At 37.4% G+C, this 57,671-nt stretch carries 48 protein-coding genes (1 of these 48 running past the window's edge); 34 read left to right on the plus strand and 14 right to left on the minus strand.

Features of this window, described 5'->3' with window-relative positions; all coding sequences use genetic code 11:
- The 16 genes from ACFING_RS03920 to ACFING_RS03995 all read left to right on the plus strand — a co-directional run.
- On the plus strand, positions 1-1,661 hold a 1,661-nt coding region (locus ACFING_RS03920), incomplete at its 5' end, for a Vomp family autotransporter (protein WP_375629983.1).
- Positions 1,658-2,263: an invasion associated locus B family protein gene (locus tag ACFING_RS03925; protein WP_273790643.1), complete on the plus strand. Its 606-nt coding sequence runs from the start codon at positions 1,658-1,660 to the stop codon at positions 2,261-2,263. The genes ACFING_RS03920 and ACFING_RS03925, both read left to right, overlap by 4 nt.
- 909 nt (positions 2,264-3,172) lie before the next feature.
- On the plus strand, positions 3,173-4,483 hold the full coding sequence (locus tag ACFING_RS03930) for a Ppx/GppA phosphatase family protein (protein WP_375629985.1): 1,311 nt from the start codon (positions 3,173-3,175) through the stop codon (positions 4,481-4,483).
- Positions 4,484-4,512: 29 nt separating this feature from the next.
- On the plus strand, positions 4,513-5,241 hold the full coding sequence (locus ACFING_RS03935) for an RlmE family RNA methyltransferase (protein ID WP_375629986.1): 729 nt from the start codon (positions 4,513-4,515) through the stop codon (positions 5,239-5,241).
- 173 nt (positions 5,242-5,414) lie between these two features.
- Positions 5,415-6,440, plus strand: a complete 1,026-nt coding sequence (obgE, locus tag ACFING_RS03940) for a GTPase ObgE (protein ID WP_375629987.1) — start codon at positions 5,415-5,417, stop codon at positions 6,438-6,440.
- 1 nt (position 6,441) lies between these two features.
- Positions 6,442-7,581 (plus strand): glutamate 5-kinase, encoded by a 1,140-nt coding sequence (proB, locus tag ACFING_RS03945; protein ID WP_375629988.1) that lies wholly within the window; start codon positions 6,442-6,444, stop codon positions 7,579-7,581.
- A 45-nt stretch (positions 7,582-7,626) separates the two neighbouring features.
- Positions 7,627-8,883 (plus strand): glutamate-5-semialdehyde dehydrogenase, encoded by a 1,257-nt coding sequence (locus ACFING_RS03950; RefSeq protein ID WP_375629989.1) that lies wholly within the window; start codon positions 7,627-7,629, stop codon positions 8,881-8,883.
- 29 nt (positions 8,884-8,912) lie between these two features.
- Positions 8,913-9,506, plus strand: a complete 594-nt coding sequence (locus ACFING_RS03955; protein ID WP_375629990.1) for a nicotinate-nucleotide adenylyltransferase — start codon at positions 8,913-8,915, stop codon at positions 9,504-9,506.
- A gap of 111 nt (positions 9,507-9,617) precedes the next feature.
- Positions 9,618-10,004, plus strand: coding sequence for a ribosome silencing factor (rsfS, locus tag ACFING_RS03960; protein ID WP_375610572.1), 387 nt, complete (start codon positions 9,618-9,620; stop codon positions 10,002-10,004).
- Position 10,005: 1 nt separating this feature from the next.
- Positions 10,006-10,488, plus strand: coding sequence for a 23S rRNA (pseudouridine(1915)-N(3))-methyltransferase RlmH (gene rlmH / locus ACFING_RS03965; protein ID WP_375629991.1), 483 nt, complete (start codon positions 10,006-10,008; stop codon positions 10,486-10,488).
- Between the two features lie 133 nt (positions 10,489-10,621).
- Positions 10,622-11,866: a murein hydrolase activator EnvC family protein gene (locus ACFING_RS03970; RefSeq protein WP_375630013.1), complete on the plus strand. Its 1,245-nt coding sequence runs from the start codon at positions 10,622-10,624 to the stop codon at positions 11,864-11,866.
- Positions 11,856-13,166, plus strand: coding sequence for a S41 family peptidase (locus tag ACFING_RS03975; RefSeq protein WP_375621160.1), 1,311 nt, complete (start codon positions 11,856-11,858; stop codon positions 13,164-13,166). The genes ACFING_RS03970 and ACFING_RS03975 overlap by 11 nt, the downstream gene beginning before the upstream one ends.
- Positions 13,167-13,205: 39 nt before the next feature.
- Positions 13,206-13,727, plus strand: a complete 522-nt coding sequence (locus ACFING_RS03980; RefSeq protein ID WP_375621161.1) for an RNA pyrophosphohydrolase — start codon at positions 13,206-13,208, stop codon at positions 13,725-13,727.
- A 99-nt stretch (positions 13,728-13,826) separates the two neighbouring features.
- Entirely contained in the window at positions 13,827-14,387 is a 561-nt protein-coding gene (locus ACFING_RS03985) for an invasion associated locus B family protein (protein WP_273790632.1), read from the plus strand.
- 326 nt (positions 14,388-14,713) lie between these two features.
- Positions 14,714-15,007: a YggT family protein gene (locus tag ACFING_RS03990; protein WP_375621162.1), complete on the plus strand. Its 294-nt coding sequence runs from the start codon at positions 14,714-14,716 to the stop codon at positions 15,005-15,007.
- A gap of 22 nt (positions 15,008-15,029) precedes the next feature.
- Positions 15,030-15,344, plus strand: a complete 315-nt coding sequence (locus ACFING_RS03995) for a DUF167 domain-containing protein (RefSeq protein WP_375621163.1) — start codon at positions 15,030-15,032, stop codon at positions 15,342-15,344.
- A gap of 53 nt (positions 15,345-15,397) precedes the next feature.
- Here ACFING_RS03995 and ppa read toward each other — a convergent pair whose 3' ends face one another.
- The 3 genes from ppa to mgtE form a co-directional block, all read right to left on the minus strand.
- The gene (ppa, locus tag ACFING_RS04000) at positions 15,398-15,928 is read right to left on the minus strand and encodes an inorganic diphosphatase (RefSeq protein WP_273790629.1); all 531 of its coding nucleotides are present in this window, start codon (positions 15,926-15,928) and stop codon (positions 15,398-15,400) included.
- 68 nt (positions 15,929-15,996) lie between these two features.
- A complete protein-coding gene (gene typA / locus ACFING_RS04005; RefSeq protein WP_375629992.1) occupies positions 15,997-17,823 on the minus strand; it encodes a translational GTPase TypA in 1,827 nt (608 codons plus the stop codon).
- Positions 17,824-19,086: 1,263 nt separating this feature from the next.
- Positions 19,087-20,463 (minus strand): magnesium transporter, encoded by a 1,377-nt coding sequence (mgtE, locus tag ACFING_RS04010; protein ID WP_375621166.1) that lies wholly within the window; start codon positions 20,461-20,463, stop codon positions 19,087-19,089.
- 548 nt (positions 20,464-21,011) lie between these two features.
- Here mgtE and ACFING_RS04015 point away from each other — a divergent pair.
- Positions 21,012-23,036, plus strand: coding sequence for a M3 family metallopeptidase (locus ACFING_RS04015; protein ID WP_375629993.1), 2,025 nt, complete (start codon positions 21,012-21,014; stop codon positions 23,034-23,036).
- A gap of 163 nt (positions 23,037-23,199) precedes the next feature.
- Here ACFING_RS04015 and ACFING_RS04020 read toward each other — a convergent pair whose 3' ends face one another.
- Positions 23,200-24,276 (minus strand): SGNH family hydrolase, encoded by a 1,077-nt coding sequence (locus ACFING_RS04020; protein ID WP_375629994.1) that lies wholly within the window; start codon positions 24,274-24,276, stop codon positions 23,200-23,202.
- Positions 24,277-24,290: 14 nt separating this feature from the next.
- Positions 24,291-25,550 carry a lytic murein transglycosylase gene (locus tag ACFING_RS04025; RefSeq protein ID WP_375621169.1) on the minus strand — a complete coding sequence of 420 codons (1,260 nt, stop codon included), beginning with the start codon at positions 25,548-25,550 and terminating at the stop codon, positions 24,291-24,293.
- 266 nt (positions 25,551-25,816) lie between these two features.
- Here ACFING_RS04025 and ACFING_RS04030 point away from each other — a divergent pair, with 266 nt between their 5' ends.
- Both ACFING_RS04030 and ACFING_RS04035 read left to right on the plus strand, forming a co-directional pair.
- On the plus strand, positions 25,817-26,707 hold the full coding sequence (locus ACFING_RS04030) for a UTP--glucose-1-phosphate uridylyltransferase (protein ID WP_375621170.1): 891 nt from the start codon (positions 25,817-25,819) through the stop codon (positions 26,705-26,707).
- A gap of 39 nt (positions 26,708-26,746) precedes the next feature.
- Positions 26,747-27,739, plus strand: coding sequence for an SIS domain-containing protein (locus tag ACFING_RS04035; RefSeq protein WP_375611850.1), 993 nt, complete (start codon positions 26,747-26,749; stop codon positions 27,737-27,739).
- Between the two features lie 277 nt (positions 27,740-28,016).
- Here ACFING_RS04035 and ACFING_RS04040 read toward each other — a convergent pair whose 3' ends face one another.
- On the minus strand, positions 28,017-28,376 hold the full coding sequence (locus tag ACFING_RS04040) for a hypothetical protein (RefSeq protein ID WP_375611849.1): 360 nt from the start codon (positions 28,374-28,376) through the stop codon (positions 28,017-28,019).
- A 253-nt stretch (positions 28,377-28,629) separates the two neighbouring features.
- Here ACFING_RS04040 and ACFING_RS04045 point away from each other — a divergent pair, with 253 nt between their 5' ends.
- From ACFING_RS04045 to guaB, 3 genes are all read left to right on the plus strand, one after another.
- A complete protein-coding gene (locus ACFING_RS04045) occupies positions 28,630-30,015 on the plus strand; it encodes a sigma-54-dependent transcriptional regulator (protein WP_375611848.1) in 1,386 nt (461 codons plus the stop codon).
- Between the two features lie 404 nt (positions 30,016-30,419).
- Positions 30,420-31,991 (plus strand): phospholipase D family protein, encoded by a 1,572-nt coding sequence (locus ACFING_RS04050; protein ID WP_375629995.1) that lies wholly within the window; start codon positions 30,420-30,422, stop codon positions 31,989-31,991.
- 150 nt (positions 31,992-32,141) lie between these two features.
- A complete protein-coding gene (gene guaB, locus ACFING_RS04055) occupies positions 32,142-33,641 on the plus strand; it encodes an IMP dehydrogenase (protein WP_375629996.1) in 1,500 nt (499 codons plus the stop codon).
- A 179-nt stretch (positions 33,642-33,820) separates the two neighbouring features.
- On the opposite strand, the gene ACFING_RS04060 is transcribed toward guaB, so the two are convergent.
- Positions 33,821-33,967 (minus strand): hypothetical protein, encoded by a 147-nt coding sequence (locus ACFING_RS04060; protein ID WP_273722522.1) that lies wholly within the window; start codon positions 33,965-33,967, stop codon positions 33,821-33,823.
- A 467-nt stretch (positions 33,968-34,434) separates the two neighbouring features.
- Between ACFING_RS04060 and ACFING_RS04065 the strand changes: the two genes are divergently transcribed.
- From ACFING_RS04065 to ACFING_RS04095, 7 genes are all read left to right on the plus strand, one after another.
- Complete coding sequence (locus tag ACFING_RS04065) at positions 34,435-35,721, plus strand: RsmB/NOP family class I SAM-dependent RNA methyltransferase (RefSeq protein ID WP_375627664.1); 1,287 nt, start codon at positions 34,435-34,437, stop codon at positions 35,719-35,721.
- 132 nt (positions 35,722-35,853) lie between these two features.
- Positions 35,854-37,410: a glutamine-hydrolyzing GMP synthase gene (gene guaA / locus ACFING_RS04070; protein ID WP_375629997.1), complete on the plus strand. Its 1,557-nt coding sequence runs from the start codon at positions 35,854-35,856 to the stop codon at positions 37,408-37,410.
- A 169-nt stretch (positions 37,411-37,579) separates the two neighbouring features.
- Entirely contained in the window at positions 37,580-38,302 is a 723-nt protein-coding gene (locus ACFING_RS04075; protein WP_375629998.1) for a glycerophosphodiester phosphodiesterase, read from the plus strand.
- Positions 38,303-39,265: 963 nt separating this feature from the next.
- The gene (ugpB, locus tag ACFING_RS04080; RefSeq protein ID WP_375618067.1) at positions 39,266-40,600 is read left to right on the plus strand and encodes a sn-glycerol-3-phosphate ABC transporter substrate-binding protein UgpB; all 1,335 of its coding nucleotides are present in this window, start codon (positions 39,266-39,268) and stop codon (positions 40,598-40,600) included.
- 95 nt (positions 40,601-40,695) lie between these two features.
- Positions 40,696-41,580, plus strand: coding sequence for a sn-glycerol-3-phosphate ABC transporter permease UgpA (gene ugpA / locus ACFING_RS04085; RefSeq protein ID WP_375621175.1), 885 nt, complete (start codon positions 40,696-40,698; stop codon positions 41,578-41,580).
- Positions 41,581-41,590: 10 nt separating this feature from the next.
- Positions 41,591-42,442, plus strand: a complete 852-nt coding sequence (gene ugpE, locus ACFING_RS04090; protein WP_375613289.1) for a sn-glycerol-3-phosphate ABC transporter permease UgpE — start codon at positions 41,591-41,593, stop codon at positions 42,440-42,442.
- A 2-nt stretch (positions 42,443-42,444) separates the two neighbouring features.
- On the plus strand, positions 42,445-43,491 hold the full coding sequence (locus tag ACFING_RS04095) for a sn-glycerol-3-phosphate import ATP-binding protein UgpC (protein ID WP_375621176.1): 1,047 nt from the start codon (positions 42,445-42,447) through the stop codon (positions 43,489-43,491).
- A 613-nt stretch (positions 43,492-44,104) separates the two neighbouring features.
- On the opposite strand, the gene ACFING_RS04100 is transcribed toward ACFING_RS04095, so the two are convergent.
- From ACFING_RS04100 to ACFING_RS04110, 3 genes are read right to left on the minus strand one after another with little or no spacing between them, the layout of a single operon-like run.
- A complete protein-coding gene (locus ACFING_RS04100; RefSeq protein ID WP_375629999.1) occupies positions 44,105-45,022 on the minus strand; it encodes a metal ABC transporter solute-binding protein, Zn/Mn family in 918 nt (305 codons plus the stop codon).
- 10 nt (positions 45,023-45,032) lie between these two features.
- Positions 45,033-45,902, minus strand: coding sequence for a metal ABC transporter permease (locus ACFING_RS04105; RefSeq protein WP_375630000.1), 870 nt, complete (start codon positions 45,900-45,902; stop codon positions 45,033-45,035).
- Between the two features lie 3 nt (positions 45,903-45,905).
- Positions 45,906-46,658 (minus strand): ABC transporter ATP-binding protein, encoded by a 753-nt coding sequence (locus tag ACFING_RS04110; protein WP_375621179.1) that lies wholly within the window; start codon positions 46,656-46,658, stop codon positions 45,906-45,908.
- 680 nt (positions 46,659-47,338) lie between these two features.
- Between ACFING_RS04110 and nrdH the strand changes: the two genes are divergently transcribed.
- From nrdH to nrdF, 4 genes are read left to right on the plus strand one after another with little or no spacing between them, the layout of a single operon-like run.
- The gene (gene nrdH, locus ACFING_RS04115) at positions 47,339-47,563 is read left to right on the plus strand and encodes a glutaredoxin-like protein NrdH (protein ID WP_005774163.1); all 225 of its coding nucleotides are present in this window, start codon (positions 47,339-47,341) and stop codon (positions 47,561-47,563) included.
- The gene (gene nrdI, locus ACFING_RS04120) at positions 47,563-47,961 is read left to right on the plus strand and encodes a class Ib ribonucleoside-diphosphate reductase assembly flavoprotein NrdI (protein ID WP_375621180.1); all 399 of its coding nucleotides are present in this window, start codon (positions 47,563-47,565) and stop codon (positions 47,959-47,961) included. Before nrdH ends, nrdI begins: the two co-directional genes overlap by 1 nt.
- A complete protein-coding gene (gene nrdE, locus ACFING_RS04125) occupies positions 47,943-50,093 on the plus strand; it encodes a class 1b ribonucleoside-diphosphate reductase subunit alpha (protein WP_375621181.1) in 2,151 nt (716 codons plus the stop codon). Before nrdI ends, nrdE begins: the two co-directional genes overlap by 19 nt.
- Before the next feature lie 11 nt (positions 50,094-50,104).
- The gene (gene nrdF, locus ACFING_RS04130) at positions 50,105-51,079 is read left to right on the plus strand and encodes a class 1b ribonucleoside-diphosphate reductase subunit beta (RefSeq protein WP_273722534.1); all 975 of its coding nucleotides are present in this window, start codon (positions 50,105-50,107) and stop codon (positions 51,077-51,079) included.
- Here the strand turns inward: nrdF and prmC are convergent.
- The 4 genes from prmC to secA all read right to left on the minus strand — a co-directional run bounded on the left by prmC (position 51,076) and on the right by secA (position 56,385).
- On the minus strand, positions 51,076-51,942 hold the full coding sequence (gene prmC / locus ACFING_RS04135) for a peptide chain release factor N(5)-glutamine methyltransferase (RefSeq protein WP_375621182.1): 867 nt from the start codon (positions 51,940-51,942) through the stop codon (positions 51,076-51,078). The two genes, nrdF and prmC, sit on opposite strands and share 4 nt — an antisense overlap.
- A complete protein-coding gene (prfA, locus tag ACFING_RS04140) occupies positions 51,939-53,015 on the minus strand; it encodes a peptide chain release factor 1 (protein WP_375630001.1) in 1,077 nt (358 codons plus the stop codon). The genes prmC and prfA overlap by 4 nt, the downstream gene beginning before the upstream one ends.
- Before the next feature lie 222 nt (positions 53,016-53,237).
- Positions 53,238-53,729 carry a Fur family transcriptional regulator gene (locus tag ACFING_RS04145; RefSeq protein WP_375611830.1) on the minus strand — a complete coding sequence of 164 codons (492 nt, stop codon included), beginning with the start codon at positions 53,727-53,729 and terminating at the stop codon, positions 53,238-53,240.
- The gene (gene secA, locus ACFING_RS04150) at positions 53,668-56,385 is read right to left on the minus strand and encodes a preprotein translocase subunit SecA (protein WP_375630002.1); all 2,718 of its coding nucleotides are present in this window, start codon (positions 56,383-56,385) and stop codon (positions 53,668-53,670) included. Before secA ends, ACFING_RS04145 begins: the two co-directional genes overlap by 62 nt.
- Before the next feature lie 435 nt (positions 56,386-56,820).
- On the opposite strand from secA, the gene ACFING_RS04155 reads away from it, so the two are divergent.
- Positions 56,821-57,671, plus strand: partial view of a peptidylprolyl isomerase gene (locus ACFING_RS04155; RefSeq protein ID WP_375621185.1) — the 5' portion only. It continues 103 nt past the right edge of the window; only the first 851 of its 954 coding nucleotides appear in the window; its start codon is at positions 56,821-56,823; the stop codon falls past the right edge of the window.

Here is a 57,671-nt window from a genome sequence, read left to right on the forward strand (position 1 = left end):
AGAGTGAGGAGAGCTATACAGATGTGGCTTCAGCGTTTGCCGGTGTAGGAACTTCTTTCACGGATTTACATAAAGAGCTTCAGAATGAGATTAATAAAGTTGTAGGAGATAGTCTTGTTAAGCAGGATGATGCTACGAAGGTAATCAAGATAGGTGATGAAAAAGAGGGTAGTGCAATCACAATTTCAAACATGAATGGTGATGCACGTAGTCTCTCTGGCGTGAAAGCTGGAACACTTTCTGAAGGCTCGACGGAAGCAGTGAATGGTTCTCAGCTTTATTCCTTGAATCAGACGCTGGCGATGTATTTAGGAGGAGGAGCTAGCTATGAAGGTGGCGAATGGAGTGCTCCAAGTTTCAAAGTTAAGATCGTCAAAGAAGATGGTAGTGCCGTTGAAGAGCAGAGCTATGATGATGTTGCGTCTGCCTTTGCTGGTGTTGGTGATTCATTCACGAATATTCATAAAGAGCTTCAGAATGAGATTAATAAAGTTGTAGGAGATAGTCTTGTTAAGCAGGATGATGCTACGAAGGTAATCAAGATAGGTGGTGAAAAAGAGGGTAGTGCAATCACAATTGCAAACATGAATGGTGATACACGTAGTCTCTCTGGCGTGAAAGCGGGAACACTTTCTGAAGGCTCGACGGAAGCAGTGAATGGTTCTCAGCTTTATTCCTTGCATCAGACGCTAGCGATGTATTTAGGAGGGGGAGCTAGCTATGAAGGTGGCGAATGGAGGGCTCCGGAATTCAAGGTTGCGCAATTCAATTCTGATGGTAGTTCGTCAGAAAAGCAGATCTATCATGATGTAGCAGGAGCTTTTGATGGTGTCAGTGACGGTATGACGAGTATCAACGAGCGTATTCATGATGTTGAGAAGAATGTGGCGAGCAATGGTTTGAATTGGAATGAAAAAGAAGGTGCGTATGATGCGAAGCATGATGGTAAGTCGAGTAAGATTACGAATGTATTGGATGGTAAGATAGAAGAAGGCTCGCAAGAAGTTGTTAATGGTGGTCAGCTTTGGAGCACGAATGAGAGGGTAAAAGAGGTTGAAGACAAAGTAGATACGATAGATCAACATGTGAAAGATATTGAAGTAGCCGTAACAGATGGCGTTGTTAACTATGATAAAGATAGTGATGGGAAAAAGACCAATAGTATTACGTTAGTAGGAGGCAATGACAGCGAACCTGTTATGATAGACAATGTAGCGGCAGGCAAGATTGAAACAGGTTCTCAGCAAGCTGTTAATGGCGGTCAGTTGCATGATTATACTGAAGAGCAGATGAAGATAGTTCTTGAAGATGCCAATAAGTATACGGATGAGAAAGTTAGTGGTCTTGTCAATGATGGTGTTAACGAGTCGAAATCCTATACGGATATGAAGTTTGAGACATTGAATTATGCTATTCAGGATGTTCGGAAAGAAGCAAGACAAGCTGCTGCTATTGGTCTAGCGGTGTCCAACTTACGTTACTATGATATACCAGGATCTTTAAGTGTTTCATTTGGGAGTGGTTTATGGCGCAGTCAATCTGCACTTGCTATTGGTGCTGGTTATACATCTGAAGATGGAAATATTCGCTCGAATGTATCTGTGACAAGTGCTGGAGGTCATTGGGGAATAGGCGCTGGAATTACTCTGAGGTTGAGATGATAATAGAAAAAATGGCTGTTATTGTAAAAACGAGAAGTATGTTAGTAAAGGTTCTGCTGTTTGCTCTTGCCTTAATAGGCAAGAGCGAAAGCTTTGCCAACGAGAACAATAATATTTATACAGTGCATCCACCGCACTTATCGATACCTAAGGGAGAACCTGGCGAAACACGTCGAATTATTATGCAGTTTTATGATTGGACTTTGATTTGTGACGAAAAACAAAAGCTTAAACATAAGCAAGGTATATGTAATGTAACACAGACGGTTCATGATCAAGAAGGAAATACCATTTTTAGTTGGTCTCTTGTTTCTACGACAAGTGGTCAAGCAGTGATGCTTTTTCGAACATTGCCAAATTCTGATATAAATGTTCCGATTCAAATGTTTGTAAAAGATGTTAAAAAACCTGTTCTTATTAATTATACGCAATGTAATGAAACGGTTTGTTTGGCACAATCACCTGTAGGGCCGGTTTTGACTAAACAAATAGAGCAGAACAATAAGGTACGTATTTCCTATAAAACTAAAGAAGGTAAGGTATTTTCTTTTACTGTACCATTTAAAGGGTTAAATGCAGCACTTAATTCTTTCCGTCCTTAGAATCCATCGAGTATTTTTAACAAGAGTCATTTTTCCATAAATTGTTGTATTATATTTCTGAGTGTAAATTATAAGGTCAAATAAGTAAGAAGTTTTATATAATATGATATCGAGGTGATTTGTTGGAAAGAGTGAGAGTTTTATGAATATAAAGTCACAGTAAGTTCTTTATATGTAATAGAAAATCAAGTTAGTGTTTCCCGTAATGCTTAAAGAATGATTTCGTTAGTTATTAAAAGTAAAAAAGATGAGAAATACTCGATTTATTCCTTACAATAATGAGTAGACTAAATTCTTTTTTTAAGCTTCAAATGGATTTTTAAAGCGGTCTGATTATGCATTAATATTTTTCAGATAAATTTATAATTCTAGAGATTTTTTTGAATGATGGTTTTTATTGGTATTCACAAAATAACAGCTATTGTAATTGCATTTTGTGGTACTACAGAACTTTTATTCCAGCATAATCAAAGCCATTTCATCGCATATAACAGACGAAGCTCGTGTGTGGATAACGAGATTAAAAAAATTTTTTCTTATAAACCGTACTAATGTATAGGTTGTTGTAACCTTAAGAGTCAGCAAATAGTATGATAGTGTAGGTTTGTTACAATAGAGGTGTGCTCCGTGTGAATGGTATCAAGAAAAGAGCATAATTTATAAAAATTGATGTGAACGTAAACGATTAATTTATAGTTTTAAGTTCATAAAGAGATGCATGATTTCACGGAAACAACCGAAAGATTATACAAAAATCTGAATGATGTTAGTGTAGAAAATTTTAATGATAGAAAAAGAAAGAATGATTTCTTGTATATATCATTTGATGCTGCATTATTGCTTTATTTAGGAATGAGCAGAAGAGTTTTCGCGTTTATTTATTGGGGGAACGCTCAAGGGATAAGGGACATGACCCCGTTAAATTATGGTTCAAAAGAGTTAAAGCGAGGAGAAATATACGATACCAAAGCAGATCAGTTGTATGATCAGTGCGGTAGTAATACAAATAATCTTTCTGCATTGTCACGAACAGAGGCATACTCTGTCCTTGTTGATATAAAGAGACAACAGAGAAAAAAACATTATGAACAGAAACAGGTTTTTGTTCAATCTGAGACAGCTTTTGAGTTTCATAACCAGATAATGATAGGTACTCAAAAAACAAAAAAACTCAAAGCACCTTTTCTTCGACGGTTCCATCCAGTAAAATCTCCACCTCTTTATGCGGCACTTGATCTCGGAACAAATAATTGTCGTCTTCTTATCGCATCTCCCAGTAAACCTGGATATTTTCGTGTTGTTGATGCTTTTTCTCGTATTGTACGATTGGGAGAAGGTTTAATAAATAACGGTTTTCTTAATACACAAGCTATGGATCGTGCGATTGAAGCATTAAAGATTTGTCATTTAAAGCTAAAACAAAGGCATATTAAGCGTTATCGCTTGATTGCAACGGAAGCTTGTCGTTCTGCAGAAAATGGTAGACATTTTATTCAGCGTGTTTTGGAGGAGACAGGTCTTGAATTGGAAATTGTTGATCGGCAAACAGAAGCGCGTTTTGCTGTTACAGGGTGTAGTACACTTGTTGAACCAAATACTGACGCAATTGTGCTTTTTGATATCGGAGGAGGATCATCAGAAATTGTGCTACTGGATGTTTCTCAAAAGCGTTCTTTTCGTTTAGCTCGACAAATTATCGCTTGGACTTCTCTTCCTGTTGGTGTTGTTACGCTTGCTGAACGTTTTGGAGGGAATGATATTAGCTTAGACGATTTTGAAAAAATGAAAAGCTATGTGCGAGGGTTATTAAATAATTTTTCAGATCGTCATAAATTAGGAGAGTTAGCACAAGGTTCGAAGTTTCATCTTTTGGGAACCTCCGGTACGGTTACGACTTTAGCAGGAATGTATCTTAATTTAGAGCGTTATGATAGGAAAAAAGTGGATGGCATTTGGATGAATGATGCAGACATTACACTTATGACACAACGCCTATTATCATGGGATATAGAAAAACGTGTCATAAGTCCTTTTATTGGACGCGAGAGAGCAGATTTAGTTTTAGCTGGTTGTGCAATTTTAGATGTTATTCGGGAAGTTTGGCCAAGTCAGCGTTTAAGAGTTGCTGATCGTGGATTAAGGGAAGGAATTTTGATAGAGCTGATGTTACGCGATGGAGTATGGTGTCGTCATAGAAAGAGCAGAGATTTCAAGCGTTAGAGAATTAAATATGGAGACAATGAATAACGATGAAAAAAACAACAAAAACACCAAGAGGTGGCTATGGAGGTTCAGGGTCACATGAATTATATCAGCGCGTAAAAAAGAAAGCAGGAACCATTAAAGCTTCATCACGACGATGGTTAGAGAGGCATCTGAATGATCCTTATGTCCATCAATCAAAAGTAGATGGTTATCGTTCGCGTGCGGCTTATAAACTCATTGAAATTAATGAGCGCTATAGGTTTTTGAAAAAAGGTCAAAAGGTTATTGATCTAGGAGCAGCACCTGGGGGCTGGTGTCAGGTGGTTGAGCGTATAGTAGGGTCAAGTGATGAGGATCCTAGCGTTGTTGGTATTGATTATTTACATGTTGATCCATTACCTAGAGTTGCCATGTTGGAAATGGATTTTTTGCATACAGATGCACCGCAGAAATTAATTGAAACTTTAGGGACAAAACCGGATGTGGTTCTTTCTGATATGGCAGCGCCAACAACAGGTCATCGTCAGACGGATCATTTAAGAACGATTTATTTATGTGAAGTTGCGGCTGATTTTGCTCTTTCGGTTCTTAAGCCTGGGGGACATTTTTTAGCAAAGGCTTTTCAAGGAGGAGCAGAAAACACTCTTCTTACGATACTAAAACAGCATTTTAAAAAAGTCTATCATGTTAAACCACCCGCAAGCCGATCAGAATCAGTAGAGCTTTATCTTCTAGCGCTTGAATTTAAGGGAAAAACAAAAATACAAGAATAGCACCTTCTTTTAAGAAGACTTAACTTTACTTAACCTATTTAAATGCGATGATTTTTTTCTCAAAGAGTTATCAGCGATAGTGACAGTTTTTCTGTTATCAATGATGAAAAACTGGTAAAATTAATGTATTGCCTATAGAGGTAGAGAGATTGATTCCTCAGTGAGTGTTTCCAATGAAATTTCTTGATCAAGCTAAAGTTTATATTCGTTCTGGTAATGGAGGTTCTGGAGCAGTATCATTTCGTCGTGAAAAATTCATAGAATTTGGGGGGCCAGATGGAGGGAATGGAGGACGGGGTGGTGATGTCTGGGCTCTTGTTGTTGATGGGCTTAACACACTGATTGATTATCGCTACCAACAGCATTTTAAAGCAAAAACAGGAGGCCATGGCAAGGGGCGTAATATGACAGGTGAGAAGGGTAATGATGTCATCCTTAAAGTTCCGGTTGGGACGCAAATTTTTGAAGAAGATAATACAACGTTAATCTGTGATTTAACGGAAGTGGGACAGCGCTATCGCCTTGCAAAAGGGGGGAATGGCGGTTTTGGCAATCTTCACTTTACAACATCGACAAATCGGGCACCGCGTCGTGCAAATCCAGGTTTGTCTGGAGAAGAGCGTGCAATATGGCTTCGTTTGAAGTTAATTGCTGATGCGGGGCTTGTTGGTTTACCAAATGCTGGAAAATCAACTTTTTTAGCTTCTGTAACGGCTGCAAAACCAAAAGTTGCAGATTATCCTTTTACCACTCTACATCCTCATCTTGGTGTTGTACGTATTGATGGTCGTGAATTTGTTTTGGCTGATATTCCAGGATTAATTGAAGGAGCGCATGAAGGTGTGGGAATTGGAGATCGTTTTTTAGGACATGTGGAACGTTGTCGCGTACTGCTTCATCTAATTTCTTCTCAAGAAGAAGATGTTGCAAAAGCATATCAAATTGTGCGTCATGAACTTGAGGCATATGGAAATAATCTAAGTGATAAAACTGAAATTGTTGCTTTAAGCCAGATAGATACGCTAACGATTGAAGAGCGTGAAGCTAAACGGGAAGCTTTGCAAAAAGTAACGGATCAACCTGTTATGATGTTTTCTGCGGTTAGCCGCGAAGGTTTAGAAAATGTGCTGCGTGCTGGTGCACATATTATTGAAATGTCACGCAAAGAGGAGATCAGTGGGGATAGCAAGGTTGATTGAGATGGCTGTTGGATCGCAAAAACTTACACACTATAAACGTATTGTGGTCAAGATTGGATCTGCCCTTTTGGTTGATCCTCAGGCAGGTTTACGGGTTGAATGGCTTAAAAGCTTGATCAATGATGTTGTTGAATTACACAAAAAAGGCGTAGAGATATTATTGGTGTCTTCAGGTGCTATTGCTTTAGGAAGGACATTGCTACAGCTTCCTAAGGGGGCTTTGAAATTGGAAGAAAGCCAGGCATGTGCTGCTTTGGGGCAAATTGAGTTAGCAAAAACCTATGGTGATGCGCTTGCTCAACATGGGCTCAAAACAGGCCAAATTTTGCTCACTTTATTTGATACGGAGGAGCGAAGGCGTTATCTCAATGCACGTGCAACGATTGAGACGCTTTTATATTTGGGAGCTGTGCCTGTTATTAATGAGAATGATACTGTTGCAACAACTGAAATTCGTTATGGTGATAATGATCGTTTAGCTGCACGTGTGGCAACAATGGTGAGGGCAGATCTTTTAATACTTTTATCCGATATTGATGGTCTTTATACAAAGTCTCCCCATAGTGATCCTACGGCTGAATTTATACCTTTTGTTGCATCCATTACGCATGATATCGAAAAAATGGCAGATGTTGCTGCTTCAGAGTTTTCACGGGGAGGAATGAAGACTAAGCTTGAAGCCGGAAAAATAGCTAATGCTGCTGGAACGGCGATGATTATCACCTCAGGCAAGCGTATGAATCCTCTTGCTGCAATTGACAAAGGTGAACGCAAGAGTTTTTTTGCGGCAAGTAAGAAATCTGTCAATGCTTGGAAAACATGGATTTCTGGTCATTTAGATCCATCTGGTGTTTTGACGATTGATCAAGGAGCCATTAGGGCTCTTGAATCAGGAAAATCATTATTAGCTGCAGGGGTTATTGGCGTTGAGGGAAGTTTCCAGCGTGGGGATACGGTTGCAATTGTTGGTACAGATGGAGTTGAGATTGCGCGTGGACTTGTAAGCTATGACAAAGATGAGGCTGTACGCATTATAGGACATAAAAGTGAAGAAATCGAAGCTATTCTTGGGTATGAGGCGCGCTCTGCTATGGTGCATCGTAATGATATGATTGTACGTTTCTTGATCAATTCTGTTTAAAAAAGTTACTTTTGTTTTTATTGTTTTGGCAGAGTGGATGTTACGATGACTTTAGAAGAAAAAATGAAAGATATGGGACAAAAAGCACGCTATGCCGCTGCAGCATTGGCTGTTGCTTCTTCTGAGCAAAAGAACAATGCATTAGAAATGATCGCTTTAAGTTTAGAGGCTCAGTCAGATGAAATTTTACGGGCGAATTGTCAAGATTTAGAGAATGCTGCTCAGAATAATTTGAAAGCTGCAATGATTGATCGGCTAAAATTAGATGATTTGCGTTTACGTGCAATGATAGACAGTGTTCGCCAAGTTGCTCGTTTATCTGATCCTGTTGGGCAAGTGATGGATGAATGGACGCGTCCAAATGGGCTTCATATAAGTCGTGTACGAACACCTCTTGGTGTGATTGGCATTATTTATGAAAGTCGTCCAAATGTTACAGTTGATGCGAGTGCTTTGTGCTTAAAAGCTGGCAATGCTGCGATTTTGCGCGGTGGTTCGGATAGCTTTCATTCTTCTCATGCTCTTCATTTAGCTTTGGTACAAGGTTTAGAGCGCTCTGGTTTACCTAAAGATGCCATCCAAATGGTTGGAACGACAGATCGTGCTGCCGTTGGGGAAATGCTCAAAGGATTGGATGGAGCGATTGATGTGATCGTACCACGTGGTGGAAAGAGCCTTGTTGCCCGCGTTCAGTCTGATGCACGTGTTCCAATTTTTGCTCATTTGGAGGGACTTTGTCATATTTATATTGATAAATCGGCAGATTTAGATATGGCACGCAATATTGTTTTAAATGCAAAGCTGCGGCGAACAGGGATATGCGGTGCTGTTGAGACAGTTCTCATTGACGGCCAAGCATTAAAAAAATTTCTTCCTGTTTTAACTGCTTTACAGGAAAAGGGGTGTGAAATTCGTGCCACAGAAGATATTGTTTTTCTTATGCCAGATGTCAAATTAGCTTCTGAAGAAGATTGGTCGCATGAATATCTTGATGCTATTCTTTCTGTTAAAACGGTTGAGGGTGTTGAGGGAGCCATTTCTCATATCAAGCGTTATTCATCAGGACATACGGAATCGATTATTGCTGAGGATTTAGAAGTGGTGAAGAATTTTTTTAATCATTTAGATTCAGCTATTTTATTACACAATGCATCTACACAATTTGCTGATGGAGGTGAATTTGGTTTTGGAATGGAAATTGGTATCGCAACAGGAAAAATGCATGCACGTGGTCCCATAGGTGTTGAACAGCTAACATCATTTCAATATCACGTTAAAGGAAATGGTCAGGTTAGAGCTTGAGAACACCATTTTTTCCATGGAAAAATTGTATGCCACATGTTGAAAGATCTAATGTTGTGGGTCTTTTTGGTGGTTCCTTTAATCCACCGCATGCGGGGCATCTTCTTGTTGCAAAAATTGCCATTCGGCGTTTGCATCTTGATCAGTTATGGTGGATGATCACTCCAGGAAATCCTTTAAAGGATTGTACACATTTGCTCTCTTTAGAGGAGAGAATGCAATTAAGTTTTAAACTTATTGACCATCCAAAAATTCGCTTAACAGGTTTTGAACAGGCTATAGGGAGCAAAGTATCAGTAGATACGATTTTTCATATTCTTACCCATTACAGTGGCGTAAATTTTGTATGGATTATGGGGGCAGATAGTTTTGCGACGATACATCATTGGTATCGATGGCATGATATCGTCTCTATGCTTCCTATTGCGATTATTGATCGTCCTTTAGGCAATTGGTCAGCACTTTCCTCTCCTATGGCACATATTTATCGCCGTTTTCGTTTGGATGAGAGAGAAAGTAAGCGATTACCTTTTATCAAGCCACCAGTTTGGACTTATTTGCATGGACCTTTATCTTTTCAATCTTCAACAAACCTTCGTTTGAAGAAGAATGATTTTTCTTGAACATTTCATAAGATTCTGCTTCTCTTTAGAGAAGTCTCTTTTTTAGATTCCACAACGATAAGAAAGGATATTGATCTGAAAAACATTGCACACAAACACTCTTACGATATTATGCCTTCAAAAGAAAAAAAAGTTTTTTCTGTTAGTGAGAGTCTTGAAGTTATTCTCAAGAGTTTAGAAGATACAAAAGCAGAAGATATTGTTGCTATTGATATTCGAGGGAAGTCATCTTTGGCTGATTATATGGTCATAGCTTCAGCAAATTCGCAGCGTCATGTATCGTCTGTTGCTGATCATTTATTACATACTTGGAAAGATAGTGGGCAGGGGCTTGCGCGTGTAGAAGGGCTTGCTGGAGGTGACTGGGTATTGATTGATACAGGTGATATTATCATTCATCTTTTTCGTCCAGAAATTCGTCTTTTTTATAATTTAGAAAAAATATGGATGACGCCGGATTTAAACGATACGGCTTTGCTTCTCTTCGGAGATCATTAAAATGCAAATTTCTATTTTTGCGGTTGGTCGTATGAAAAGTGGGGCGGAGCAAAAATTAGTTCAGCATTATTTGGATCGTTTTTCTAAAATTTCTGGAGATGTAGGCTTTCATTTAAAAAAGTTACAAGAGATACCAGAAAGTCGTGCTCAAACAGTTTATCAACGTATGGAGGAAGAGGGGAGAAAACTTATTGAATTTTTACCTGAAAAATGTCGATTAATTGTGTTAGATGAGCGTGGAGAATCGATTTCGTCAATTTCTTTTTCTGAAAAATTGAGGCGTTATCGTGATGAGGGCATTCGAGATGTCGTCATTGCTTTGGGAGGACCTGATGGGCATAATGAACAAATAAGGAAGCGTGCTGATTTTCTTTTATCTTTTGGTTTGATGACGTGGCCACATCAAATTGCACGTATTCTTCTTACAGAACAACTTTACCGCGCTGTAACAATTGAAAATCATCATCCGTATCATCGTTTTTAATATTTTTGTTCAATTTTTAGCACTTATTTATATGTTTATTAATATTGTTTTAGCTGACACCATTTAAAGCATCTCTAATGTATACGATGAGGTGTCATGGTTTTTGCAAATGAAAAAGCTTCTTCATAGAAAGATGCTATATTTATATGAGGAGTGCGTCATATTTGTCATTCTGCTCTTGAGTATATTTTTTTGCTTTTCTGTATCGCATGCGGAAGATACAATGAGGAGTACGGAAGTCCATAAAGAATTAGGAGAAATTCGCCAAAATATTTCACTTTCGCGTGAGCGTGTTGCTTTTCTTATGCATCAAGTTGAGCATTTAAAAAAAGATCAACGTGTTTTGAGTGATGCACTCATAAAGGCGGCTAAAGAAGAACGTATAGTAGCAGATGATATTGCTAAAAGGGAAGAAAAGCTTAAAAAAATGATAGAAAAGCGGGTACAAGTCTATCAAAGTTTAAAAAATCGTCGTGCTGAATTTGCGGAAGTTCTTGCACTTTTGGAGCGTATGGGATTGAATCCGCCTCCTGCTCTTATGATACAGCCAGAGGACGCGTTGGCTTCTATACGTAGTTCTGTTTTATTAGGTACTGTTATTCCTCAGATGCAAGAGAAAACGCGAGATTTAACAGAAAAACTCAAGGAGTTGACCAATTTGAGTAATTCCATTACTACGGAATATAAGGCATTAAAGACAAAACTGCAAAATCAAGCAGAGCAGCGAAAACGTCTAGAGCTTTTATTAGACCAAAAAAACAAACTACAAAAAAAATCAGAAAAAGAACTTACAGAACAGCAACAAAAAAATATTGCTCTTGCTAAAAAAGCGCAGTCTTTGGAAGAATTGATTTTAGAGCTCGACCGCCAGTCAAAATTTAGCTCTGATGCATCAGTACAGGTACGGAAAAGTTTGCAATTGTTAGAACAGTCCAATTTTGAAAGCCGAAAAGGTTCTTTACTTTTTCCTGTTTCAGGAAAAAGAATACGTCATTCTAATAAAAGTTCGCAGATTACGCGCTTTGGTGAAACGATAGAAACAGAGTCAGGAGCTGTTGTTATATCACCTGTAGATGCTTTTGTTGCTTTTGCTGGGCCATTTCGTTCTTACGGACATTTAATCATTCTCAATGTTGGAAATGGTTATCATATCATTCTTACTGGAATGTCGAGAATTAATGTAAAACAGGGGCAGTTTGTTCTTTCAGGTGAGCCTCTGGGTATAATGGAAATGCAATTTATTTCAAACAGTGTTGCATTGGATATAGGAAAAACTTCTCCAATGCTTTACATTGAGTTTAGAAAGCAGGGGAAACCTGTAAATCCAACTCCTTGGTGGCAGACTGAAAAAATAAGAAGGAGCCAAAATGATTCGTAAAGTTATTCTTTTGGTCGCTGGGGTATTGCTCGGCGCCTGTTCAATGATTATGGTGCAGTCTGTTGCTGCGAATAATGAAGATAATGCATATAAAAAGCTAGCTATATTTGGCGATGTTTTTGAGCGTGTACGTATGCAATACGTTACAGTTCCAGATGATAAAAAGCTTATTGAAAACGCTATCAATGGCATGCTCACATCACTGGACCCTCATTCATCTTATTTGAATGCTGAAGAAGCCAAGGATATGCGGGATTCTACGAAAGGAGAGTTCGGAGGTCTTGGTATTGAGGTCACTATGGAAAAAAACTTAATTAAAGTTGTTTCACCAATGGATGATACTCCCGCTTCAAAAGCAGGTATTCTAGCAGGAGACCTTATTTCAAAAATTGATGATGTACAAACGAATGGTCAAACATTGAATGAAGCTGTTAATAAGATGCGAGGTGCTCCTGGAACACCAATTACCTTAACAATTATTCGTTCTGGCGTTGATAAGCCATTTGAAGTGAAGATTGTTCGTGATATTATCAAAGTAAAAGCGGTGAAATATCGGGTTGAGGGTGATATTGGATATTTAAGAGTTATCCAGTTTTCTGAACAGACATTAAATAATCTTCTAGCGGCAATTAAAGATATCCAATCTAAAATTCCTGAAGATAAGCTAAAAGGTTACGTCCTTGATTTGCGGCTTAATCCGGGTGGGCTTTTAGATCAAGCTGTTAATGTTTCGAGTGCTTTTCTCAATAAGGGTGAAATTGTGTCGACTCGTGGGCGCAAAAAGAGTGATGTGACAAGATTTGATGCGAAGCCAGGTGATGTCATCAATGGAAAACCGCTCATTGTTCTTATTAATGGTGGTTCAGCAAGTGCTTCTGAAATTGTTGCGGGTGCATTGCAAGATCATCGTCGTGCAACAATTTTAGGGACGCAGTCTTTTGGTAAAGGATCTGTTCAAACAATTATTCCTTTGGGTGAAAATGGGGCTTTACGCTTAACAACAGCACTTTATTACACGCCATCAGGCACTTCTATTCAAGGAACAGGGATTACGCCTGATATTATTGTAGAGCAACCACTCCCTGAAAAATATAAAGGTTATGATGTAAAAGTTGGTGAGTCTGCATTAAAAGGACATATCAAAGGAAAAAGAGAAAGTAATAAAGGATCTGGTTCAGCTGCTTTTGTTCCCAAAGACCCTAAAGATGATATTCAATTGAATGAGGCCTATAAACTGTTACGAGGTGAAATGTCAAATGCAGCATTTCCACCAGATCCCAATAAGGATGTATTAAAGTGAGAATTGATATCTATAGCTTGCGATTTTGAGGAATATTAAATGGATGCAGGTATTAATTTGAAGATTCTTCCATATCGCAAATGTGTTGGGATTGTTATCTTTAATCATGAGGGTAAAGTGTGGGTTGGGCGTCGTTTAATGATGCCCATTCATGCAGATATTGAAATATCTCATCGTTGGCAGCTTCCTCAAGGAGGGATTGATGAAAATGAAAAACCATTAGATGCAGCATATCGTGAACTTTATGAAGAAACGGGTATTCGATCTGTGAAGTTGATTAAAGAAGCACAAAATTGGTTCCATTATGATTTTCCACAAGAACTTATTGGGTGCACATTAACAAATAAATATCGTGGGCAAATACAAAAATGGTTTGCTTTCCAGTTTACAGGAAAGCTTTCTGAAATTGCGATTAATCCGCCACCAGATGGCAATAAAGCGGAATTCGATCAATGGAAATGGATTGATCTAGAAACCCTTCCGTTGATTGCTGTTTCTTTTAAAAAGCACGTTTATACGAAAGTTGTCAGCGAATTTCGAGGTAGCCTTAGACCATTATAAAAGCTATATGATTACGGGAAAGCTTTTTTTATTAAGATGCTTTATATTATAATAAATAATAAACATGTTTATCTTTTATGTAAAGAACAGGAATATAAAATGAAAAAGTTATTTAATTTACTTATAGTTTTTACTCTCTTGAGTATTTCATCTGTTGCATTTGCAACAAGTTCAAAGCCTCCTGCATCAAAAGATGCGGCAGCGACATTGCCAAATGGAGCTTCTTCTTTGACTGAAACCTACGGTTTGTGGACTATTAACTGTGGTATACAAGAAGGGAAAAGAATTTGTTTTATGCACCGTCAAGAAGTGAATGAGCAGGGGCGTGTTGTTGTGGCTATGGGCCTTACTCTCGATGCTGAGGGTGTTGTATCTGGTAATTTAACAGTTCCTTTTGGCATTTTGGTTTCTAAGCCTGTTCGTTTACAAGTTGATGAGGGAAAAGCTGTTATCGAAACCGGTATCCGGACTTGTGTACCAGCAGGTTGTGTGGTTCCTGTCGTTTTTGACAAAAATCACGTAGCAGCTTTACGTTCTGGAAAACAGTTAAAGTTGGCGATGACAATTGCTGCTGCAGGTGAACCAGCTTTGAATGATTTATTTGTTCAGCTAGATGGTTTTAGTAGTGCTCTTAATCGTTTGACTGCTTTGCAGAAATAATTTTAAAACTAGAAGCGGCCTTTAAAAGGCCGTTTTTAGTTTGTTTGTTTTTTATAATTAATAATTAAAACGATGAGATTTAAGATTAATCCTATAAGGGATATTCAGATTTTTTGCCGTTTCTTCTATTTTATGTGCTATTTTTAATTTTGATATTTGTTTTCTAACTGCATCGTCATTAAATAGAGAGATGAAGAATTTAGATGTCTGGTTTTTATTCAAGAAAAAAGAGTATTGAAATATAAAACCATTTTTTGATACACAGACCTGCTTTAATGAAGGTTTTCTATACGCTCTTCTGTTTCCTTGATTGAAAGGGATGACGCATGATTTATGCATTGCTTCGAACGATTGATTTGATTTTTGAGATTTATATTGATATTTTAATCGCTAGTGTCATTTTTTCTTGGCTTTATGTCTTTAATATCATAAATTCACGCAATCGCTTTGTTGTTTTGATAGGAAGCTTTCTATATCGTTTTACAAATCCCGTTCTAAGCCGTATCCGGAAAATTTTACCAAATTTGGGAACGATTGATATTTCACCTATTGTAGTGTTCATTATTATTTATTTTATTCGTGTTTTCATGTGGCGCGTTTACGCAAACATATATGTATAGAAATATTACTTGAGGCGAATACATGTTTTATCAAGTTGATAAAAATAACTTGATTTTGTTTGTGTATCTCATTCCCAAATCATCCGTTGACAAAATAATAGGGATTGAATGTAGGGATGGTGAAAAACAATATCTGGTTATACGCCTTCGTGCTGTTCCTGAAGATGGAAAAGCGAATAAAGCTCTCATTAAATTTCTTGCGAAGCAGTGGAAGATTTCAGCTTCTTCTATTTCTCTGAAAAGCGGCGCAACATCTCGCTACAAACAACTTTACTTTTCGACACATTTAGAAGAATTACAGCAGATATGGCAATCCTTTAGAGATTGCATCTCGTAGAAAAAATAAAGAATAAAGCCTATTTTTAAATAGGCTTTATTCTATTAAAATCGTTATATTTTTTTATTGCGCTCAACAGCTTGCTTAATTAATTCATGCGCAAAGTTTTTATCACGCCATCCTTCAATTTTAGCCCATTTTCCAGGTTCCAGATCTTTGTAATGTTTGAAGAAATGTTCAATTTGTTTGAGTGTAATCTCGGGCAGGTCTGTATAGTCATGAATATTGATATAGCGTTTTGTTAATTTTGTAGTGGGAATGGCAATAATTTTTTCATCTTTACCACCATCATCTTCCATCATTAGAGCTCCGATGGGGCGAACATTGATAACACAACCAGGCATAAGTGGACGGGTATTACAGATAAGGACATCAATAGGATCACCATCATCCGAAAGCGTATGAGGGACAAAACCGTAATTTCCAGGATAAACCATTGATGTATGAAGAAAACGGTCAACAAATAATGCACCCGACTTTTTATCCATCTCATATTTTATTGGTTGCCCACCAAGGGAGACTTCCACAATAACGTTAATATCTTCTGGTGGATTTTTGCCTACGGGTATTTCCTTAATATTCATAGAGACATCCTTTCTGGAATATAGTGAGGCTCAATACAATTAAATATTTTACCAAAGAGATTATGAAATTAACTTGAAATTGATGTACGTGTTTTTTCAAAACGTTTACGTTCATTAGGATCAAGATAGAGTTTGCGGAGACGAATATTTTTAGGGGTTACTTCCACAAGTTCATCATCTTGTATCCACGATAAGGCGCGTTCTAATGTCATTTTAATGGGAGGCGTTAACTTTACGGCCTCATCTTTTCCAGAAGCGCGCATATTGGTGAGTTTTTTCCCTTTTAAGACATTGACTTCTAAGTCATTATCTCGTGAGTGGATGCCAATAATCATACCTTGATAGACTTTCACACCCGCATCGATGATCATAGGTCCACGATCTTCAAGATTAAAAAGAGCATAAGCGACAGATTCACCGTTGTCATTTGAAATCATAACACCATTAACACGACCAGCAATGTCTCCTTTATAAGGTTCATAAGCATGAAAAAGGCGATTCATAATTGCTGTACCACGTGTGTCCGTTAAAAGTTCAGATTGATAACCAATGAGTCCTCGGGTTGGTGCATAAAAGACAAGGCGGACACGATTACCTCCAGAAGGACGTAATTCCACCATTTCGCCTTTACGTTCAGACATTTTTTGTACAACAGTACCGGAATATTCTTCATCAACATCGATAACAACTTCTTCGATTGGCTCAAGAGTTATTCCATTTTCATCTTTTTGCATAACAACACGTGGGCGTGAAACACTAAGTTCAAATCCTTCACGGCGCATATTTTCAATGAGAACTGCAAGCTGTAATTCTCCTCGTCCTGAAACGTAGAAAGAATCTTTATCGACTGATTCTTCAATTTTAAGAGCGACATTGCCTTCTGCTTCTTTTAACAATCGGTCACGAATGACACGACTTGTTACTTTATCGCCTTCAGTTCCAGCAAGGGGACTATCGTTGACGAGAAAACTCATAGTAACAGTAGGAGGATCAATTGGTTGGGCAGTAAGGGGTTCATTGACAGTAGGGTCACAGAAAGTATCAGCAACGGTACCTTTTTGTAGACCTGCAATCGCAACAATATCACCAGCACTTCCTTCTTCAATAGGTTGCCGTTCTAAGCCACGAAATGCTAAAATTTTTGAAATACGCCCAGTTTCTAAAAGTTTTCCATCTTGTCCAAGAACCTTGACATTTTGATTGGGTTTTAGAGAGCCAGAATGAATCCGTCCTGTAATAATTCGTCCCAAAAACGGATCCGCTTCAAGAATAGTTCCAATCATGCGAAACGGTCCTTCTGCTACACTAGGAGAAGGGACATGCTGCGTCACAAGATCAAATAAAGGACCTAATCCCTGATCTTTTGGTCCCTCTGGGGCTTCAGCCATCCATCCATCGCGTCCAGATCCATAAAGAATAGGAAAATCAAGCTGTTCATCGGTTGCGTCAAGAGCAGCGAAAAGGTCAAAAACCTCATTAATGACTTCATCAACGCGTGCATCCGGTCGGTCAATTTTATTAATAGCAACAATAGGGCGCAATCCTACTTTCAATGCTTTGCCAACGACAAATTTTGTTTGTGGCATTGGTCCTTCAGCAGCATCAACAAGTACAATGGCTCCATCAACCATATTGAGGATGCGTTCAACTTCTCCACCAAAGTCAGCGTGTCCTGGTGTATCAACAATATTAATTCGAGTATCTTTCCAAACAACAGATGTCACTTTCGCTAGGATTGTAATTCCGCGTTCTTTCTCAATATCGTTTGAATCCATCATACGTTCGCTTGTACGCTGATTATCACGGAAGTTTCCTGATTGCTTGAGAAGCCCGTCTACAAGCGTTGTTTTCCCATGGTCAACGTGGGCAATGATGGCAATGTTACGCAATTGCATAAATTTTCTTCTTTTCGTTTAATGAAATTTCATTTGAGGCAAAGTCGTTACATTCTTTGCCTGACTATTAAAAAATCTTTTACATGTTTTTTTATAATTTTGGAAGATGGAGGCAATATTTTTATGGCAAAACTATTTATCCAAGTCTTTAAGGCTCTATTGAGCTTCAATTTCTGAAGCTTCGTAAAAGTTTTTTATAGTACGTATGTTCTATTCTCGAGCTAAAAATTATCCCAAAAATCACAGTCAATTTGATTTTTATCAATATGACACAAGAAATTTATATGAATTCTTGTAAGAGTAAGTAAGTATAAAGCTAGCGATATTGTTGTTGTTGTTTTGCAAAGAGATTGATAAAAATCCGGAATATCTCTTAATCCATAGCCAATTTATTGACAACTTTACAATATTTTTATTCTAAATAAAGCTTTTTCTTATTCCATAACTTGTCAATCAAAATCCAGATCTAATGCAACCGTGTATTTGAGGTAAATATTGAGACGATTAAGAATTTTATAAGAAGTTCTAGCTTTTGTATGCCAGATTAGGGCAAGAGTTATATCTGTTTGATTTATTTATGAACTCGGAATACAGTCTTATTTAGAAAGAATATGAAGGCATCCAAAGAAAATTCCCATCTTTGCCGTTAATCCAATTTATGATTTCAAAAGCATCTAAAGTAATATCTTTTAAACCATGGAGATAGTGCATTGCCTTACACTTTTGTTAATTGCACTCTCTAATAGGAGTATGCTTTTCATGCCAAACAGAACACTTTAAACAGAATATACTTTTTGTTGCATATTCATGTACTTAAGAGAGATTACTTAACGTACACTACATCCATTCCATGATAGGGCTCATAAATGATATAACATACGCGAATAGTATACTATTAACGCCTTTGTGAAGAAATATAAAGCCTGTTGAGTATCATCATTATTATTCTTTCTCAGCTGTCAATATTGCGCCAGTTTTTGATACGAGAGAGGATATAAGAAGTATTTTATTTTTTCTTGAATAGTTTTTAGCCATACACCGATCTCGTTTGTGACTGGCAAGAAGATGACTTTAATCGATTTAATATGAGAAGCTTTATGATGAGGTAAAATTACGTTATTCGGAGCTGTTATTCAAAAAAATAATAAATTATCTATAGAGCGGTGTGCTAGAAAATAAATAATAAAGCTTATTCTCTTATGGAAAGAATCTTAGGTTACATGACAAGATTTTTCCATAAGTAAGAGTTTTTACTTTACATGTTTAAAGAAGAGTTCCTGACAAAATGAGAGAAGCTACAGAAAAGTAGATTATAATGCCCATGACATCTACTAAAGTTGCCACAAAAGGAGCAGAAGCACTTGCTGGATCAAATTTTAAACCTTTAAGAATAAAAGGCAACATAGATCCAGAAAGAGAACCAAAGGTAACGATTCCAACTAAAGCTGTACCCACTGTTGTCGAAATAGCAATCCAATGTTGGCCATAGTCGTAGATACCTAGTTTTTGCCAAAGAGCAATGCGCGTAACACCAATAATTCCTAGTAAGAGACCAAGGGATAGTCCTGTTGGAATTTCACGAATGATCACTTTCCACCAGTCTTTCAACGTGAGTTCACGTAAAGCCAATGCACGTATAATAAGGGATGTAGCCTGTGAGCCGGAATTTCCTCCTGAGCTCATAATGAGAGGTATGAACAGTGTAAGAATAATCGCTTTTTCGAGTTCTGTTTCGAAATGTTGCATAGCGCTTGCTGTCAGCATTTCACCGATAAAGAGTAAAGCGAGCCAGCCTCCGCGTTTTTTCATCATTTCAGGAAACTTAATTTGCATATAGGGCTTATTAAGTGCTTCCATACCCCCAAATTTATAGGCATCTTCATTCATTTCATCGACCATAGTATCAAGCACGTCATCAACGGTTACAATGCCAATGACATGGTTACTTTCATCAACTACAGGCACAGAGAGAAGATCATGGCGCTGGAAAAGGCGTGCGATATCTTCATGATGTGTGAAAGGTGATATTGTAATGGGCGAGTCATGGGTAGGGACATTAAGAATTTGTTCATCAGGTGAGGCAAGAATAAGGTTACGCAGGGAAACAGCTTTGAGAAGAGTACCTGTTTTGGGGTCAATTACATAGCTGGTATAAACTGTTTCACGTGTTCGCTCGACCTCACGAATGTGATCCAAAGTTTTTTGTATGGTCCAGTTTGAAGGAACGGCTATAAACTCTGTTGTCATCAGTGCTCCTGCTGTATGATCAGGATAACTGGTGAGTTTTTTAAGTTCAGCGCGCGTTAAGGGGTTAAGCAAGGCATAAAGTCGTGTACGGGTTTTCTTATTCATTTCTTGAAAGACGTCTGCAGCAGCATCAGCAGACATGCCGTCAAGAATTTCAACAGCACGATTTATAGGGAGAAGTTCTAGGATGGCAGCAGGTTGCTCAAGCTCTGGTTTATCAAAAAGTTCGATAACATAATCAAGAGGCAGAAGACTAAGAATAGTTACACGTTCCATGATATCGAGCTCATTGATGATATCAATAGAGTCTGCAAAATGCTGGTTCTTTAACTTTTCAGCGAGAGCTTCAGGAGAAAAATTTTTGAAGTCGAAGGCCGTTTTGATTTCAGTCATGATAAAGTACCTCCTGAAGAGTTGGAGAGTTGTAAATCTAGATAATAGATGAGATAAAAACAAAAGTTTATGGAAGATTTAAAAAAACTCCCCAGCTATATTCCCAATTGTTAATATTTGAAGTAAAGTCAAGGGTAAATTATAAGTTATAAACAAGTTTCTGAATCACTAAAACGAGAATACAGCTTAATTTGAGGATAATATAAAAACGTAAATGTAAAAATCAGTTCTGATTTTACCATCATTTCTTTAATGCAGTTTGCGATTTTCAAAAGAATCTACAGCGATATTTTATAAAGAGTGGAGATTATGCTTTTCTCCAAGTGTTTTTGTTAATATGCAATTCTATTGTGATGTGCGAGCGAATAATCTTTATTGCTTCAATATAATATGGTTTGAATGAAAGAACTTTACGATTTTCAGGTTTTTTATTCAATAGCGTTTTGAAAGGTAGTTTTGAAACTCACGAAATAGTTTTAGTATGTTATCAATTTGTGTCGTAAAGATAATTGTTACAGTTTAAATTTATAATGGAGACATAAAGTATTATGACAAAAGCAGCAGTGCTGGACTGGAAGGGATTTTCAGGTCTTCCTGATTTTTCTTCTATAAGTGACGAAGATTTTAAACCCGCTTTTGAACAGGCACTTCAAGAAGCAGAAGAAGAACTAGAGGCAATTGCGATGGTGCAAGAACCACCAACGCTTGAGAATTTTTTGCAGCCTTTTGAGCTTTGCGGTAAAGCGCTTGATCGTGTCTGTTCAATATTTTTCTTACGCACCAGTGCTCATACGAATGTATTAATTCAACAGCTAGAGCAAGAGTTCGTTGTAAAACTTTCTCGTTATTCTTCAAAAATGATGATGGATGCACGGATATTTGCGAAAATAGATATGCTTTATAAACAGTCGCAGTTGGGCAAATTTGAGAGTGAAACAACACGTGTTCTTGAATTATGGTGGAAAAAGTTTGTTTGTCATGGGGCAAAACTCGATGAAAAAGCTAAGAAACGGCTTTTGGAAATTAATGAAAGACTTGCTTTTTTAAATGCTACTTTTGGACAAAATGTCTTAAATGATGAAGCTGAATGGATTCTGTTTTTAAAACAAACAGACTTATCTGGTTTACCGCAAGATCTCATTGCTTCAATGAAGGAAATTGCGTGTGAAAGAGGCAATGAAGAAGCGTATGCATTAACACTAGCACGTTCGATTGTTGAACCTTTTTTAAAATTCTCTGATCGTCGTGATTTGCGTGAGGTTGCATTCCAAGCTTGGGCTAAACGTGGTGAAAATAATAACAAGAATGATAATAAAACAATTATTGTAGAGATTGTTGCGCTTCGAGATGAGCAGGCTAAATTATTGGGATATAAATCTTTCGCAGATTTGAAGCTCGATAATACTATGGCTAAAAGTGTTGATTCCGTTATGGATTTGCTTATGCCTGTATGGGAGCGCGCAAGAGCGAAAGCTTCTACTGAGCAAATTGACTTACAAAATTTTGCCAACAATCAGGGCAGCAATGAATCTTTAGCTGCTTGGGATTGGCGTTATTATGCTGAAAGACTTCGCACTGAAAAACTTTCTTTCGATAGCGCTGAGATTAAATATTATTTTCAGCTTGATCTTATGATTAAAGCGGCTTTTGGGGTAGCCGAAAAACTCTTTAGCATTACATTTGAAGAAAAAAACGCTGTTACACTTTGGCATCCTGATGCACGTTTGTGGGAAGTAAAAAAGTCTGATGGAAGTCTACTTGGGCATTTTATTGGTGATTATTTTGCGCGTTCTTCAAAACGCTCCGGTGCGTGGATGAGTAGTTTGCAATCACAACATAAATTGGATGGCGGACAAAAGCCTATTATCTACAATGTTTGTAATTTTGCTAAACCACCTAAAGGGGAAGTTGCTCTTTTATCACTTGATGATGCACGTACGCTTTTCCACGAATTTGGACATGCATTGCATGGTTTGCTTTCTGATGTCACATGGCCATCTGTGTCGGGAACATCTGTTTCACGTGATTTTGTTGAGCTACCTTCTCAACTTTACGAACATTGGTTAACAGTACCAGAGATATTAAAATCTTATGCTATACATACAAAAACAGGTCATCCTATGCCACAAGAGTTGATAGATAAAGTCTTAGTAGCACAGACATTTAATGCAGGATTTTCTGCCGTTGAATTTATCTCATCAGCTTTAGTGGATATGGCTTTTCATCAAGGCGAAACAGTCACTGATCCAACAGTGTTTGAACGCCAAGAATTAGAAAAGTTGCAAATGCCTGATACAATTATTATGCGTCATCGTCCCCCACATTTTATGCACGTGTTTGCGGGGGATGGTTATGCATCTGGTTACTATTCTTATATGTGGTCGGAAGTCCTTGATGCTGATGCTTTTCAAGCTTTTGAAGAAACGGAAGATGTTTTTAATTCAGAGCTTGCTGATAAGTTGAAACGTTTTATTTACTCCGCTGGAGGAAGTCGTGATCCAGAGGAGCTTTATAAAGCTTTTCGGGGACGAATGCCTTTACCAGAGGCAATGATTAACAAACGTGGACTATAAGATATAACGGTATGGTTAACACCATGCCGTTTTCATATTATTCGAAAGGTGCAGTTGCGATTTATGCAAATTTTTTCTTCATTATAGCTCTGTAAACAGAGTTTTTTTATCTTATTCGCTTTTTGTTTATAGAGGAAAATAGATTTTGTATTTTAAATAGACATTATGGGAAAGAAAAATTATCAGCTCGATCTTTTTGATGCCCATTTGGTGGAAACCATGATTTTTTTATAAAACTTGACTTTCTTTTGCCTAAAAGGTGAGTGTTTTTTTGTACCATATCATCGAGGCTCATTGGAAGCTGACGCATAATTTTACTCCGCTCTTGATTCTCTGATTCTTGTATAAGTTTTTGAATAGCTTTATCGGTTGAGTATGAATTTTCATGAGAAAAGGCGTGAAAATTTAAAATATTTTTCAATGGTTTTTCTAAATAAGAGGTAAGTTTTTTCTTTCCTTCAGGGGTGAAATGCATGCCATTATTGGTGCGTAATTTGGTTGTTTTTCCATTAATATCATAGCCTGAAAAAGAAAAAAATCCTTCTTCATCACTAAAGCCGCTCCAGATATCGAGAAAATACCCTCCTGCTGTTTCTGTTTCTTGTTTATAGAGCGCATTAAAAATTTTCATTTTTTGTGTCAAAAGGTCATTTCCAAAAGAAGGTTGACCTATCCATATCCATGATTTTCCAGAGGCGTGAAGACTTTCAGTAATTTCGATAATTCTTTGTTTGTAGATGCGTATCCATTCTGACTGATCTGTGTTAATCATGTTATGAGAGTCTGTGATGGGTTGATTATCATTTGCACCGATCATCATGATAATAACATCGGGGCTATTTTGGTCAATGAGTTTAGAAATATTGCTTTGCCAAGAATAATAATCCGTTCGAACTAAGCCGGAAGCTGGTATTGTGTTGTTCATGATAACGATATCGCTATTATTTATAAAAAACTTTTTAAGTGCATCGGCAACAGCAGAGGCTGCAAAATCCCCTACAACAAGAATGCGTTTTGCATTCTCATTTTTTAGCTTTTGTATGTTTTTTTGTGTTACGATTTTTTTTTGCGGCTTGTCTATTTTTTGTTCTATAATTTGCGGTGGCTGCTGTGTCTGTTTGTTTTGTTGTGATAACCATTTGAAGAAGTTCGTTGCTTTACTTGGAGATGGCTGTAAGATCCCCACAATAGAAAGTGAAAACAGCAATAATGTCAAGTATATCAGGCGAAAAGAAGACAAAACCTTAGTCTCCATTATTGTTTGCGAAGGATAAAAAGCACTTGAGATGATGGATATCCATTTTCTTTTAGACCGTAATGCAGCTGAAAAGCTTTGATTGCTTTGCGAGAGGCTGTTCCGATTTGTCCATCAATATCTCCTTTATAATATCCCAATGCACTTAAGCGAGATTGCAGTTCTTTGCACTCTTGGAAGGTAATAGGCTGAAAAGGTCTTTGCCAATCATGCACTAATCCAAGATGTCCAGCAATACGATCAGCAAGAAGGGAAACAGCAAACGCATAACGATCTGCATTATTATAATGTTTCAGAACAAAGAAATTTTTTGTGACTAAAAATATAGGTCCTTTTGCTCCATCTGGATATTTTAATATTGCTTGTTCAGCTGATGTAGGAAGAGGGTGCCCATTTGCGTGTTTTACACCTAATTTTTTCCATTGTTCAAAGGAATACCAGCCTTCAGGAAGGTTTTTCCCCTGTGGCACTTTTACCTCTACTCCCCAAATAAGATTAGGTTGCCAGCCATTTTTGTGGAGAAGGTTAGCAGCAGTAGCCAGAGCATCTGGAACAAAGTTCCAGATATCACGCCGTCCATCTTGATTTATATCAACAGCATAGGCGAGATAACTGCTTGGAATAAATTGTGTATGTCCCAATGCTCCGGCCCAAGATCCAGTGAGTTGAGAGCGTTTAATTTCACCACTTTGTAGAATTTTCATAGCAGCAATCAGCTGTGTATATGCGTATTTTTCGCGTTTTTTATCGGCATAGGCTAGGGTTGCAAGTGAGCGAATGGCATCACGCATTACACTTTTATTGGCTAAAATTTTCCCATAATTGCTTTCCATTGACCAAATAGCAAGCAGAATATTACGGTCAACACCAAAACGTTCTTCAATTTGAAGAAGCCATTTGTTCCATTTTTTTGCTTGGCGCCGTCCTTCCACAATTGCGATATCATGGACACGATTATCGAAATAGTTCCAGGAAGGAGCAACAAATTCCGGTTGGTATGCGGCGCTTTTTAGAACTTCAGGATCAATGGCATTAACACCTTTAAACGCCATATGAAACGTAGAAGGGGTAATATTGTGAGCAATAGCTATTTTTTTAAATTCTTTAATCCAGTGTTTAAATCCGCTATCAGCATATGAAAGGGATATAAAAAACATAAAAAAAGCAGAAAAAATAACGGCAGAGACAGTGAAAAGAGTTCTCCAAGCTATTGACTTTTCTTCTAAAAAAGAGAAAGTCTTCAATTCTGTTTTTTGCATTTTGAAATCCCCATTAATATTCAATTCATTAGATGTGCAATAACTTTATTTTGTATTTAGTTTAATCGATAATATGATCAAGAAGAGGAAAAAACTGAAATAAATAATTCGTTTTAATCCTTTCAATAAATTCTCAGACTCTTTTTACATTTTTGATTGCCCATTATAATGATAATCAAAACAATAAGATATCTTTTTTACCATTTCGTAAAAACATATGATAAATAAAACAAAAAAGTTATATGAATTCATTGAGGAGGGTGAGTGTGCGTAAAATCCGGAAAGCAGTATTCCCAGTAGCAGGTCTTGGTACGCGTTTCCTTCCTGCGACAAAAACGATTCCTAAAGAAATGCTAACAGTTGTTGATAAACCTGTTATTCAATATGTTGTGGATGAGGCGAGGGAAGCTGGTATTGAGCATTTTATTTTTGTGACTGGACGTAATAAAGCAGTCATTGAGGATTATTTTGATGCGCAAGTTGAATTATACACGACACTTGCTGAATGTGGAAAGAAAGAAGATCTTGCACACTTATACCGTTTACAGCCATTACCAGGGTCAACTTCTTTCACTCGGCAACAGCAACCTTTGGGATTAGGGCATGCTCTTTGGTGTGCGCGTGAATTAGTTGCAGGGGAACCTTTTGCTTTATTATTACCCGATATGTTGATACAGGCGAAAAAGGGCTGTCTTTCTGAAATGATGAGCCTTTATGAAAAGGTGGGTGGGGGGAATATTATAGCAGTTCAGGAATGCGATCCTAGAGAAACACATAAATATGGTATTGTTGGGAAAGGCAAACAGATTGCAAATGGTTTTGAAATCACAAAAATGGTAGAGAAACCGGCACAAGGAACGGCACCATCAAATTTGTACATCAATGGACGTTATATTTTGCAGCCAGAAATTTTTAATATTCTTTCCACTCAAGAACGGGGAACAGGAAATGAAATTCAATTAACAGATGCTATGATACGGCTTTCAAATGAGCAAGATTTTTGGGGTTTGCAAGTAAAAGGGCGCACTTTTGATTGCGGTTCTAAAGCTGGTTTTATTGAAGCCAACGTTGCATTTTCTTTGGCACGCGCTGATATGCACAGCCACGTTTCTGCTTCATTGAAAAATTTACTGGAAACCATTAATGTTGAAAAGTGATATAGATCTCTCACTTAATTTTATTGATCGAATTTGATTATGACAATACCGTCTCCTCATATGGCTTTGCAAGGTGCAGTAGCATCAGCGCTTAAAACACTTGCTAGTGAAAAGCAGGGGCTTGAAGCTCTTGAAAAAGCTCTGCTGGAAAGTCTTTCTTCTTCTTTTGAAGCGGCTGTTCAAACTATTAGAAATGCGCGTGGACATGTGGTCATTACTGGCCTTGGAAAAAGTGGTCATATAGGGACAAAAATTGCAGCAACCTTAGCCTCAACTGGAACACCTGCCTTTTTTGTGCACGCTGCAGAAGCCAATCATGGTGATCTTGGTATGATTGGCTCTGATGACGTTATTCTTGCTTTATCATGGTCTGGTGAAACTCAAGAGTTAAGTGGTATTATGAGTTATGCGGCGCGTTTTCGTATTCCCCTTATTGCGATGACATCAAGTAAGCACTCTGTGTTAGGACGGCAAGCTGATATTGTGCTATTATTACCAAAGATAGAAGAGGCTTGCCCCCATGGTTTAGCCCCTACAACTTCAACAATTATGCAATTGGCAATGGGAGATGCATTAGCGGTTTCTCTTTTAGAAATGCGTGGTTTTACCGCAACGGATTTCAAAATATATCATCCTGGTGGTTCTCTTGGTGCAAGCCTTAAATACGTGTGTGATATTATGCATGAGGGTGATAATATTCCTTTGGTTATGCAGGGAACAGCTATGACTGAAGCGATGAATGTTTTGGTGGAAAAACATTTTGGTTGTGTTGGTGTTGTGAATCAAGAAGGTGAACTAATCGGAATTGTAACTGATGGCGATCTTGCACGTAACATTCATTTTAATTTATCAAAATTTAATGTTGACGAGGTGATGACCAAAGCTCCTAAAGTTGTAAAGCCAAATACACTTGTTGGTGCAGCAACAGCTTTTATTAATGATCATCAGATTGGTGCATTTTTTGTGGTTGAAGATAAAAAACCGATAGGAATTGTTCATTTTCATGATCTTTTGCGCATTGGAGCTGCTTAGATTAAAGTTCCCTATCAAATAAAATGTTATTTTAGGTTGAAATAGATTGCAGGATACAAAGTTACAATTTTATTGTGAGGTGGCTTTACTGATATTTTGTGGAAGAAAATGATTATTTTACGCATTTCATAATGTTTAGAAAATTTTCAGGGTAAAGATTATACCAGCCTCTTTGCGTATTTTAGAGAGGATTTTCTATCAGGAGGAGAAAGGATATCGCCTCCTGCTTAATGTGTGTGCTCCCTCTGTTCTTAAGAGAGGTTTCCCTTGTACTTTGTTAAGATTTCCGCTTAAGGAAAAACTGTGCTCCTGTATGTGAGGTGCAGAGAAGTTGTGTGGCGTCATATGACATTGTACAATTGACTCTAGAAATTGTTCCACGGAGAATAGAGCGTATTTCAATTTCTATATTTTGGGCATTGAGATAATTATATGCTCCTTCTGATAGTTTTTCTTCTGTATCTGCTGCATGCGTTTCAAAAACACCATTGTGGAAAGAAGAAATAATACCATTCTCATCAACCCATTTTCCATCAATTCCAGTTGGCATATTTGAGTTATAATATCGCGAAAAGTTACAGGCACTTAACAGCAAGGCGGTAATTGTAAGACATAAAATATGATAGGTATGTTTCATTTATTGCACTCTATTTAGATTATTTTGCTCTCTAGTTTCTATAACATTATTAAATTACCCCATGAGTCAATATGAAAAATTTGATAAAAATCAATGAAAAAGCAAAAAAATGGAAAAAAATGCCTTAATGTTGTATTTAATTGACAGCTTGATGAATTTCGTAAGTGAAACACAAGAGGTAAAATATTTCTTATGGTTTACAACAATTTTTATATTAAGCTGCTAAGTAGTCTCAAAGGAGATTATTGACATTATGGTTGGTCCCATTCTTGTTGCGAGTGAAGATTATGGAAGACGTATAGAACTTTCTTCTATGCTGCGAGGTTTTGGTTATCGTGTCATTGAAGCAGAAAATGGTCTCCGTACGATTGATCTTTTACACAGGCGTAAAAACATTGTGCTTGCACTCCTTGATGTCGTTATGAGTGATTTGAGTGTGAGCGATTTGATTAAAATGATTAGAGTTGCTGGTGTTTCTGTTCCTATTGTCGTTATAGCACAACAAGAGAATCAGCATTTACTCCAGAAAGCTTTAACAGCTGGAGCTATTGATTATTGGATCCATCCAGTAACATTATTACGTGTAAGAGTTACTTTGGATATCCTTGCTCTTATTTCTGCCTTGGAGCATGAGGTTCGAGATATTCGGCGAAAAAAAGAGAATCATTTACGGTTTTCTGATCTTTGCGTAAAAAGTAGAGCTATGCAGATAGTATTAGAACAATCGAGACAAGCAGCAACTTCTTTACAGAATCTTTTGATAGAGGGAGAAGCTGGAACAGGACGTGAGACATTAGCTCGGATTATTCATCATGAGGGATTATTTTCGGAGGGTGTTTTTGTTCGCTTTCAATGTTCAGCCATCGTTGATCCAGAAGAAGAAAATCAGCAGTGGTTTAAAGAATTCCTACCATTGGTTTCTTCTCTTGAAAAAGGGACACTTTGCCTTTGTGATATTGATCGACTTGAGCCCATACAGCAAAAACGGTTTGCTCATTACCTTAAAGAAAGGGAAAGGGATACAAAAGGAGATTTTTTTCCTTTTCGGATCATCGCTATTTCAACATCGCGTTTAAAGGACTTGGTTAATGAGAACTTTTTTTTGCATAGTTTGTTTGAACAATTTTCTCACTTGTCTATTAGCGTTCCTGCTTTACGAGAATTAAGGGATGATTTTCCAGAGATCACACAACGTTTGATTGATCGCATTATCACAGAAACAGGGCGATCACATGTCCATGGTTTAGCAGGCTCTGCTCTTTCCTTGCTTATGCAGTATGATTGGCCTGGCAATAGAAATGAGCTTGAAACCTTTTTATTTCGTGCGATTTTACTCAGTGAAGGACCGTTATTAACTGTTCGAGATTTTCCGCAATTAATGGGAAATTCATTAATGAATGTTCCCAATATCATTGAGGGTAATATGCAAGAAGATAATGAGCAAGAATCGATAAAATTTTTGAATACTGATGGGCATGTACGTACTTTTGCAGAAATGGAGCATGATATTATAGAGAAAGCGATTAAACATTATAAAGGACATATGAGTGAGATTGCGCGCCGCCTTCATATTGGTCGCTCTACACTTTATAGAAAAATGGAAGAATTGAGAGCAATAAGAAATCAAGAACGAAAGTAAAATTCATAACAAATTTCTCTTCATGACAAGCAAGCGTTTCAAAAAAATAGAGTGGATTTTGATAAAGTCCGTGGGGGAAAGCTGAAGAAAATAATCATTTATTGTAAAATTTATCTATAGAGGATGATTTTGTAGATTTAAATCAAATATAAATTTTATGTGACTATTTTAATCGTTTGTTTCAATTTATACAATTTTAGTTAAGTTTACATTTATTAAAACAGAGAAGCATTTTTAAAAACTTTTAAATACTACCGCTAAAATTTTTGTATCATCAATATTAAATTTATACTCTCTTAAGCAAGAAGTGGCATTTTATCTGCTATACGATTAAGATAAAGTGATTAGTGTTATCGTTTGCATTACTGATGATGTGATAGTTTAAAATAGAAAGTTTGCCCTCTTTGACTCTTTTACAGATTGTTATTGGTTTTGTCCTCTTTTTTTTTATTGCATCTATGTTGGCAATCTACACCTATGGGCGTTTTGTGAAAAATGCTAGGGGGAAATGTTCTTATGCGTTACCTCTTCAGAAAGATGAAACTAAGCTTGATCGTATCGTCAGTCAATTAGCTGAGAAAGAAAATGGATTGGGGATTGATAAAGATGCCCTTTCCCTCATTATCAGCAATTTGGATGCGTTTTGTGTTCGTGCAATAGGAGCTGCAGAGGCTGGGCGTAGCCTTGATCTGATGTATTATATTTGGGATGATGATTTAACGGGGCGCCTATTATTAAGTGAAATAGTTGAGGCAGCTGATCGAGGGGTTCGGGTACGGCTTCTTTTGGATGATATTAATGCTCAGGCACGTGATCCAGCTTATATTGCACTAGATAAACATCCTTATATTGAGGTGAGAATGTTTAATCCAGGGCGATCGCGTAAAGGTGGTTTACGCCGTGGTTTAGAAATTATATTACGGGCAATTACTGTAACACGTAGAATGCATAATAAAGCTTTTATTGTTGATGGCAGGGTTGCTTTTGTAGGAGGACGTAATCTTGCAGATTCTTATTTTGATGCTGGTAAAGAATCCCATTTTCGAGATTTAGATTTGATGTTAATCGGTCCTTCTGTTAAAAAGGTAGAAAGTATCTTTGATGATTTTTGGAATAGTGCTGTTGTTTTGCCAATTCATACTTTAGTTGTTCCTAAAAGCGCAAGTGATCTTAGCTATTGGAAAGATAAATTACGAAAGTTTCGTGATTCCAAGGTTGCAAAAGTTTATTTAGATTATGTCAAAGAGCACATTAACTTTAATTGTTTTATCCAAACAGGAAAGCGGTTATTTTTAGCAGACAAAGTTGTTGTTCTTTCTGACCCTCCAGAAAAAGCATTGCGTAAAAAAGCAAGCAATTGGCTTATGAAGGCACTTTCAAAGGTTATTGGAAATGCCCAAAAAACGGTTCAGATTACGTCACCTTATTTTGTTCCTGGTAAGGTTGGCACGCAGAATTTTAGTAATTTGGTTTCAAAGGGTGTTGATGTCAAAATTCTGACAAATTCTTTAGCTGCTACTGATGTAGCATTAGTGCATGGTGGTTATGTACCTTATCGTAAGGCATTGTTGAAAAGTGGTGTTAATCTTTATGAATTAAAAGCGGAAGGCAATACTCATGGGTTACGATTGTTTCGATCGAGTAAGGCAAGTTTACATGCCAAAGCTTTTTTAATTGATCGTAAAACAGCTTTTATTGGATCTTTAAATTTTGATCCAAGATCAGCATCATTAAATACAGAAATGGGCATTCTTTTTGAATGTGCTCCCATTACAGCAAGATTAGATTTGTTGTTTTCTGAAGAAACCACAGGGGAAATGAGCTATCATCTGCGTCTTGGTGATAATAATCGTATTTATTGGGATTTTATTGAAAATGAAAAAAAATATAGCATTGACTATGAGCCAGAAAGCAATTTTTGGCGTCGCGCATTTGCAAAAATAATAAGTTGGTTACCTATTGAATCACAATTGTAAATTTTTATAAACCACACTTAAAAAAAATATTTATTTTTCTTTTCATTTTGTTTGTAGCATGGCATAATTTTTTGCCAATCTACCATGTATGAGAACCGCAGTTGTATTTTAAAGCTTCTTGCGGTGTTTTATTATAAAAGGAATTTTGATATGGCAAAGATTGTTGAAACGGGGACAGGTGCATTGGCACTGACTTTTGATGATGTACTTTTACAACCCGGTCATTCTCTTGTTATGCCTAGTCAAGTGGATCTCAGTACGCGCATTGCAGCGGATATTAAGCTCAATTTGCCATTGCTTTCTGCGGCAATGGATACGGTAACAGAATCGCGTTTGGCAATTGCTATGGCTCAAGCTGGTGGTCTTGGGGTTATTCATCGTAATATGTCTCCTGCAGAGCAGGCAGAAGAAGTTCGCCAAGTAAAAAAGTTTGAATCTGGTATGGTTGTTAATCCAGTCACCATTGGACCAGATGCAACACTTGAAGAAGCAAAATCTTTGATGCGCTCTCATGGTATTTCCGGTATTCCGGTTGTTGAAAATGGTGCTAAAGGTGAAACTGCTGGACGGCTTGTTGGCATTTTGACAAATAGGGATGTGCGTTTTGCATCGGATCCTAAACAAAAAATTTATGAATTAATGACGCATGAAAATTTAATCACAGTGCGTGAAAATGTTCAACTCAGTGAAGCGAAGTATCTTTTACATCATCATCGTATTGAAAAATTATTAGTTGTGGATGAACAGAATCGTTGTGTCGGACTGATAACAGTTAAGGATATTGAAAAAGCAAAATTAAATCCAAACGCTGCCAAAGATTCACAAGGTCGCTTGCGTGTTGCAGCTGCAAGTAGTGTAGGGAACGATGGGTTTGAGCGGGCTGAACGATTAATTGATGCAGGCGTTGATATTCTAGTAATTGATACTGCACATGGACATTCTCAGCGTGTATTAGACACTGTTGAGCGTATTAAAAAAATGACGTTTTCTCCAGCTATTATTGCTGGTAATGTGGCGACTGCTCAAGCAACACAGGCTTTGATTGACAGTGGTGCGGATGCTATAAAAGTTGGGATTGGTCCTGGTTCTATTTGCACAACGCGAATTGTTGCAGGTGTTGGTGTTCCTCAGCTTGCAGCCATTATGAATGCTGCAGAAGTTGCTGAAAAAGCGGGCATTCCCGTTATTGCTGATGGGGGGATAAAAGCTTCGGGTGATTTTGCTAAAGCCTTAGCAGGTGGGGCTTGTGCTGCTATGATTGGCTCTCTTTTAGCGGGTACAGAAGAAAGTCCTGGCGAAGTTTATCTTTATCAAGGACGATCCTTTAAAGCTTATCGCGGCATGGGATCTGTTGGTGCTATGGCACGAGGATCGGCAGATCGCTATTTTCAAGATGATGTTCGTGATGAACTTAAGTTGGTTCCTGAAGGTGTGGAGGGGCAGGTGGCTTATAAAGGTCCTATAGCATCAGTTCTACATCAGCTTGCTGGTGGACTTCGTGCTTCGATGGGGTATGTTGGAGCAAAAGATCTCGTAGAGTTTCGTGAAAAAGCAACGTTTGTACGTATTACGAATGCGGGACTCCATGAAAGTCATACGCATGATGTTTCTATCACACGAGAGAGTCCAAATTATCGTGGGCCAGTTTAAAGAAACAAGAGCCTAATATCATATTGCATAAATATAAAATTTTCCGAGAACAAGAAAGAGAGACTGCGCTTTTTTCTGTTTGTAATTTGGTGTAATAATCCCAAAAAGGAAAGAATTAGAGGTTAAAGTTCTAATTCTTTCTGTTAAGACTATATGAAATAAGTTATATAAAATTAGAATTAACTTTTTGTTGTCTTCCGTCCAGTCTTTGACGCACGTTGGCGAGTGTTTGTCTGATCACTTTGGACGGATTTCTTTCCGTTGTTTGAGGGCATTGTATTATGACGGCTTTTAGACGAAGTTGTTTTTCCATTATTATAAGTCATTATTTTCTCCTTTAAAATTGTCTGGCAGTTGCCATTAGAGTAAAAACGGTCATGCCAAATAGTGGTTCCAAGCATTTTCTAAAAAGTTAATTTTTTGTTGAACGTAAGATGAGCTTGTTTAATTTTATGAGAAGATTTTTTCTATTGTTCAGACAATCCTCGTAAACTTTATTTTACGCAAATAAATTAAAGAGTTTGTTTTTTTCGTAATGCATGGCGGAAATAAGTTTTTTATGGATGGCTACGTATCTTTTAGTATAAGAGGTAGAAGGATAAAAAACGAATGGGCAGAAGATGAAAGGAAAAATTTAGATACTCTAAATTGGATCTTATAAAAAAGTATGATCAGATCATTTTAATATTGAATGTAAATTTTTTATGGCGTTGAGAAGGTTTCATTGGCAAGAAGGCGATAATATTATTTTTTTAGATGATTTAAAATTTTATTATTTTAATGGGAGAAATGAATGCGATTAGGTGGGCGTTTGCAAGCAGCAATAGATGTTCTCACAGAGATAGAAATGAAGCATCGCCCAGTAGGAGAAGCTTTAAAGGATTGGGGTCTTTCTCATCGCTTTGCTGGAGCAGGTGATCGTGCAGCTATTGGTACAATCGTTTATGATGTTTTAAGACGACGTTATTCTTTACAATGGCGTATGGAGAGTGATGATATCCGAGATATCGTTTTTGGTGCCTTATTAGATTCTGGAAAAATGACGCTGGAGCAAATTGACGGTGAGTTGACAGAAGATCGGTTTGCACCGCAGTTATTAGGGGCTAAACAGCGTAAATCGTGGCAAGGTCAGCAATTAGTGGATGCTCCAGACTATATTCGTGGTGATATTCCGCAATGGTGTCAAGCGCATCTGCGTCCTTTATTTGGTGATAATTGGATCACTGAAGCGGCTGCGTTAGCAACGCGTCCTTCTTTAGACCTACGGGTAAATAACCTAAAGGCAACACCAGAAAAGGTGCTGAAAGAATTAGCAAAAACCAAACTTAAATCTTTTCCATGGTTTGGGCAAGCTTTAAGAATTGCACCGATTGAAAAGTTTAATCGTCATCCCAATGTTCAAGTGGAACCAGCTTTTCAAAAAGGACACTTTGAAATACAGGATTTAGGATCTCAAATTGTTGCTCACCTTGTGGAAGCGCAAGAGAGCATGCAGGTATTAGATTATTGTGCAGGTGCTGGTGGCAAAACATTAGCTTTAGCTTCCGATATGAACAATCGTGGGCAAATTTATGCTTATGATTCCGATAAAGCGCGCTTAGCTCCTATTTTTGATCGTCTTCGACGCGCTGGTGTTCGTAATGTACAAACACGAGCACAAAAAGAAGAATTGAAGCCATTAATAGGCCAGATGGATAGAGTTCTACTAGATGCACCATGTAGTGGGACAGGAACATGGCGTCGTCGTCCAGATGCGAAATGGCGTTTAACATTAGAACAAGTGAAACAACGCCAAACAGAACAGAGGGATATTTTGAATGAAGCGATAGCTTATCTTAAGCCAAATGGGCGCTTAATCTATATTACCTGTTCTCTTTTTACAGATGAAAATGAGGAACAAATTTCCCATTTCCTTCAACAACATTCTCATTTTTCTCCAATAGATATGCCAGCGCTTTGGCAGAAACATTTTAGTTTTTCTCCTGTGCAACCAGTTTTTTCAAATTATGGACTTACTTTGTCGCCAGCCACAACACAAACAGATGGGTTCTTTTTATCTGTGTTGCAAAAAAAACATTGATCCATATTTTTGCACTTTTTATCATAAACTTTACGAGAATAATCTTTTTCGTAAGAAAATAGGCTTGTGAAAAGAGAAAGATTAAATCATAACTCTCATGAGTTTTCTTTTACAATTGTTGATTGGTTTTCTATGAGCATATCACATCCAGACACTGTTCTTATTATTGACTTTGGTTCACAAGTTACACAACTTATTGCACGACGGGTACGAGCAATGGGGGTATATTGTGAAATTGCTCCTTTTCAATTGGCTTTAGAAGCTGTGCGCCGCATAAATCCTAAAGCTATTATTTTATCAGGGAGTCCTTATTCCGTTATTGATGAGGGCTCTCCGCGTGCTCCAATGGAAATTTTTGAGGCGGGTGTTCCGATTTTGGGTATTTGCTATGGTGAACAAGTCATGTGTGTTCAGCTTGGAGGAAAGGTTGAAGCTGGACATGAGCGTGAATTTGGGCGTGCTTTTTTGGAAGTTCAAGAAGAGAGTGCCCTTTTTGATGGAGTGTGGGAAAAAGGTTCTCGTTATCAAGTATGGATGAGCCATGGTGACCGTGTGGCAGCTTTACCAGAAGGTTTTCGTGTCATAGGAACCTCAAAAGGAGCTCCCTATGCGGCTATTGCGGATGAAAAAAGACATTTTTATGCGGTACAGTTTCATCCTGAAGTTATCCATACACCGGATGGTACAAAACTTTTGCAAAATTTTGTTCATAAGATCTCTGCTATTAAAGGCAATTGGTCAATGGCTTCTTATCGTGAGCAGGCAATTGCTACGATACGACAAAAAGTTGGGAAAAGTCGTGTGATTTGTGGTCTTTCAGGGGGAGTGGATTCATCTGTTGTAGCGGTACTCCTTCATGAAGCTATAGGAGATCAACTGACATGTATTTTGGTAGACCATGGGCTGATGCGCAAGAATGAAGCTGAAGAAGTTCTCACGCTCTTTCGTGATCATTATAATATAGAGCTTATTCACGTTAATGCTGCTGATGTGTTTCTTAATGCTTTAAAAGGTGAGACAGATCCAGAAAAAAAACGCAAAACAATTGGTCGCCTTTTTATTGAAGTTTTTGAAGAAGAAACGAAAAAAATAGGAGGTGCAGAGTTTTTAGCACAAGGAACACTTTATCCAGATGTTATTGAGAGTGTGTCTGCTATTGGTGAAACGGTAACCATTAAAAGCCATCATAATGTGGGTGGGCTACCAGAACAGATGAAGATGAAACTTGTAGAACCGTTGCGTGAGCTCTTTAAGGATGAGGTTCGCTCGCTAGGGCGAGAGTTAGGGCTACCGGAGCAGTTTATTGGTCGCCATCCTTTTCCAGGTCCCGGCCTTGCAATTCGGTGTCCAGGTGCTGTAACACGTGAAAAATTAGAAATTTTACGTGAAGCAGATGCTATTTATCTTGAGGAAATCCATAAAGCTGGTCTTTATGACGAAATTTGGCAAGCTTTTGCTGTTCTTCTTCCTGTTCAAACTGTTGGCGTGATGGGGGATGGTCGCACTTATGAATTTGTTTGTGCTCTTCGCGCCGTCACATCTGTAGATGGAATGACTGCTGATTTTTATCCTTATGATATGGCGTTTTTAAGTAAGACAGCAGCACGTATTATTAACGAAGTTAGAGGGATTAATCGTGTTGTATATGATGTAACCTCAAAGCCTCCTAGTACTATTGAATGGGAATAATTAAAATGAAGGATAAGTCTTTTAAGAATAAAATATGACTGAGGGTTTGATATTCGAAAAGTGTAGAAAAAATCATTTAAAAATGATTGTGTATTTTCATATGATATAAGCTTTTATCTGGCAATCTGTACGTCAATATCGTTTAAAATTGAGAAGTGTGGGATTTTGCATGTCTGAGAAAAAAATTGTTGCACACCGTGGAGGAGCTCATCTTTATCCTGAAAATACCATTTCGGCATTTAATAATGCTATAGCGTTAGGTGTTGATGAAGTTGAATGCGACGTTCATTTGCTGAAAAGCGGTGAAGTGGTTGTCTTTCATGACTTCCGTCTAGACCAATTGGTTGGAAAAAAGGGGTATATTCACGACATTGATAATGAAACACGCAAACAACTCTGCGTAAAAGGAAGCCAAGAAGCACCTCCCTTATTAGAAGAAGTGCTTGATCTTTTAGCACCAACGAATGTTGCATTGCATCTTGAAATCAAGACATGCGGTGAAGTGGAGCGCGAAACAATATTATCCCAAAAAGCGCTTGCGCTAATAAAAAGCCGAAATTTATCAGAACGGGTTTCTGCAATTAGTTTTGATCCTTTTATCCTTCGTCCTTTTATTGAAGCAGGAATACCATCTGGTCCATGTGTTGATAATTTTGAAGGTGATATGTACCGTCATTTTTCTGAATGGAAGCAATTAGGTTATTCTGATCTAAGTTTAGATGGCTCTATTGTTTCACAGAACTTTATTGAATCTGCTCTTGAGGCTGGTTTTACTGTAGGGGTATGGACAATTAATGGAAAAGCTCGGTTATCATATTGGCTTGATATGCCTGTACATTATATTACGACAGATCAACCTGATCTCGCATTACAATTGTGTGCACAAAGGTAAAAATACATCAACACAAAAGGAACTATATATCTTCATAAAGTTAGCGTAATGAAAGAAGAAAAATTATCTAATATATAACAATAATACATTGATTATAATCATAATTAATATTTTACTCATGTGAGTAAGAGACCTTAATACGTAAGATTCTCTTATTTAAAATATTTTTACAATGAATCAATCAAAATCATTCGTTTGAACATTACAAGCAGGGTTGGAGTGTGGATAAAAAATGATTGAGAAAAGAATAAAAATATTCATTTAACATATTTCAAATGCAAGGCTTGTTTAAGCATTAGGGTCGCACATGATGATGTCGTTTTGCACTTTTATGAAGTGTAAAAATGATGGCATACAAAAAGTCTTATATACTTTAATGGAGAGGCTTTAGGGCTTATTTTATAGGTTCTATCATGAAATGTAGATGTATTGAAAGATTTTTTAACAGCATGGAAATTGGTCATACAGTGTCATTTTGTTTTGCGTGAGGGGTGTGACCTTGTTACAGGGAAAGAGACTATTAAGCGCTTCAAAATGATTTTCTTAATTTTAAAAAAATTCTATTTGTCTCTTCTTTAAATTCAGTAGCAGCATCGTGTTAAAGTTATAAGCCGAAAGTTATAAGACAAATAATAAAAGAATAAACAATTCTTTTTAAAAAAGTAAATCCAGATATTAAAATAGTCATTGAATGATATTTACGATCCATATCTTTTTACCAAGTGACTTTGCTTATTTAAGCCATCTCACTTTTTTCAGATAGTTACAAACGCGTATTTCGTGAATACATAAGAAAGCTTATAAAAGAAAATAAATAAATTTAAACAAATTCATTTGACCTTTAAGTGGTTCCTGTTTAAATGAGAGAATATGTTTCTGAAATAAAACAGTCATAGCATGTTCATGTGTAATACTATAAATTTAGGGGTAGTTTGTATTCCATCACTTCAGAAAGGGTGAAGCATGAGTCGTTTTTATCTTTCCATAGCGGCCACGGTTGCTATCATAATGTCCACAGCGGGGATGACAGAAAGTTTTGCACAGACAAAAATCAGCTTTTGGCATTCTATGAGTGGTGAATTAGGAAAGCAAACTGAAAGTCTCATTAACGATTTTAATGCAAGTCAATCTGAGTATAAAGTTGTTTCTTCATTTCGCGGTGAATATGAAGAGGGATTGATTTCACTCATTGCAGCATTTCGTGGAAAGAAACAGCCAGTACTTGCTCAAATTTATGACGTTGGTACTGGAACTATGATGGCTGCAAAAGGCGCAATCTACCCATTTTATCAACTTATGGCTGATACAAAACAAGAATTTGATCCTACAGATTATTTCCCTGCTATTAGTGGTTATTACTCCGATGAACAGGGACGTATCGTCTCTATGCCATTTAATATTTCAACACCCATCCTTTATTATAACAAAGATATCTTTAAAAAAGCAGGGCTTGATCCAGAACAGCCTCCTAGAACATGGCAAGATATAGAAAACTTTTCCAAGAAAATTCTTGAGACTAAAGCGGCGACTTGTGGTTTTACAATGGCTTATGCCGCTCAATGGATTGGTATAGAAAATTTTTCAGCGTTGCATAATGTTCCTTTTGGAACGAAGGAAAATGGCTTCAAAGGACTTGATTCAGAACTTACATTTAATGGACCTTTACAAGTGCGTATGTGGACTGACCTGAAAAAGTGGTCTGATCAAGGTATTTTCCGTTACGGTGGTCCAGCAGGTGCATTAGATTCAACACCAATGTTTATGGCACAAAATTGTGCAATTTTTATGCAATCTTCAGGATCACATGCTGGGATTGTTTCTGAAGCGCAGTTTAATGTGGGGGTTGGTATGCTACCGTACTATAAGGATACAGAAGGAGCACCACAAAATTCAGTTATTGGGGGAGCTTCTATTTGGGCGTTTAAGGGACATACTCCAAAGGAATATGCAGGGGCAGCCGCTTTTCTTAAATTTCTTTCAAAAACAGAAAATCAAGCAAAATGGCATCAGGAAACAGGTTATCTCCCAACCACAAAAGCGACTTATGAATTGAGCAAAAAACAACATTTCTATGAAAAAACGCCAGGTGCGGATATAGCTATCAAACAGATTAATCTTAATCCACCAACAGTTAACTCAAAAGGGATAAGATTTGGTAATTTACCACAAATTCGTGCCATTCTTGATCAAGAGTTGGAAGCTGTTCTTAGTGGTTCAAAAACGCCGAAAGATGGTTTAGATGAGACCGTTGAACGTGGAAATAAACTCTTGCGTGAATTTGAAAGATCTAATCATTAATTTCGTTTTATTGTTAAACATTAAAGACTCAACAAAAACGGTTGAGTCCTTTTTGTTTACTTTTTTAAAGTCTCTACATTTAAAGAGCCCTACGAATGCAAGAAAAACATGCATATTTTAAAAATAGTCTACTTTCTTACGGATTGCTTTTTCCTCAGCTTCTTGTGACTTTTTTGTTTTTCTTTTGGCCTGCTGCCCAAGCAATAAAATCATCTTTTGAGCGTGAAGACCCTTTTGGCTTTACAACAACCTTTATTGGTTTTGAGAATTATCTAACCGTTCTTTCTGATCCTACTTATCGGCAATCGCTTCTTACAACCGCAGTATTTTCCATCTCAGTTACTGTCGCTTCAATGACAATATCACTTCTCTTAGCTGTCTGTGTTGATCGTGTCATACGTGCAAAAAAGGCTTATACAATGCTTTTGCTCTGGCCCTATGCTGTTGCTCCAGTATTGGCAGGTATATTGTGGCTGTTTATCTTTCATCCCACCATCGGAATTATCCCTTTTTTTCTCGAGAAAATAGGGGTGCTATGGAATTATCGTATTAATGGCACTCAAGCAATGATTCTTATTGTCATTGCGGCTAGTTGGAAACAAATTTCTTATAATTTTCTCTTTTTTCTTACAGGTCTTCAGTCTGTTCCGCGTTCTCAAATAGAAGCAGCCGCCATTGATGGTGCTGGTCCCTTTAAACGATTTTGGACAGTGGTTTTCCCGCAAATTTCACCAACGACGTTTTTCCTTCTTATTGTCAATGTCAATTATGTTATGTTTGATACTTTTGGTATTATTGATAATACAACTTCTGGAGGTCCTGCGCGTGCAACGAGCATCCTCGTCTATAAAGTATATGACGATGGCTTTAGAAATCAAATAATCGGTGCATCAGCAGCACAATCAACAATATTGATGTTGATGGTTATTGTCTTAACGTTTATCCAGTTTCGCTGGATTGAGCGCCGTGTACAATATTAGGAAACAAATTATGGTTGAAAATCGCCCTGTTTTGAAATTTCTAACCCATATTATTCTCATTGTTGGTATTATCATTATTTGCTTTCCAGTTTATGTTGCTATCATTGCATCAACTCATAGTTCAGCAGCATTTAACTCAGGAACACTTCCTCTTTTGCCTGGGAAATATGCTCTGGAAAATTATAAAACAATCTTTGGTGATGGCCTTGCACAGCTGGGTTTGCCCAACCTCTGGCCACTCTTAATGAATTCATTCATTATGGCTCTTGGGATTAGCGTTGGAAAAATTATTATTTCACTTTTGTCTGCTTATGCAATTATTTACATGCGCTTTCCCTTCCGAAAAACTGCTTTTGTTCTTATTTTTGTTACATTGATGCTCCCTGTCGAAGTTCGTATTCTTCCAACCTATGAGATTGTTGCAAAATTGGGGATGGTCAACACCTATAGTGGAATGATTATTCCACTTATTGCATCTGCAACCGCTACATTTTTATTTCGCCAGTTTTTTTTGACTGTTCCAGATGAACTCTTAGAGGCGGCACGTGTTGATGGTGCAGGTCCAGTTAAATTTTTTAAGGATATTCTTCTTCCTCTTAGTAAAAGCAATATCGCTGCTTTATTTATCATTATGTTCATTTATGGATGGATACAATATCTCTGGCCTCTTATCATCACAACGGATCAAAATCATCAAACGATCCTTATTATTTTAAAACAGCTTATTGTCGAATCACTTCAACATGATCCTCAATGGAATATACTCATGGCAGTATCGGTTGTTGCCATGGTTCCTCCTGTTCTTGTTGTTATCTTCATGCAGCGGCTTTTTATCAAAGGCCTTATTGAAACGGAGAAGTAATTGTGGCCATAATCCAGTTATCAAATATAAAAAAACAGTATGACAACGGCATTCTGGTCATTGATGATTTAAACTTAACTGTTGCCGATAAAGAACTTCTTGTTCTTGTCGGTCCTTCAGGGTGCGGAAAATCGACCTTATTACGTATTATAGCAGGACTTGAACAAGTTACCTCAGGTGAATTATGCATTGATAACGAATGTATCAATGATCGTGAACCAGCTGATCGTGATATCGCTATGGTTTTTCAAAATTATGCCCTTTATCCCCATATGACAGTTCGTGGAAACTTAGAATATGGTCTTAAAAATCGTAAAACTCCTAAAGAAGAAATTAAAAAACGTATCGCACATGCTGCAAAGCTTTTGGAAATAGAACCATTTCTTGATCGTAAACCACGACAATTATCAGGAGGACAACGTCAGCGTGTTGCAATGGGGCGTGTGATTGTACGTCAACCCCGTGTTTTTCTCTTTGATGAACCTCTTTCAAATCTTGATGCAAAATTACGGGCGCAAATGTGTATTGAAATAAAAACACTACAGCGTTCATTAGGAACAACGAGCCTCTATGTTACCCATGATCAACTAGAAGCTATGACATTAGCTGATAGAATAGTCGTTTTGAATAAAGGAGCTATCGAGCAAATTGGAACACCAATGGAAATTTACGATACTCCAGCAACAACATTTGTTGCTGATTTTATTGGTTCTCCTCCTATGAATTTTCTTGATCGCCATGTCTTAGAACAACATTTAGGGCATTCATTTTCTTATGGTGAAGAAACTGATCTTTTAGCATTCAGACCTGAAATAATCTTATTGGGCCAACATCCAGATAAAGGGCCTGTCTTTCACACAAAAATTGAGCTTATCAAGCTTATTGGAACAGGTTGCCATGTTTTAACGCGTTGGAATGGTATCATCTTTACGATTGAAATAAAAGAACGCTTGACACACGACTATGGTCAAAAACTAAGTTTCACTGTTGCTCATCAGAATTTTCATACTTTTAATAAAAACACAGGAAAGCGCACAAATAATAAGTAAGCATTAATTGATGTGATACGACTCTCTTTTATGCTGCGTCATGATAATGTTGTATTTTGACTTTCTCGATTACATTCACAAAATCAGAGTATAACCGATGAGATTAAAAATAAAATTTTAAAAGTTTTGGTAATGGTTCATTGTCACATGATGTTGAGAATATTCGAAACGCTCATATAATGAAATCTTGCACTTTTATGGTCTATAAGAAGAATATTATTTTCAAACATCAAACATAATAAAGTTCTTTTCATTGTAGAAAAACATCAAGAGATAATAACCATTTATTAACCATATTTCTTCTCATTTAGAAAGGTACTTTATCAATAAAAAACAATCTATTATTATCTATTTCCTGATGTAATAATTTATGTATCTTATAAAGAATGAATAAGAAAAATAGAGAGAGAAAATTATTCATAGATGATGGCACTATGCACCTTATATCTTAACTTTGATCCATTTTAGCATCTATAGGGTATAAATTTTTTCTGTAAAATCAACTTTGTTTTATATCATTGTCACCAATCATGAGGATTGAGTATTATTGGTAACATAATCATAGATCTATGATTTTATGAATTTTTTTCTTCTCTCTTTCGTAGAAGATTTTTTAAGGTTTCGTGATAGCATCAATGATGGTATTTACATTATGTTCCATCATATCGAGATAAGTTGCTGCAGGGCCATTTTTGTTTGACAATGCATCAGAATAAAGTGTTCCACCAATTGTTAAACCTGTTTCTTTTGCAATCTGTTTTATGAGACGGGGATTAGAGATATTTTCAACGAATAGGGCAGCTGCTTTATTCGCTTTAATTTGTTTTATAAGTTTAGCAACATCGGCTGCGGTTGCTTCAGCTTCTGTTGAAGCACTTTGAGGGGCAAGGATAGTAAAACCATATTCCTTGGCAAAATAGCCAAACGCGTCATGAGATGTGATAATGATACGTTTATCTTTAGGAATGGCAGCAATTTTTGTTTTCAGGGTATCTTGTGCTATTTTAAGTTTTTGGATGTAGGTTTCGGCATTTTTTTTGTAGCTGGTACAGGATTGTGGATCGATTTTACAAAAAGCAGCAGCGATATTCTTCACATAGATTTTGACATTGGGAATTGTTTGCCAAGCGTGTGGATCAATAACGCTGTGGTGGTGATGGGCATTATGTTCTTGATTTTTCATTTTGAGGGAAGGAATGTTAGCGCTAACTTCGACAAGAAGTGCTTTTGTCCCACTTGCTGTAATGAGGCGATCAATAAATCCTTCTAAATGAAGCCCGTTGATGAAAATAATTTGAGCATTTCTAAGAGCCTGAGCATCATGGGGGGTAGGTTCATAAGTGTGGGTATTCGCATTTGGACCTACAAAAGTGGTCATAGAGATATGGTTGTCTCCTACATTTTTTACGAGATCTGCGAGAATAGAAAAGCTCGCAACAACTTTGATTTTATTGTGTGCAGAAGCAGAAAATGGAGAAAGGGCAAGCAATAAAGCTCCAAGAAGAACAAATTTTTGAGCAAACTTAGGCACATTTTTTTCCTTAAAGTGAGGAGGTATAAAAGAGGTGGGGAAACCATGTTACAATAAAGCCACGTGGACTTATCAAACAGGAAACAAGATAAATAAATCCTGCGGCAATGATAATAGCAGGGCCGGAGGGAAGTGAAAGATGAAAAGAAAGCAGGAGACCACATACGCTAGAAATGATTCCAAAAAGAGTGGAAAGCGCGCAAATAGGGCCTAGCCGTGAAAACCAAAAACGGGCTGTAATGGCTGGAATCATCATAATACCAACGGAAAGTAATGTTCCTAGTGATTGAAAGCCTCCAACCAGATTCAACACCACAAGTCCAAGCAATGAAATATGAATATATTTACTCAATGGAGAGAGTGATTTAAAAAAGAGGGGATCAAAGCTTTCTAAAACGAGTGCACGCCAAAAAATACAAAGGCTGCAGAGTGTAATCAGCATTATAGTAGCGATTAACCAAAGGGCTTGTGCATCAAGTGCAAGAACCGATCCGAATAAGAGATGAAGCAGCTCAATTGTTGAGTCTTTCAGTGAGATAATAATAACACCTGCTGCGAGTGCAATAAGATAAAAGACGGTCATGGATGCATCTTCTTTCTGAAAGCTGTTTCGTGAAATCAAAATGGTTGCTAAAGCAACAATAAGACCAGCGAAGATGCCACCAAGTGTCATAGATATGAGGGAAAAACCACAAATCAGAAAAGCAATTGCAACACCAGGAAGAATGGCATGAGAGATAGCATCTCCTGTCAAGCTCATTCCACGGAGCATCAAAAATACACCAACAGGACAAGCGCTAATAGACAGAAAAATAGAACCGATAAGGGCGTTTTGCATAAATTGGAAATCAACAAAGGGGGCAAGAAAAAATGTATACACGTCTTATAACCTAAGAAAGAGAGGATCATTGATGAGAAGATTTTGTTTTTGTGCGCTAATAGGAAAAGAATTGGATGTGAGAGGTGGCATAACGTGATGAAGGGTGTTGTTTAAAAACTGTGTTGTTTCTCCATAAAAGGCGTTTTGTTGATCAATTTGAATCATTTGGGGGAAAAATTCTTGCACGATGAGAGGGTTATGGAGTGCTGTGAGAATTGTGCGTCCTTGCTGTTGCCAGTATGTGATCAGAGCAAGAAGGTCTTTTTGGGTATTATGATCTACACCATTGAAAGGTTCATCAAGTAAAATAATATTGGCATCTTGTACAATGATACGTGCAAAAAGAGCGCGTTGTAATTGCCCGCCTGATAATGTTTCAAGCGAACGGGGTGCGAGTTCTGTAAGCCCAACCATTTTAAGAGCATTTTGAATCTTAGAATCATAAGGGCGCTGATTCTTCCATAATCCACAAAAAGACCACAGTCCTGTTTTTACAAGCGTTTTCACATCAATTGGAAATGTTTTATCCACATCACATTGCTGAGCAAGATAAGCAATGCGGCTTTTTTTTGGTTTTGTAATTTTTCCTTTAAGAGGTTTAATCAATCCGGCGATGGCTTTTAGCAGTGTCGATTTTCCAGCGCCATTATCACCTGTTATTGCAACCAATGAACCAGCTTTTAACTTTGCTGAAAAGTTCTTTATTGCTATTCTATTCCTATAGCCTAATGTTGTCTTATTGAAGTACAGATCCATATTTTTTACCATCGTTACTTATTATTTTGGAAACTATGTAATAATATAACGTTTGTCAACAAAATGTTATATTATTACATAGTTTTGAGTACTGAAAATTTTAGTGGGAAGATCGTGGAAAATTAAAAATAATAATTGAATTCACCTTGACGAAAGAGAGAGAGTATATACTATATATAGTATCAAAATGATTGGTGATTCTAAATAAGCACAAGAGAGGGTGTTAGTGTGTTTCGTTTGGTATCTAAGTTATTTCCATTATTGTAAAGAGTTTATTGGCCAAAGGTATAGCAGTATTTTTACTGAAGGGTCTCTTTTGGAAGGATTTCCTTTCGTTTTTGTAATTGATTTTTGCCGTAAAAGAGCAAACAGAGCTCTTGAAAAACGGTAGTTTAGAACATTAGTTTTTTAGACAGCAGGAGGGAATTGTAATGCAAGCAAAAGATTGTTTTATAACTAGGGGGCTTTGCCATTTAAGTTGTAGAATAATCGCTTATTCTCATCATAGTTTTTGAAGTTATTTGATGAGGAATTCTGTTATGTTCAGGAAGCTGTGTATTATTTAAAAATAACCACATGTTTTGCGTACAATTTCTATTTTTTGTTATTCTTGAGTACCTATAAAATTATTAGATTGACCTTTCAGGGTTGATTGTTTGGAATTGTGAAAGTTGAAGAAAATGTCGATCACTATTTATAGCAAACCATCTTGTGTCCAATGTGATGCTACACGCCGCGCTTTTGATGCAAAAGGCATTCATTATCGTGTTGTTGATATTTCTTGTGATGAACAAGCATACAGTTTTGTTCAATCTCTGGGGTATCGTCAGGTTCCTGTCGTTGTTTGTGGTGAAAATCATTGGTCTGGTTTTAGACCAGATATGATTAGTGGTCTTTGTGCTTAATGGGGCTTATTGTTTATTATTCGAGTGCAACGGGTAATACAGAACATTTTGTCTCGCAGCTTGGGCAACGACTCTTCAAAATTGATAAAAAAAAGCCTTCTGCATTGGTTGGTGAACCTTATGTATTGGTTGTTCCTACATATGCAGATGGCGAAGGAAGAGGGGCCGTGCCGAAAGCCGTTGTCCAGTTTCTTAATGAAGCTGAGAACCGAAAATTAATTCGTGGTGTTATTGGCGGTGGGAATCGTAATTTTGGTCGCTATTATAATCTAGCAAGTAAAATTATTGCTGAAAAATGTTGTGTACCTTGCCTTTATCGTTTTGAGCTGCGTGGAACTGATGAAGACGTTATTTATGTAAAAAAGGGATTGGAAAGATTTTGGAAACAATTGGTATAGGACAATCGCAGAAATCGGATCAGATTACTGATTATCATGCGTTGAATGCGATGCTTAATCTTTATGATGAAAATGGTCATATTCAATTTGATATGGATCGGCTTGCTGCGCGGCAATATTTTCTTCAGCATGTTAATCAAAATACAGTTTTTTTTCATAACCTGAAGGAAAAAATAGATTACTTAATAGAAGAAGGTTATTATGAAAAAGCTTTATTTGAGCTTTATGATTTTTCTTTTATTAAAAAGCTTTTTAAACGTGCTTATGCATTTAAGTTTCGTTTTCCTACCTTTTTAGGCGCATTTAAGTATTATACCAGCTATACACTGAAAACTTTTGATGGGAAACGTTATCTTGAACGTTATGAAGATCGCGTCTGTCTTGTAGCTTTATATTTGGCACAAGGGAATAAAGCTCTTGCTGAAAGTTTTGTGGATGAAATTATTACAGGACGTTTTCAACCGGCAACACCGACATTTTTAAATGCTGGGAAAAAACAACGAGGTGAATTGGTTTCGTGTTTTTTGCTACGTGTTGAAGATAATATGGAATCGATAGGTCGTTCGGTTAATTCGGCTTTGCAGCTTTCAAAACGTGGTGGAGGTGTAGCGCTTTGTTTAACGAATTTGCGGGAAGCAGGGGCGCCAATTAAGCAAATAGAAAATCAGTCCTCAGGTGTTTTACCGGTGATGAAACTCTTAGAAGATTCTTTTTCTTACGCCAATCAGCTTGGGGCACGACAGGGGGCTGGAGCTGTTTATTTGCATGCTCATCATTTAGATATTATGAAGTTTTTGGATACAAAGCGTGAAAATGCTGATGAAAAAGTTAGAATTAAAACGCTTTCGCTTGGTGTCGTTATTCCTGATATTACTTTTGAGCTTGCACGGAATAATGAGGATATGTATCTCTTCTCATCGTATGACATCGAGCGTGTGACAGGTAAGCCCTTTAGCGATATTTCTTTAACGGAGCATTATCGTTCTTTTGTTGATAATGCAAAGATTCGTAAAAAGAAAATAAATGCACGCGTTTTTTTCCAGACATTAGCGGAAATTCAATTTGAGTCCGGTTATCCCTATATTTTATTTGAGGATACTGCTAATCGATCGAATCCGATAGCTGGGCGCATAAGTATGAGCAATTTATGTTCAGAAATTTTGCAGGTGAGTGAGGCGAGTGAACTGGAGACAGATTTAACTTATCGCACGATTGGAAGTGATATATCCTGCAATCTTGGATCCATGAATATTGCCAATGCAATGGAAAGTCCTGATTTTGGACAGACCGTGGAATCTGCTGTTCGTGCTCTTACTGCTGTTTCGGATATGAGCAATATTGCTTGTGTGCCTTCCATTGCGAAAGGCAATACTGAAAGTCATGCGATTGGTTTGGGACAAATGAATTTGCATGGGTTTCTAGCGCGTGAGCAGATCTATTATGGGTCTCCAGAAGCGATTGATTTTACCAATATCTATTTTTATATTGTGACATATCACGCCATACGGGCTTCCAATTTAATTGCGCACGAACGTCAAGAAATGTTTGCAGGGTTTGAAAAATCAGCTTATGCAGATGGACGTTTTTTCGAAAAATATATTGAAAAAGAATGGAAACCGCAATTTCCGCTTGTGCAAGAGCTTTTTGCACGGAATAATATTGTTATTCCAGATCAAAAGGATTGGCAGGAACTCAAAAAATTAGTTATTGAGTATGGGCTTTATAACCGCAATTTGCAGGCAGTTCCACCTACGGGATCTATTTCCTATATTAATCATGCCACTTCTTCCATTCATCCAATTGCTTCAAAAATTGAAATTCGCAAAGAAGGAAAAATTGGGCGCGTTTATTATCCCGCTCCTTATATGGATAATACGAATTTGAATTTTTACCAAGATGCTTATGAGATTGGTCCTGAAAAAATTATAGATACCTATGCTGCTGCAACACAGCATGTTGATCAAGGTCTTTCATTAACATTATTTTTTCCTGATACAGCGACCACACGTGATATTAACCGCGCACAAATTTATGCTTGGAAAAAGGGTATCAAGAGTATTTACTATGTACGATTACGGCAAGTAGCATTAAGTGGAACAGAAGTTGATGGCTGTGTTTCGTGCAGTTTATAGGAGATCATCATATGACAAAGATTACAACCAAAAATCCTGTTGTGTGTGCTGTTAATTGGAATAGATTACATGATGAGAAAGATCTTGAAGTATGGAACCGCTTAACTGGGAATTTTTGGTTACCTGAGAAAGTTCCACTTTCCAATGATATTCCCTCATGGTCAAGCTTAACGGATGAAGAACGCAAGCTAACGATTCGTGTTTTTACAGGACTAACGCTTCTCGATACAATTCAAAACACTGTAGGAGCCATTTCGCTTCTGGCTGATGCGATAACAGAGCATGAGGAGGCAGTTTTGACGAATATTGCCTTCATGGAAGCGGTTCATGCACGTTCTTATTCCTCTATTTTTTCAACCCTTTGTTCGACGGTAGAAGTTGATGATGCGTTTAGATGGTCAGAAGAAAATATTCATTTGCAGAAAAAGGCTAGATTAGTACTTGAGCGTTATGAAGCAAATGATCCACTTAAGAAAAAAATTGCTTCGACTTTGCTGGAAAGCTTTTTATTTTATTCTGGTTTTTATTTGCCCATGTATTGGGCCAGTCGCGCTAAGTTGACCAATACAGCAGATCTTATTCGACTAATCATTCGTGATGAAGCAGTCCATGGTTATTATATAGGTTATAAATTCCAATTGGGCTTTGCAAAGCTTGATGAAGCCAAAAGACAAGAAATTAAAGATTTTGCTTTTAACCTGCTCTTTGATCTTTATAACATCGAGTGCAAATATACTGAAGATCTTTATGATGCGCTTGGATTGACAGAAGATGTTAAAATTTTTCTTCATTATAACGCTAACAAGGCTTTAATGAATTTAGGTTTTGAAGCTCTTTTCCCCCCTGAGGTTTGTCGTGTTAATCCCGCTATTTTGGCAGCTTTATCACCAAACTCTGACGAAAATCATGACTTTTTTTCAGGGGCAGGTTCTTCTTATGTCATTGGCAAGGCGGTTGCTACTACGGATGATGATTGGGAATTTTAATGTTTGCATGCAAATAGAAGTGCGCGGGGTATTCCACTGAGGTCTTTGCGCATTTCTAAACATTGAAAGCCATTTGTTTCAAACAAATTGCATACTTCTTTTTCTTGAGAGTAACCAATTTCAACAGCGATAGTGCCGTTTTCTTTTAAGTAGTTGGCTGCTTCATGGGCGAGCTTTCGATAAAAATCAAGACCATCTTTTCCACCGACAAGAGCGCGCAATGGATCATGTAAGCGCACTTCTTTTGCAAGTTTTTTGATATCTTTTGCGGGAATATAAGGTGGATTGGAAACAATAAAATCAAAGTGACCAGTGACAGAATCAAACCAATCGCTAAGAAGAGGTGTGAAGCGATGTATTACTTCAGCATTTTTTGCATTTTTTGTCGCTGTTTTAAGGGCATCTTCAGAAATATCGACAGCGACTGCATAGGATTGTGGAATTTGTTTAAGAATGGCAATGGCAATGGCGCCACTTCCTGTCCCCATATCAAGGAGTGTTATTTTTCTCGAGTTTTTGATCTGTTTTTGGAGAAAAGGGAGAACAAGATCTATCAGCGTTTCTGTATCAGGGCGAGGTTCTAACGTCTCTTGAGACAACGTAAAAGATATACCATAAAATTCTCGTGCTCCTATAATACGGTAAATGGGTTCGCCTGCAATACGGCGTTGTAAAGCCTGTTCTATTTGTATAATATGCTCAGAAGATAGATGCATATCTGGTTTAGAAATTCTTTCAGCAGCATTTATTCCTGTTATCCATTCAACGAGTATTCTCGCATCGAGATCGGCTTCAGCAATCCCTTTCGTGCGCAATTTTTCTTGCATTTGTTGGATAACATTCTTGAAAGAATATTTGCTCAATTATTGTCCATTTCCATCAGCAGTGCTGTTTGGTGATCTGAGATGAGTGCATGAATAAGCTCATCAAGATCTCCTTCCAAAATGCGATCAAGCTTATACAGGGTCAGATTAATACGGTGATCCGTGATGCGTCCTTGTGGAAAATTATAGGTACGAATGCGTTCTGAACGATCACCAGAACCAACTTGGCTCTTACGGGAAGCTGAACGTTCATTTTCCGCTTTTTGTCGTTCGATATCGAATAAGCGTGCCCGTAAAATTTGAAGGGCTCGTGCTCGGTTTTGATGTTGTGATTTTTCTGCTTGTACGACCATAATTCCTGTTGGAATATGCGTGATACGAACAGCTGAATCCGTTGTATTAACATGCTGTCCTCCTGCTCCAGATGCACGCATTGTGTCGATACGAATATCTTCAGGACGAATATCAATATCAATATCTTCAGCCTCTGGAAGTACAGCAACGGTAGCAGCAGATGTATGGATACGTCCACCTGTCTCTGTTTCAGGGATGCGTTGCACACGATGGACACCTGATTCATATTTCAATTTAGAAAAAACACCTTTTCCTGAAATGCTAGCAATAATCTCTTTATATCCGCCAACTTCCCCCTCACTGAGTGAAATAACTTCTACTTTCCAATGGTGAGCATGGGCATAACGTTCATACATGCGAAAAAGATCACCGGAAAAAAGTGCTGCTTCTGATCCACCCGTTCCTGCTCGAATTTCAATAATAGCGCTTTTTTCATCAGCAACATCTTTAGGCAAAAGCAGAATCTGGAGTTCTTTTTCAAATTGCTCTACTTTTTTATATAACGATGATAGCTCTTCCTGGGCAAGATTACGCATCTCTATATCTGTTTGTTTATCGTTAATAATCGTTTCTAATTCTGTAATCTCTTCGTAAAGAGCATTTAATGCGCGTATAGAGGTAATAACGGGTTGTAGTTCTGCATATTCAGAAGCTAATTTGACATATGTTTCAGCATTTGGATTCGTCGTCATTTGGCTTTCAATTATTTCAAAGCGCTTTTCAAGCTGTCTCATACGATCTTGTGGCAAAGAAACCATGATAATATTGGCCTAATTTTTCATAATACAATTTTTATAATATTTTGTTGCAATGATTTTTTGTTATAATATTGGCAATGAATTACTGTATAGCATCATACAAAGAGGGGTAATAAAGCAATTCTTTTTTTTTGCCAATGAAAACTATTATATTTTAAAGGTAAACTTTTATAAAATTTGATTTGCCTAAGGTATTTTATCTAATGATATATGATTACTTTTTTAAGAGTTTTTTTTTCCGTAAAGTTCAAGGCGGTGATGAATAATATCATAGCCAAGAGATTTTGCAATTTCCTCTTGCAGCTTTTCAATAACATCAGAATGAAACTCGATAACTTGTCCTGTTTCTATATCAATGAGATGATCATGATGTTGCCCATCTGCTTGCTCAAAACGAGATGGACCACCACTAAAGCTATGGCGATGAATTGTTCCATTTCCTTCTAATATTTTCATGGTTCGATAAACAGTTGAGAGTGAAATATTCGAATCTATTTTGTTTGCACGCTGAAAAATTTCAAATGCATTAGGATGATCATTTGTATCAGTCAAAATATCAAGAATAACTCGTCGTTGACGTGTTACTCTTAAACCAGCTGTGCGCAATTCTTGCTCATAATTTCGCTTTTTATTCATTTGCATAGTTTGCTTTTCAAACAAAGGCTCCATGACAGTGTTTGTATTTTTTCTCTGAACCGCAAGGACAACGCTCATTACGTCCAACTTTTCCCCATGTGGTTATATCGTTAGGGTCACGATCTTGTGGATTAACAAATCTATTTTCTTGTGATCGTGCCCATAAGGTGGGAGCATTTTCTTGACTTTGATCATTAAAGACAGAAGAAGCAGCATCAGTTTGCTCAGGCATGGCCGGCTCTGTGGGGTGTTGAATGATTTCAAAGCGCATAAGCTTAGAAGTGACAATTCGGCGCAAATTTTTCAACATACTTTGAAAGAGTTCAAATGATTCTGTCTTATATTCATTGAGCGGATCCCGCTGCGCATAACCACGAAAACCAACAACAGAACGCAAATGGTCTAAACTCACCAGATGTTCACGCCATAACGTATCAATAGTTTCGAGCAATACTGCTTTGTGAAAATAAGCCATAACTTCTGGAGAATATCGTTCAGTACGCTCATTTTCAAGTTTTGTAACAGCATCTGATACACGCTCTAGAATTTGCTCCTCGGCAATTCCATCTTCTTTTGCCCATTTTTCCACTGGAAGCTCAAGATTAAAGAGTTGTTGAAGCTCTTCTTCGAGAGTTTTTGCATCCCATTTTTCAGAATATGTCCCTGATGGAATATAAGCCTCTACTAGATCCTCTACGACTTCATTACGCATTTCAAGGATCATTTCTGATAAATCATCTGCATTCATGACCTCCATACGCTGTTCAAAAATAACCTTGCGTTGATCATTCATGACATCATCATATTTTAGCAGATTTTTACGAATTTCAAAGTTTCGTGCTTCGACCTTTTTTTGTGCTTTTTCAAGGGCTTTATTAATCCATGGATGGATAATAGCTTCATTTTCTTTCAATCCAAGTTTTTGCAGCATACCATCCATACGGTTAGAGCCAAAGATACGCATAAGATCATCTTGAAGAGAGAGAAAGAATTTTGAGCGACCAGGATCGCCTTGGCGACCAGAACGTCCACGAAGCTGGTTATCAATACGACGGCTTTCATGACGTTCAGTAGCGATAACGTAAAGCCCTCCAGCCGCTAAAGCTTTTTCTTTAAGCTTCTGAACATCTTTTTTTATTTCTTCAATTTTAGCTGTCCGCTCTGGACCTTCTGGGATATCCTGTAACTCTTGTCGGATGCGCATTTCAACATTACCACCAAGCTGTATATCCGTACCGCGTCCTGCCATGTTGGTTGCAATGGTGAGAGCTCTAGGAACTCCTGCTTGCGCAATGATATATGCTTCTTGTTCGTGATAGCGAGCATTTAAGACTCTAAAATCGGTAATGCCTTCTTTTCGCAAACGCTCTGCCAATTGTTCTGACTTTTCAATAGAGGTTGTTCCAACAAGAATAGGCTGTTCTTTTTCGTGAGCTTGACGGATATCACGCACAATTGCCCGATATTTCTCTTCTGCTGTTCGATAAATCTCATCATCTTCATCAATACGTTGTATTGGCAAATTTGTAGGGATTTCGACAACGTCAAGACCATAAATATTTCTGAATTCTTCGGCTTCTGTTGTTGCAGTTCCAGTCATGCCAGATAATTTCCTATACATACGGAAGTAATTTTGGAAAGTGATGGAAGCAAGTGTCTGGTTTTCTGGTTGAATAACAACATGCTCTTTAGCTTCTAACGCTTGATGAAGTCCTTCAGAATAACGCCGCCCAGGCATCATTCGCCCTGTAAATTCGTCAATAATAACGATTTCATCATTGCGAACAATATAATCTTTATCGCGAGCAAACAGTTTATGAGCTTTTAGAGCATTATTGACATGATGAACGATAGCGACATTTTCTATGTCATAAAGACTCTCACCTTTAAGATGCCCAGCTTGTTCGAGCATTTTTTCAATTTTTTCAGTACCAACTTCGGTAAAGGTCGTTGTTTTTTGTTTTTCGTCTATTTCATAGTCTTCTGGAGTTAAGGCAGGAATAAATGTATCAATAAGGTTATAGAAGTCAGTACGATCTTCTAGAGGACCAGAAATAATAAGGGGGGTACGGGCTTCATCAATAAGAATCGAATCAACTTCATCAACAATTGCGTAATGATGTCCACGTTGGACCATTTGACTATGATCGAAAGCCATATTATCACGCAAATAATCAAAACCTAGTTCATTATTTGTGGCATAGGTGATGTCGCATGCATAGGCCTCTCGGCGGGCATCACTATCAAGATCATGAAGAATCACGCCTGTTGTAAGCCCTAGAAAACTAAAAATTTTCCCCATTGTTTCAGCATCACGACTGGCGAGATAATCGTTTACTGTCACAACATGAACGCCTTTACCTTCCAATGCATTGAGATAAATTGGTAGAGTTGCCATTAATGTTTTACCTTCACCAGTACGCATTTCAGCTATGCCGCAGTCGTGAAGGACCATTCCACCAATAAGTTGCACGTCAAAAGGACGCATGTCATAAACACGTTTTGCGGCTTCACGAACAGTCGCGAAAGCTTCCGGTAAGAGCAAATCAACACTTTCACCTTCACTAAGACGTTTACGAAAGGCATCTGTTTTTTGGTAAAGCTGCTCATCACTTAATTTTACGAATTGTTCTTCCAAAGCATTAATTTGTGCAACTTTTTGGCGGAGTGCTTTGAGATGTCGCTCATGAGCTGAACCAAAAAACTTACGGGCAAAAACACCTAAACTGACCATCTCTGGCCCTTTCTTTTAATTGTTGTCACTCTTGTTGGGTAATTCATACGCTCTCCCCATACTCTACATTTTCTTCAAATTATCTGATATCATTAGTGACATCATGAAATGCAGATGGTACCATTATACTTGCTGGTGTGCAATTTTTCACTCTAATTATAAAGTAGAGATAAGAGGCTAAGCGCTTTATGTCAACTTTAAGTATGCTATTTAACTGATACAATACAAAGTAATTTAAGATACAATATGTCATTTTTCTCTATTATCATGTTTTTCATCTGCATTAGATAGGATTGGAGAAACTGAGATAAAAGGATAATTTTATACTTTTTTAAAATAAAATTACTAATTTATTTCTCTATGTTTAAAGATTAAAGTGTTATGGTAAAGAAAATTGGAATCTTGAACCTGCCTTCATTTTTAAGGAGTATATTTATGAAATTTAACTTTATCACGCTTTTTTTAGCATCAACTTTATTGGCAAGTACAAGTTTAGGGGTGAGTGCTCAAGAAGGTTTGAATTCATCGTCGAGTGATTTAAAGACTTTAGAGAAAACTTCTGAAAAAGCCGTTTCTCCTTCTCATGTTATGGCGGTTATTGATGGGAAAAATATTACAGCAGGCCAATTGGATGATTTAGCGCTTGAAATAAATCCTAATTTAGCACGTTTTCCTGATGAACAACGCCGTATGATGGTTCTAAAAGCTTATTTAGATATGCAGGCCCTCGCAAAAGCAGCAAGAAGCAAAGGTCTTGATAAGACAGAAGCTTACGATAAACGTATGGCAGTCATGCGTGACAATGTTCTTCAACAACTTTATTTTAAACAGGCGATTGTTGATAAAATATCGGATACTGATTTGGAAGCTCTTTATAAGCAAGAAGTTGCTGCTTTACCTAAAGAGGATGAGGTTAAAGCGCGTCATATTTTGGTCAAAACGAGAAAAGAAGCAGAAGCTATCATTAAGCATTTAAATAAAGGCGAAAATTTTGAAGAGATTGCAAAGAAAAGTTCAACAGATGGTTCTGCTGCCGTTGGGGGTGATCTTGGTTATTTTAGCCATGGTCAAATGGTCAAGCCTTTTGAAGATGCCGCATTTGGTTTGAAAGTTGGCGAATACACAAAACAACCCGTTGAAAGTCCTTTTGGTTGGCATATTATTAAATTAGAAGATCGTCGTGTAAAACAACCGCCTGCATTTGATGATGTTAAAGAGATGTTGCGGACACAGCTAATAAAAAAGCGCTATCAAGAACTGATTGTTGATTTGCGTAGCAAGATAGA

This window comes from Bartonella sp. AP150HLJHH (genome assembly GCF_042196385.1).
Taxonomy (GTDB): Bacteria; Pseudomonadota; Alphaproteobacteria; order Rhizobiales; family Rhizobiaceae; genus Bartonella.

Bases quoted from the DNA above. Each gene is read 5' to 3' on its own strand.
- ACFING_RS03935 (WP_375629986.1), top strand. From the start codon at position 4,513: ATGAAAAAAACAACAAAAACACCAAGAGGTGGCTATGGAGGTTCAGGG.
- ACFING_RS04035 (WP_375611850.1), top strand. From the start codon at position 26,747: ATGACAATACCGTCTCCTCATATGGCTTTGCAAGGTGCAGTAGCATCA.
- ACFING_RS04065 (WP_375627664.1), top strand. From the start codon at position 34,435: ATGCGATTAGGTGGGCGTTTGCAAGCAGCAATAGATGTTCTCACAGAG.
- ACFING_RS03955 (WP_375629990.1), top strand. From the start codon at position 8,913: ATGCCACATGTTGAAAGATCTAATGTTGTGGGTCTTTTTGGTGGTTCC.
- ACFING_RS03980 (WP_375621161.1), top strand. From the start codon at position 13,206: ATGGATGCAGGTATTAATTTGAAGATTCTTCCATATCGCAAATGTGTT.
- guaA (WP_375629997.1), top strand. From the start codon at position 35,854: ATGAGCATATCACATCCAGACACTGTTCTTATTATTGACTTTGGTTCA.
- ACFING_RS03925 (WP_273790643.1), top strand. From the start codon at position 1,658: ATGATAATAGAAAAAATGGCTGTTATTGTAAAAACGAGAAGTATGTTA.
- ACFING_RS04040 (WP_375611849.1), bottom strand. From the start codon at position 28,376: ATGAAACATACCTATCATATTTTATGTCTTACAATTACCGCCTTGCTG.
- secA (WP_375630002.1), bottom strand. From the start codon at position 56,385: ATGGTCAGTTTAGGTGTTTTTGCCCGTAAGTTTTTTGGTTCAGCTCAT.
- rsfS (WP_375610572.1), top strand. From the start codon at position 9,618: ATGCCTTCAAAAGAAAAAAAAGTTTTTTCTGTTAGTGAGAGTCTTGAA.
- ugpA (WP_375621175.1), top strand. From the start codon at position 40,696: ATGCAAGAAAAACATGCATATTTTAAAAATAGTCTACTTTCTTACGGA.
- nrdH (WP_005774163.1), top strand. From the start codon at position 47,339: ATGTCGATCACTATTTATAGCAAACCATCTTGTGTCCAATGTGATGCT.
- ACFING_RS03930 (WP_375629985.1), top strand. From the start codon at position 3,173: ATGACCCCGTTAAATTATGGTTCAAAAGAGTTAAAGCGAGGAGAAATA.
- ACFING_RS03950 (WP_375629989.1), top strand. From the start codon at position 7,627: ATGACTTTAGAAGAAAAAATGAAAGATATGGGACAAAAAGCACGCTAT.
- ACFING_RS04015 (WP_375629993.1), top strand. From the start codon at position 21,012: ATGACAAAAGCAGCAGTGCTGGACTGGAAGGGATTTTCAGGTCTTCCT.
- proB (WP_375629988.1), top strand. From the start codon at position 6,442: ATGGCTGTTGGATCGCAAAAACTTACACACTATAAACGTATTGTGGTC.
- ACFING_RS04145 (WP_375611830.1), bottom strand. From the start codon at position 53,729: ATGAGCGTTGTCCTTGCGGTTCAGAGAAAAAATACAAACACTGTCATG.
- rlmH (WP_375629991.1), top strand. From the start codon at position 10,006: ATGCAAATTTCTATTTTTGCGGTTGGTCGTATGAAAAGTGGGGCGGAG.
- obgE (WP_375629987.1), top strand. From the start codon at position 5,415: ATGAAATTTCTTGATCAAGCTAAAGTTTATATTCGTTCTGGTAATGGA.
- ACFING_RS04025 (WP_375621169.1), bottom strand. From the start codon at position 25,550: ATGCAAAAAACAGAATTGAAGACTTTCTCTTTTTTAGAAGAAAAGTCA.
- nrdF (WP_273722534.1), top strand. From the start codon at position 50,105: ATGACAAAGATTACAACCAAAAATCCTGTTGTGTGTGCTGTTAATTGG.
- ACFING_RS03975 (WP_375621160.1), top strand. From the start codon at position 11,856: ATGATTCGTAAAGTTATTCTTTTGGTCGCTGGGGTATTGCTCGGCGCC.
- ACFING_RS04110 (WP_375621179.1), bottom strand. From the start codon at position 46,658: ATGGATCTGTACTTCAATAAGACAACATTAGGCTATAGGAATAGAATA.
- ACFING_RS04075 (WP_375629998.1), top strand. From the start codon at position 37,580: ATGTCTGAGAAAAAAATTGTTGCACACCGTGGAGGAGCTCATCTTTAT.
- ugpB (WP_375618067.1), top strand. From the start codon at position 39,266: ATGAGTCGTTTTTATCTTTCCATAGCGGCCACGGTTGCTATCATAATG.
- ugpE (WP_375613289.1), top strand. From the start codon at position 41,591: ATGGTTGAAAATCGCCCTGTTTTGAAATTTCTAACCCATATTATTCTC.
- ACFING_RS04060 (WP_273722522.1), bottom strand. From the start codon at position 33,967: ATGACTTATAATAATGGAAAAACAACTTCGTCTAAAAGCCGTCATAAT.
- ACFING_RS03970 (WP_375630013.1), top strand. From the start codon at position 10,622: ATGCTATATTTATATGAGGAGTGCGTCATATTTGTCATTCTGCTCTTG.
- ACFING_RS03995 (WP_375621163.1), top strand. From the start codon at position 15,030: ATGTTTTATCAAGTTGATAAAAATAACTTGATTTTGTTTGTGTATCTC.
- guaB (WP_375629996.1), top strand. From the start codon at position 32,142: ATGGCAAAGATTGTTGAAACGGGGACAGGTGCATTGGCACTGACTTTT.
- nrdI (WP_375621180.1), top strand. From the start codon at position 47,563: ATGGGGCTTATTGTTTATTATTCGAGTGCAACGGGTAATACAGAACAT.
- ppa (WP_273790629.1), bottom strand. From the start codon at position 15,928: ATGAATATTAAGGAAATACCCGTAGGCAAAAATCCACCAGAAGATATT.
- mgtE (WP_375621166.1), bottom strand. From the start codon at position 20,463: ATGACTGAAATCAAAACGGCCTTCGACTTCAAAAATTTTTCTCCTGAA.
- ACFING_RS03990 (WP_375621162.1), top strand. From the start codon at position 14,714: ATGATTTATGCATTGCTTCGAACGATTGATTTGATTTTTGAGATTTAT.
- ACFING_RS04045 (WP_375611848.1), top strand. From the start codon at position 28,630: ATGGTTGGTCCCATTCTTGTTGCGAGTGAAGATTATGGAAGACGTATA.
- ACFING_RS03985 (WP_273790632.1), top strand. From the start codon at position 13,827: ATGAAAAAGTTATTTAATTTACTTATAGTTTTTACTCTCTTGAGTATT.
- prfA (WP_375630001.1), bottom strand. From the start codon at position 53,015: ATGGTTTCTTTGCCACAAGATCGTATGAGACAGCTTGAAAAGCGCTTT.
- typA (WP_375629992.1), bottom strand. From the start codon at position 17,823: ATGCAATTGCGTAACATTGCCATCATTGCCCACGTTGACCATGGGAAA.